The following is a 54667-nucleotide window of genomic DNA, read 5'->3' on the forward strand; positions in this document are numbered from 1 at the left end:
AGAGAATGAACTTAATAACAGGCCAAGAAAAAGACATGATTTTCAAACACCAAATCAAATTTTTAATCAATTAACTAACCATCAAGAAGTTGCATTTGTAACTTGAATCCTGCTTATTTTTTTAAAATAATATCTTACTTTTGCCACACTTATTCCTAAACCCTTCCAAACTATTTACCCTAAAAACCTTCCCATCACTCGGGGAGGTTTTTTTATTTTAATCAAAAAATAACTTTGACTGCTTTTCTTGCGTTCTATTCTACGTAATATTGCACATCATTTAAATTCAACCATTTTTTACAACAATGAAAACTAAATTTCTGCGAAACGTTTTAGTAATGGCTTTGGCGGCAGGGTCGTTCCAAGCCATCGGCCAGTTTACTCAAGCGCCTCTTCCCTACGCTTTTGATGCGCTCGAACCCCATATCGATAAAGCCACCATGGAAATCCATTATGGACGCCACCATAAAGCTTATATCACCAACCTTAACGCGGCTTTGGCAGGTAAACCGGAAGAAAAAATGACGCCAGAAGCTTTGGTAAAAAGTATTACCAAAGAAACAGCTCCTGCGGTACGCAACAACGGTGGAGGTCACTGGAATCACACTTTTTTCTGGAGTATCATGGCTCCGGGCAAAGGCGGAATGCCATCAGGTGCTTTAGCGGCAGCTATCACCAAAGATTTTGGTTCTTTTGACGAATTCAAAACGAAATTCAAAGCCGCAGGTACGAGCCGTTTCGGCTCAGGTTGGGCGTGGTTAATCGTAAAAGACAAAAAATTGATGATTACCTCTACTCCCAATCAGGATAATCCGTTGATGCCGGTTGCAGATGTGCAGGGAGAGCCGATTTTAGCAGTAGACGTATGGGAACACGCTTATTATTTGAAATACCAAAACAAACGTCCTGATTATTTAGATGCTTTTTGGAATGTAGTAAATTGGGACAAAGTAGCTGAACTTTATACAGCAGCAGTAAAATAATCACATTTCATTGTACATAAAAAAGGAGGATGCGGTTAAGCATCCTCCTTTTTTATGTGTTCTTGTTATTTTCATCTTCTTTGGGTGGTACTTCCAACGTAGGTTCAGGCTCAATGATCACCTCATCAGGCTTCGCTTCTTCTTCATCAGCAGCCGTTTCTGCTTCTGTCTTTTCTCCTTCCTCAGTGCTGTTTTCTACAATTGGTTCACTCGTACTATCCGATTCAGAATCAATTTCAGCATCCGACTCCGGTTGAGTTTCAGTATGAGGCTCATCTAAACGGGGAAAAAATGTTCCCTGAAACATCAGGATGATACATACTCCAACAAAGATACAGGCATCTGCAAAGTTAAAAATAGGCGTTGTGTAGTATTGACCACCCCAAACCGGTACCCACTCAGGAACAAACCCTTCCCAGAAATCTATGAAAACCATGTCAATCACTTGCCCATGAAACCAAGGTGTCGGAGAGCCATAAGGTGCATTACCAATTAAAACCCCATAGAAAATACTGTCTATCAAATTGCCGATTGCACCTGCCAATATCATAGACATAGCCCAAAGCAAACCGCTTGAGGCACCTCGAACGGCCAAACGAACCATGTACCACGCAATAAAAACCATAGCTCCCAACCGAAAGGTGGTCAGGAATAATTTACCGTACTCGTGATCTATCTGCATCCCAAATGCCATTCCCGGATTAGTCACGTAGTAAAGTTTCAACCAATCACCAATGATACGAATCTGACCCGCAAAACCGGGAGACATGTAATGATTCACCAGTAATTTAGAAGCTTGATCTACCGCAATAAGCAGAAGGGCAAATAAAAAAAACTTGAAAGGATTCTTGGCGGTGTGACTCGTCATTCAGCTGTCTGTTAATCTTAAAGTAATTACTGTTTATTAAGTTTCTATTGACGACTCCGCGTCGGCTTTGTGATGCGGCTGCAATTAACGGATGACTTTCTGTTGATGACGACGCTCTACTTCGCGTTTGATGAGCAAAAACTCCCGGCTGCTTTGACCAGCAATGGATTTGTTTTCTTCTGCACGACGAAATAAATAAGGCATTACCGACTCCACAGGCCCATAAGGCACGTATTTAGCTACGTTATAGTCTGCATTAGCTAAGTTATAAGAGATATTATCGCTCATACCCAACAGTTGCGCAAACCATACATGAGGGTCATTGTGCGGAATATTCTTTTTGTTCATTAATTCGATACAGTATTGACAGCTGTATTCATTATGGGTTCCTAAACAAAAAGAAATAACATCGCGATTGTCAAGACAAAATTCAATGGCTTTATTGAAATCATGATCAGTGTCTTCTTTAGTAGCATGAATCGGATCCTGATATTCGCTTTCACATGCTCTCTGACGTTCTTTTTCGAAATAAGCTCCTCTCACTAATTTTGCACCCAGGCAATATCCTCCTAATTTAGCTTCACGAGTAGCCTGTTTAAGATTTTCAAGCATATCGTGACGATACATTTGAAATGTGTTATACACAATCGGCCCGCGAGTATTGTATTTCTTCATCGCTTTGTAAGCCAATTGATCTATTACGTTCTGAATCCAGCTTTCTTCGGCATCCACAAAAATCTTGACGCCCAACTCATACGCTTTTTGGCACAGGCTATCTACTCTCATCTGTATGCGCTCATAAGCCGCCTGTTCTTCTTTGGTAAGAATCTCTCCCGCCTGAATTTTTTCCATGAGCGGCGTCGACCCCACTCCCGTTACTTTAAAAACCGAAAAGGGTACCGCAGTGGTCTTATTTGCTTTTTCGATAGTACGCAAAATTTCCTCCGTGGTTTTATTAAAACTCCCTTCGTTGTCTTCCCCTTCCACCGAATAATCTAAAATAGTACCAACTCCCGATTTTACCAAATTTTGTATGGTTTTTTCGCACTCATTAATATCTTCACCACCACAAAATTGGCCAAACAAACTGGCTTTTATAAGTTTTTTGACAGGCAGTCGCAATAAAAGCGAGAGTTTTATAAAAAAAGTTCCTAATTTTACAAGCCAAACCTGGTTCATCATTGAAAATAACCAATAGGTTGTCTTGAGTTGAAAATTGGTCTTGGATGAAAACGCGACCGAAGTGTCTTCAAATGAAACACCCGTTTGGGGTGCGACAACACTTGTAGGCATAGTTGTAGTGTTTTGTTTATAATACAATTCGGACTACCGAAACAACGGGTTGCCGAGACATCGGACTGCCGAAGCGGATGCAAAATTACGAAGTTTTAATCGCTTTCAAATTGTTAATATTAAGATTGTTGTACTAATTAATTTTTTTTAGTTATGAGTGCCACCTTAGAGATTTTACCGATGAGCACGTGGATTGATACGGGAGGTAAGCCGCTCGTTATCGCAGGGCCGTGCAGTGCCGAAACCGAAGAGCAAGTACGGGAGACCGTTAGCCAAATCAAAGCCGAAGGATATGCCAACGTGATTCGTGCCGGTGTATGGAAACCTCGTACCCGCCCTGGTAGTTTTGAAGGGATGGGCGAAGCCGCATTGCCTTGGTTGGTTGAAGCTAAAAAAGAGACTGGCCTTCCTATTGCCGTAGAAGTAGCTACTCCTCAGCATATTGAGCTTGCACTCAAATATGGTATCGATATTTTATGGATTGGCGCCCGTACGACCGTTAATCCTTTCAACGTACAGGATTTAGCCGATGCGCTGCAAGGCGTTGATGTTCCTGTTCTCATTAAAAACCCCGTTAACCCTGATTTAGCCCTTTGGATTGGTGCATTTGAGCGTATCAACCGTGCCGGTATTAAGAAATTGGGCGCCATTCACCGCGGTTTTTCCAATGCGCAGGAAACCAAGTATCGCAACTCACCGATGTGGAACATTGCCATCGAACTCAAAACGATGTTCCCAGAACTGCCGATGATTGGCGATCCAAGCCACATGGCGGGTAAACGCGCCTATTTGTTTGAATTGGCGCAGCGTGCTTTAGATTTAAACTACGACGGTTTGATTATTGAATCTCACCGCGACCCAGACAAAGCATGGTCGGATGCATCTCAGCAGTTGACTCCTCACGCCTTGGGGGAAATGCTTCACGAATTACACGTTCGTAAGCCACAATATGGTACCGACTACCAAAACGATTTGGAAAACCTCCGTAGTAAATTAGATAACCTTGACCGTGAATTACTGGAAATTTTGGGTACACGGATGTCATTGGTTGAACAATTAGGCGAATACAAACGTGATAACAACGTGGCCGTTTTACAAATGGATCGTTGGAGACAACTTCGTAAAAATCGCGCAGACTTAGGAAAACAAATGAATTTGTATCCTGATTTTGTAGAAGAATTGTTTGAATTGATTCACATGGCTTCTATCCGTAAACAGACAGAAGTAATGAATAACATACCGACAGCATAGATTGCACTCTGTTTTCGCCGACAACATAAAGAAGCCTCTTTCGTCCTGAAAGGGGCTTCTTTATTGTTATCGGTATATCTCTGCGCTTTTTTAGTGCCAAAATTGACGGAATTCATCTCAAAATCCTGCCTTTAAGTAGCATTCCTACCTCGAAAAAGCGTTTTTTTTGTATTTTTGGATTAAACCAAATTACCACTTCCCAATGAAAAAATTATCCTTCATCATCACACTGTTAATTACCCATTGTGCCTTACTGACTTTGGCACAAGCCCCCACCCTTCCAAATTATCACGCAAATGACCGTTTTGAGCAATTAGGAACGGGGTTACCTACTCCCAATACCACACGTACAGCCTCCGGTGCTCCAGGTAAAGAGTATTGGCAACAACGAGCGGACTACGACATCAAGGTGGAATTGGATGAACCCAACAACAAAATCATTGGCTCAGAAACCATTACCTATTTCAACCAATCGCCTGATGCTTTGCCTTATGTGTGGATTCAATTAGACCAAAATCTTTTTGCCAAAAACTCTCCCGGACCAATATCTCGTACAGGTGACCTTGGTAATCAGACAAGTATGGCAAGTTTGTCAACCATTACCGATATGAATTATTCGAATTCTGATTATGGTTACAACATTCTTTCGGTGAAAGATACCAAAACAGGGAAACCACTTCGCTACACCATCAACCAAACCATGATGCGGATTGATTTACCACAGCCGATTCAGTCCAAACAGAGTTATTCGTTTTCGATGGAATGGAACTACCGAATTGTAGAGTTTTCAAAAGGGGGGCGCCGCACGGGTTTTGAAGCATTTAAAGACGGTAACAATGTCTACGAAATTGCGCAGTTTTATCCTCGTCTTTGCGTTTATGACGACGTAACTGGCTGGCAACACAAGCAATATTACAGCCAAGGAGAGTTTGCGCTGTCTTTTGGAAATTTCAAAATGGCCATTACGGTACCTGATGATCACGTATTAGGCGCTACCGGCGAACTCCAAAACGCTGCCCAAGTGCTTACTCCCACCCAATTGAAAAATTTTGAAAGAGCAAAAACATCTGATAAAGTAGTGGTCATTGCCTCACAGGAAGAGCGTGAAAAAGCAGAGAAAAGTAAACCAAGCGGAACGCCGCCCGCAGGCCAAAAGACGTGGATTTTCAAAGCAGACAATGTACGTGACGTCGCCTTTGCTACTTCCCGTAAATACATTTGGGACGGAAAGATGCAGGAAGTGGCAGGCAAAAAAGTGCTTTGCATGTCGTTCTATCCTAAAGAAGGAAATCCGCTTTGGGGCAAGTATTCGACCGAAGTAGTTGCGCATACCATCAAAACCTATTCAAAGTTTTCGGTAGATTATCCTTATCCTGTGGCGATTTCCTGTCACGGTCCGGTAGGTGGGATGGAATATCCCATGATTTGTTTCAATGGAGGCCGTCCAGAAGCGGATGGAACCTACTCGGAAGCCACTAAATACGGCATGATTGGGGTAATTACGCATGAAGTAGGCCACAACTTTTTTCCGATGATTGTCAACAACGACGAGCGTCAATGGATGTGGATGGACGAAGGGCTAAATACTTTTTTGCAGTATCTTACTGAAAAAGAATGGGATAGAGATTATCCATCGCGCCGCGGTGAGCCACAGGGTATAGTGGATTATATGAAACAGGACCAAAAAAATTTGGTACCTATCATGACAATGTCCGACAATCTCATCAATGCCGGTGCAAGTGCTTACGCCAAACCTGCTACCGCTTTGAATATTTTGCGCGAGACTGTCATGGGCCGCGAGCTTTTTGATTACGCGTTTAAAGAATATTCGCGTCGTTGGGCGTTTAAATCTCCTACTCCTGCTGACTTTTTCCGCACGATGGAAGATGCCTCGGGCGTGGATTTGGATTGGTTTTGGAAGGGATGGTTCTACGGAACGGAACCTGTTGATCAGGATTTAGTCGAAGTCGAATGGTTTGCATTAGACACTCAAAACCCTGAAATCACCAAAGCCGACGCGAAAAAAGAAGCCGACGCCAAACGAAATACCGTGGCCCGTCAGCGTGACAAAGATTACATCAAAGAATCGGTCGTAGACAAAAATCCCGATATGAAGGATTTCTACAACACGTATGATCCTTACAAAGTGACGGATGCAGACAAGAAAAAATACGAGACGTATTTGGCAAGTTTGAATCCTGATGAACGCAAATTGGTAGAATCAGGCTTGAATTTCTATACCTTGAAAGTGAAAAATAAAGGCGGATTACCGATGCCTGTCATTGTGAAGATGCAGTTTGAAGACGGCACCGATTCGGTAGCCCGATTCCCGGCGGAGATTTGGCGGTTGAATGACCAAAACGTTTCCAAAGTAATCACCAGCAAAAAGAAAGTGGTTCAGTGGACGCTCGACCCATTCCGTGAGATTGCTGATATTGACGAAGAAAGCAACAGTTTCCCTCGTCAACCCGCACAACCGACCAAATTCCAGTTATTCAAAACCCAAGGAGGAGGACGCAGAGGCGGCGGAGGTACCAATCCAATGCAAGAAGCTCAACAAAGTCAGCAACCGAAAGCGGGCCAACAGGGAGGAGCTAAAAATTAGTTTACAGTTGGCAGTTTACAGTTAAAAAAGGTTTAGGCAGTAAATTGCTGCTGCCCTTGCCTGTTACTGTAAACTGCCAACTATTAACCACTTATGGCTTCCAAAATTGCGTACCGCTTTTACCCGTCCTTGCTCAATACATATTCACGATTTTTACAGGGCAAACTCAGTGAGCAGGAATTGTTAGACCGTATCAACCGCGTACCGATTCCCCAAACTGAAGGTCAAAAACGCGGTGTTTCTTTTGAAGATGCCGTTCTTAAAGGTATTGGAGAAGAAGAATTTGATTTTCAATTACTAAAAACCGTTCGCCAACGACTTCCCAAACCTATAGTAAAAACACAAGCTTATTGTCAGTACCAAATCGGAGATGTATTGATTTATGGTTTTGTGGATGTGTTGGGCAAAAAGGAGGCCGTCGATCTCAAAACTACTTCTCATTATTCTCCCGATCGTTTTCTACAAGACCACCAAAATTTTTATCTCCCTGCTTTGTATAGCTACGGTATTCGTCAAATGCGCTACTTAATCACTGATTTTGAGCAAGTTTACGAAGAAATTTACCCTGCCGAAGTTGATTTTACGGGTCAGTTAGAAGAGGTTTATGACTTCAAAACCTTTCTTGATGAACACCGAGATTTCATTACGGATGCAAAAGTCTTCCCTAAAAAGCCGTAATTTGTCTTGCAAAAGGCCGCATTACCTTTTACTAAATTCATTTTAAATGAAAACTTTTTGGACATTCTGCATTGGAATGGCCTGCGCGGCTGCCATTTTTGCACAAAAAAATACTCCCAAAGACACTACTTCCCGAGCCGTTCCTATGAAACTCTGGCAAAAAGAAACGACATCTATTTCCGAAAAAATTGAAAGATTCACCGTCGGGCGCGACCGTGAAATGGATTTATACTTAGCTCCTTACGATGTATTGGGCAACATGGCTCATGCGATGATGCTTCAAAGCGTAGGACTGTTGACAAGTGACGAATTACGACTATTAAATGACGAATTACGAAGCATTTATCAAACTATTCAGGAAGGGAAATTTGAAATTGAAGACGGTGTAGAAGACGTTCATTCCCAAGTGGAACTGATGCTGACTCGCAAACTCGGCGATGTTGGGAAGAAAATTCACAGCGGTCGTTCACGCAACGACCAAGTATTGGTGGATATGAAACTCTTCACCCGCAGCCGTTTGGAAGAAGTGGCTTTGGCCTCCAAAAAACTCTTCGACTTGCTCATTAAGCGCTCCAATCAACACAAAAATGACCTGCTGCCGGGCTATACCCACTTACAAATTGCCATGCCCTCTTCATTTGGGCTGTGGTTTGGGGCTTATGCGGAAGCATTGGTAGATGATATGAGCATGATTCAAACGGCTTATAAGTTATCAAATAAAAACCCGTTAGGTTCGGGCGCCGGATATGGTTCCTCTTTCCCATTGAATCGGACTATGACAACCGAATTATTAGGCTTTGAGACGCTTCATTACAACGTGGTATATGCCCAAATGTCGCGCGGAAAAACGGAACAAACAGCCTTAACTGCCATAGCGGCACTTTCGGCGACTATCTCCCGAATGGCCATGGACGTCTGTTTGTACAATAGCCAAAACTTTGCTTTTGTTACCCTCCCCGATGACCTCACCACAGGAAGCAGCATTATGCCGCACAAGAAAAACCCCGACGTGGCCGAACTTCTTCGCGCCAAAACCAATCGTTTGAAAGCATTACCCACCGAAATTACAATGGTAATGAGCAACTTACCTTCTGGTTATCACCGCGATATGCAATTGTTGAAGGAATTGTTAATGCCTGCGTTTGAAGAAATATTGGATTGTTTAGACATTACGCATTTTATGCTTGAACACCTTCAGGTGAAGCAAAACTTATTAGCCGATGCCAAATATGATTTGCTGTTCAGCGTAGAACGCGTCAATGAATTAGTTGTCAAAGGCGTTCCTTTCCGTGATGCGTATCGCCAGGTAGGAAAAGAAATAAACGAAGGTACTTACCAAGCTTCCCGCGAGCTCAACCATACACACGAAGGCAGCATCGGTAACCTTTGCAATGACCAAATCAACGATTTAATGAATACCGAAATGGAGCGATTTAAGTTTGAGAAGGTTCATGCATCCGTTATGAAGCTGCTGAAGTAGAAAAACACTTTAAATGTGTTAACCACAGAGGCACGGAGTAACAGAGAAAAACTCCGTGCCTCCATTACTCTGTTTTTTACTATTTTTTCAAAAGCCCAATAATTTAAACAACATCTCAATCCCAATCCCGCTCGTCAGCATACGTTCTTTGCGATTGTTGGATAATTTTTGCGACCAATCCACTAATCCTCCATCGGCAATTTCGAATTCTTTTTGCCGAATGGTTATAAAGGTTTTGAATTGAATAATTTGATAATAAGGCTGCTCTACTTGTTCTGTATCAAACGTAACCTCCTTTATCTCAGACACAATAGTATCGCACAAAGGCGCGAAATTGGGGTTATCTTTCCGGGTCGATTTCAAAATAACCCTGACGGCTTCTACGGCGGTAAAGCTTTTTAAATAATCAGTTATAAAGCGGATGTGTTCTACCAAATGTTGCTTCTCAAACAACAAACTCCCTCTGTCTTTCCCGGCCGTGACCATGCAAAATATCTTAAAATGAGGTAGAAATGGCGGTTTCACATAAGGCGTTCGCAAGTGCCGGTGCACAGTGCAAAGACGAAGCACTTCTGCGTCAAAGTGAGTTAGTTTTCGACGAGTTGCAGCCTCCAGTGCCAACAAATTGGTAGCATCGGCCACGACTTCTGTGCTTCTCAATGCGGATAAAACTTTGTTTTGATTGACCGTTGCCACCGCAGCACAGGATCCCAACGGACTTACCGGCGACAATTCGAGCGCCGTGAATCCAAAAAACTGCGCTTTTTGTAAAAGGTCAAGTTCAAAAGTTAAAAATGATACAAAATCAACATCAGAAGGCTTTACAAACCGATTTGAAGCATAATTGCGCAATAAATCACTGGGAGAAATTTGCTGTGTTTTTTGGCTTAACACTTCCATCATCAATGAATTGAGGTCAGAAGAAGGCATGGATGTCAAAAGCGCAACCAAATCGGGTGTATTTGTCTCTTTTTGAATACGTCCTACAATTTTCTTACTCATGGTGTGTACCGTTATTCTTCCAAATCCATTGTTTTCAACAAATCCCAAACAATATCGCTCTCAAAACCCCTGCTGAGGGCAAATCGAACGATTTTTTGTTTGACTACCAATGACTCTCCTCGTAAACTTCGAGCTTTTTTTTCCAGCAAATCGCGCAGTAATTCCTCATAAGCATCGCCGTCTATTTCCATTAGCCCTTTCTGAATCAATTCATTAGACAGCCCCTTCAACTTCATTTCCTGTCTGATTTTAAGCCTTCCCCATTTTTTAACTCGAAATTTTCCTCTCGCAAAAGAACGGGCAAAGCGCTCTTCGTTAAGATAATTTTGGGCAATCAACTCCGCAACAACCGGTTCTGTGTCTTCGTCAGCGACTTCCCATTCACGTAATTTTTGACGTACTTCCTTCAAAGTACGTTCCTGATAAGCGCAGAATGAAGCTAACTTTATGAGTATTTGTTTTTGGCGTTCAGTCATTTATGAATTTGTTTCAGCAAAAATAAGGATAGATATTTTAGAACATACCTGTATATTGCGACAGTTTTCGCCAATCCCTTTTAACCTCCAAAAAGAAATGCCCTCCAACAACTTCCGCTGGCGGATAGTGCTATTGCTTTTTTTGGTCACCACCATCAATTACATTGACCGTAATGTGTTATCATTTGCGATGATTGACGATGCGTTCCGGAAAGAAATGCTCGGCTTTCCAATTGGTTATACACTTACCCAAACAGATTTAAACATCTTCAAAATTCAGTACGGTTGGGTGGATACAACCTTCAAAGTTGCCTATGCGCTGGGATTTATTATGATTGGTTGGCTTATAGACCGTTTGGGTACGAAACGAGGGCTTACGGTAGGCATTGGTGTATGGAGTTTGGCGGGGGTTGCCAATGCTTTTATAGGTTCTTTTCGAGGGTTAGCCGCCACTCGTTTTGCATTGGGCATCGGAGAAGCGGGTAATTTCCCCTCCAGTATTAAATCCATAGCCGAATGGTTTCCCAAAAAAGAGCGTGCTTTTGCCACCGGGCTATTTAATGCCGGCACCAATGTGGGAATCATCTTTACAGCAGCAGTAATCCCTTGGATGACAATTCATTATGGCTGGCGTATGTCGTTTATGACAACCGGGGTTTTGGGATTTGCAGTGCTTGTACTTTGGTGGATGACGTATCAACGCCCCGAAACTCACCCCAAAGTATCTCCTCAGGAATTGGCTTATATTCAACAGGACAACCAACAGGAAGAAATTGCGGGTCGGGTAACGTGGTGGCGACTGCTTCGCTATCGCCAAACATGGGCTTTGATTGTTGGTAAATTCATGGCCGATCCTATTTGGTGGTTTTACCTCACTTGGTTGCCTGATTTCTTCAATTCCAGTGAATCGCTTGAACAAACACTTGATTTACAAACTATTGGCCTTCCTTTTATGGTCATTTATATCATTTCAGACGGTGGAAGTATATTTTTTGGATGGTTGTCGTCGCAGTTTATGAAAATAGGATGGACGCTCAACCGTGCCCGAAAAACTACCATGCTGATTTGCGCACTTTGCGTGGTTCCGATTTTTTTTGCAGCTCAAACCCACAATATTTACATCGCAACGGTTCTGATTGCGATTGCCGCAGCGGCACATTTGGGATGGTCCGCCAACATATATACTTTTGCCTCTGACCTATTTCCTAAAAGTGCTGTTGCAATGGTAACGGGGATTGGCGGGTTTTCCGGAGCAGTGGGAGGAGCCATATTGGCCGCAATGGCCGGACCGATTCGAGTTCAGTTTGGTTATTTACCTCTATTTCTGATTGCAGGTTCTACCTATTTGATTGCACTTTTGATTATAAACCTGCTTGTGCCAAAAATGAAGCCCGTTGAGATGTAAAAAATAATCTTTCGTCTTTTTAACACAATTTCTTAGTCAAAACGTTATAGCTTTGCATTTAATAAGTTCCCTATTTCTCATTACAAAACATCCTACCAAGGCATGAAACGATTCACCAAAATGTTATTTGCAGCAGCCGCTTTCTGTGCTGTTTCCACTGTTGCCAGTGCGCAAGTTAAAATCCCTGCCGATATTGAAGCATTACTTACTAAAAATACCTGTTTGGCCTGCCACAGAGCAGATCAAAAATTAGTAGGGCCTGGATATAAAGAAGTAATGGCGAAAAAAAAATATAAGGCTGAGCAGATTGTAGAATTAATCTATGCCCCCAAGCCAGCTAACTGGCCAGGCTATCCTCCAATGGCAGCACTTGCAAGTGTTCCCAAAGAGGAAGCATTGAAGATTGCTCAGTGGATTGTTACATTAGCTCCAAAAAAGAAATAAACAGGTATTTATTCCCCCTCTTAGCATAGCCGACGTTCAGACGTCGGCTTTTTTTGTAAATTTCGGGGCTTTTTCGCAAATTTAGAAATCCAAAGCAGCATTCCTTATTTTGAAACGATTCAGCTTTATCCTTTTATTTTTGTTGTTCAGTAGTACGATTCGTTCACAGAAAAACGATTCGAAAACTGTTGATACCCTTAGTGTTAAAGCAGAATTTGATAAAACTCCGATTCAACCCCGCTCACCTTCCGCTCAACATCTTGACGATTTTCGTAACGACAGAGCTTATAATTACGAGCGAACTGTCCCCCCTCCTCAAAACCCATTGGCCCGATTTTGGGATTGGTTAATGCGAAAACTTTCGGAGTTTTTTCGAAGTAATTCTTACCAAAACTTCTGGCAATACGTCTTTTTAGCGGCTGTTGGTGCCTTGGTCGTCTGGTTGCTTTATAAAGCCGAATTTTTAGGAGGATTGTTTGGTCGAAAAGCCGAAGAAGACCTTTTAGCGTACAATCGCCTGACGGAAAACATCCACGAGTTAGATTTCAACAGCCTAATTGAGGAAGCCATCGAAGGGCATAATTATCGGTTGGCCGTTCGGCTTTATTATCTCAAAACGCTTAAACAACTCACTGATAAACAGCTCATTCATTGGCAACCCACTAAAACAAACCGCGTTTATGTAGATGAACTGGGAAGTTCTTTATTGAGAACAGAATTTGAACAACTGACCTCTCAATTTGAATATGTTTGGTATGGGGAATTTCGAGTTACAGAAACCGAGTTTGAACTTTTAAAGAATCAATTTCAGTTTTTTTTAGGAAAAGTATAAAGTAAGAACCCTTTCAATAAACGATCCACTTTTGAACTGGCGCAGCAAATATTTTTGGTTTTTGGCACTGACTGTACTTCTGTACAGCCTATTTGAATACTATCGGCCCAAACCCATTGATTGGACACCCAGTTATTCCAACAAAGACAAAATTCCGTTTGGGACAAAAGCTCTGTATGAACTATTGCCCGATGTATTTGGTAATCAAAAAGTTGAGTCGTTACGATTGCCGATTTATAATCACCTTTCCGAAAACAAACTTGCCCCTAAAAGCAACTATATTTTTGTTTGTCACACGTTTGAAATTGATAAAAACGACCGAAATCAACTGCTCACGTACGTAAAGCAGGGAAATAATGTTTTTATTTCCGCCTACGAATTTTCAGATACCTTGCTAAAAACACTCGGCGTACGGGCAACGCTCAAAGCCCCCACCCTTCGCGATACGGCTTTGGTGATGAACTTTGTCAATCCGGTTTTTACAAAAAAGGGTGGCTATGTATTTTCAGAAGATGACGGCCGTAATTATTTTTTGGTCAAAAAGGCCGAAAATGTCACGGTTTTAGCCCAAAATGCGCGTAATGAGCCCATTTTCCTGAAAGTGAAATACGGAAAAGGGTATTTCTTCCTGCACAATTTGCCACTGGCTCTGACAAATTATTACGCTCTAAACTCCAAAACAACCGATTTTGCCTTTAACAGTCTTTCTTACTTACCTGTTTTACCCGTTTATTGGGATGAATACCTCAAGCAGGGACGTTTTGGAGAAAATGAGCAATCTATCTTTAGGTACATTATGACACAACCTCCTTTGCAGTGGGCTTATTATTTAATACTGTTTGGACTTTTGCTTTACGCGATTTTTGCAGGAAAACGAACGCAGCGTATTATTCCAATCATAGAAATCCCAAAAAATACCTCGCTCGAATTTATTCAGACAATTGGTAAAATGTATTTTCAGCAAAGCGACCACGCTAATATTGCAGAGAAAAAGATTCAGCATTTATTACTTTACATTCGCGAACGATTTGGTCTAAGAACAAACGAACTTGACGAAGAATTTAAAGAAGCACTCATCCCAAAAACGGGTTTACCGCCTTTAGATATAAATTTATTGTTCAGTGAAATTGCCCACGCCGGACGAAACGGAAAACTTTCCGAATACGCACTTTTGAGTTTAAATCGGAGAATTGAAGACTTTTATCAACGAGTAAAATAATTTTAAAGTTTTAGTTTTCCCCCAGATAATAGCAGATAAAAAGGCTGCGCAGATAGACACAGATTTTGAAAAATCACCGAAATTTGCGACCGCTGCAACTCCTATTTAAAATCTGCGTATATCTGCGGGGAAAAACAAATTTTATTATACTGTAATAAGCCTTACTACTTATGAATTTTGAATCACGCATTGACTTACAGGAATTGAACGATGCCATTACCGCGATAAAAGCCGAAATTGGTAAAATCATCGTTGGTCAGCAGCAAACCATAGAATTGCTCCTTACTGCGATTTTGGCCGATGGACACGTCCTGATTGAAGGGGTGCCCGGTGTGGCAAAGACCCTTACGGCTAAACTGTTGGCTCGTACTATCAATACCGATTTCAGTCGTATTCAATTCACGCCCGACCTAATGCCTTCCGATGTACTGGGAACGTCGGTTTTCAACCCGAAACTCATTGACTTTGAGTTCAAGAAAGGGCCCATCTTTTCCAATATTATTTTGGTGGATGAAATTAACCGCGCTCCCGCCAAAACTCAATCGGCACTTTTTGAAGTAATGGAAGAACGTCAGGCGACGGTAGACGGGACCACCTACTTTATGAGCAGTCCTTTTATCGTAATGGCTACCCAAAACCCGGTCGAACATGAAGGAACGTATCGCTTACCTGAAGCGCAATTAGACCGTTTTTTATTCAAGATTTTAGTGAATTATCCGACAGCAGAACAGGAAGTCGAAGTATTGCGCGGACATCATCAGCGACTTAATTTGGCGGATGCCATCGCAGAAATACAACCGATATTACAACCTCAGCAATTGGCAGAGTTGCGCAAAAAAACGCATCAAATCCACGTGGAAGATAAATTGTTGGAATACATAGCCCAAATCATTTTGCAAACCCGCAATAACAAATCCTTGTTTTTGGGTGCTTCGCCCCGGGCTTCGGTGGCTTTATTGAATAGCTCAAAGGCATTGGCTGCCATTAGAGGTAGGGATTTTGTAACTCCCGAAGATGTTCAGGAATTGGCTCCGGCCGTATTACGCCACCGTATTTTACTAACTCCTGAGCGCGAAATGGAAGGAGCCTCTCCCGATGATATTGTCGCACAACTACTGCAAAAAATAGAAGTGCCGCGTTAGAGAGTATACTGTTTGCAGTTCACAGCTTACCTTATTCTTACCTGTGAACTGCAAAACCAACTATAAAACCTTTTTCACTCTTTCTTCGGCGCTTGCCAAATCAGACTTTATTTTTTGGATATTCGCTTTGATTTCTTTCTGGATTTCAATCATTTGGTCTCCTGATACATCGGGAGCAGGTTTGTGGTCGTGGTGGTGTTCTTCGCCTTCGTGGTGATGATGTTCGTGCGCAAGGCCCGGTACTTCCACCAAATTTTCTTCCCATTCTTCAAATGATTTGGCAACGGCATCCAGCGCAGCCACTGTTGAATCAATACTTGCAACCGCAGCGGCGTCTGTCACTGTCTTTTTCTTATCGTTCAATACGATTTTCAATGAGTCAATACCTTCTACCTGCTCGTGAAGCGTTTCTTCAATTTCCATTGCTTCTAAGTGAATTTTACCTGCTTCCTCCATTTTAGGGTCTTTTTTGTCGCCGCAGGAAACCAGCAGAAAGCCATAAGCAGTAAGCAGTAAAGAATAAACCACTGCGCGGTAAGCCAATTTTTTCATTATAACTATAGGTTTTGGTTTGGTTAATCAATCATTGACACTTCGTAGCCCTGTTTGCGAAGGGTAGCCAAAATGGTTTTTTCCGACGTCTTTCCTAAATAATAACGGACCGAAACCACTTCGTCATTCAACTTAATTTGGGAAGGGACCACTCCTTCTACCGATTGAAGCGTATTATTCAATTTTTCTACCGATTGCAAAGGCTTTTGAAATTCAAATTGTGCTACCCGCGTACTGCGAATACGTTCAAATTGTGCTTGAGCCAATTGGCTGTCTTCGGCTTGAAAATAGCGGTGAGGAATGAGATTTAAGACAATGGTAAGACCTACAGTAACCCATAGAACTCGCTTTTCAAAAAGTGTGGCATGGTGAGCCGGGCGAAAGTATAAATCATAAAATGACCAAGCCAACACTCCTAATTGCAACACAATGAGTGGAGTACGATATTCGGCTAACCAACTGATAGAAGCTCCGTTAAACAAAACCACAAATAGAGGTAACCAGCAGCACAACAGATGCACAAGCCCTGTTAATCCAACATTTAATGTAACTGAAATAATTTTCGCCATGACTATTTGCAACTATATTGCAAAAGTACTAACAAAATTTCATCATTAAAAAGTTTGCCCGGATTGCTTTTTTAATAAAAATAGTTTCCATCGTCAACAATCAGATTTTATGCAAAAAATTGCTATGCTTGGCTCAGGTTTTATTGGGCGCTTTTATGCCGATTCTATTCACGGTCAACGCAGCCGCGACCGCGTCACTGCTATCTATGCCCGCAGTGAAGCCAATGCCAAAAAATTTGCCAACGATTACGGCTGTGATTTTTGGTCTACCGATATGGAAGAAGTAATTGCTCACCCCGAAGTTACCATGGTGTGTGTAGCCTTGCCTAACAACCTTCACGAAGCTGCGGTCATGCTGTGTGTAAAACACAAAAAAGCCGTTGTCAGCACAAAACCTCTCGGACGCAATGCCGATGAAGCTCTCCGAATGATGCAGGCCGTGGAAGAGTCGGGTGTATTTGGAGGCTACCTGGAAGATCTTTGTTATACCCCCAAATTTTTAAAATCACTAAAAAGTGTCAAAGAAGGAGCCTTGGGCAGAATTTTATGGGCAAAATCTCGTGAAACGCACCCGGGACCGCACAGCAACTGGTTTTGGGATAAAGAACAGGCGGGCGGTGGATGTATCCTTGACTTAGGCTGTCACTGCATCGAAATTTCTCGAAATTTTATTGGGAAAGATATCAGACCTGTTGAGGTAATGTGTTGGGCCGCTACCCAAGTCAAACCAATCGATGCCGAAGACCATGCCATTGCTTTGGTCAAATACGAAAACGGAGCTATCGGCCAGTTTGAAGTAAGCTGGACATTTCGGGGTGGAATGGACCTACGCGACGAGGTGATGGGGACAGAGGGCACCATTTGGATCAATAACTTCCTGCGTACAGGCTTTGAAATGTACACCAGCGGCAAAGGAGGCGACTACGTAGCCGAGAAAGCAGAGAGCAACACAGGATGGCTTTTTCCCGTCGGTGATGAAGTGAATGAGTTGGGTTACAATCACATGTTTACGGATATGTTCAAATCGTATGAAGAAGGTGTAGAGCCTGCCGAAACATTTTACGATGGCTATGTTGTCAACGCTGTGATTGATGCCGCTTACAAATCAGCGCAGACCAAACTTTGGGAACCTGTCAACTTACCCGTTTGGCGAGGTCAGGAAGGAGTCACTCAGGCATCTACCTTGGTGGACTATGACGCCGATTATTATTTAATCAAAAAAGAAGTAACGCACGACGGCCGTCACAAAATCATTTTGAAAGACAAAAAGACCAATGAAATCATTGAGCGCGATATTGTATAAGGGTCGCTTATCATTTATTTTTCGCATGTATACACATAAAAAAACGGGAAACATTTTTTGATGTTTCCCGTACCGTTTTTAGGCAAAGAAAAATTAGATTTTCTTTACTTTAGTTGCGTTCAAGCCTTTCTTTCCATCAACGATTTCGTACTCTACACGGTCTTTTTCGCGAATAACTAAGCCGCCTAAGCCCGTTACGTGTACAAAAATTTCTTTTTGAGACTCATCGTCCACAATGAAACCATATCCTCTTGCTTCATTGAAAAACTTTACTGTTCCTGTTTGCATTGTACTACAAAAATTAAGAAAATGAGAAAATGATTAAAGGGATTCATCGCTAATCACCTCATTTACAACAGCATTTCAAAGTGCTGACAGAAGCTAATCGTTGAGCAAAAGGCTTGAACGCTCAAAATTAGGTACGTGCCGACGCTGACTTTGTTTTGCTTTAACAATGAAGTTTTTCGCAACGTTAAAACAAATTTATAAAATTATTGTTATATGTCAAGGCATAGCGTCTGTTATTCAGGTGCTTGACAATGAAATTTGTATTTACTATCTTCGCTTTCAAACTTTGTAAAAACGCTATGAATCGTTTCCGCTATTTTGTTGAAAACCAAGTTTTTGGCGTTTGTGCGCGTGTAGGGGAGGTACTAAATATTTCGGCAAGCAGTATTCGACTTTACTTTATATACGCCACATTTCTAACCTTCGGTTCGCCAATTATCATTTATCTTGTAATGGCCTTTTGGATGGAGATTGGTAAACACCTGCGCCGTCATAAAAGCCCGACGATTTGGGAGTGGTAACCCCCAAATCTCTTTTATTGTTACAATTTACTCTTCAAAAATGCTTTTACAACCTCCAATCCCCGGTGGAAATGACGGTTGTTGGGAATAATCAGGTCGGCATCTGCTTTAGAAGGCTTAATAAATTGCTCATACGTTGGAAAAACGTGATTTTCCCAACGATACAGCACATCGGTAAGATCGTAACCACGTTCAACTTGGTCGCGAATAATGCGACGTTTTAATTTGATGTGTTCTTTTGCATCAATAAAAATTTTGAGGTCTAACAACTCCGCAATCTCTTTAAAATAGAACACAAATATTCCTTCCACCACAATAATCGGCGTAGGCCGAAAGTTCAGCATTTGAGGAATAATATTAGGGTTATTGAAGGTATATTCCAATTTTTGTACTGTACGCCCTTCCCTTAGCTCAATGATATGCTCAGCGTAGGTTCGATGATTAATAGCGCTTGGTAAATCAAAATTATGAACTCCGTTTTCATCCACAGGAACCTCGGTTCGAGCGCGATAATAATGGTCTTGGGAAATCAGACAAATCTCATCTTCGGAGAAAGCACCCATCAAACTGTTCAAAAAATACGTTTTTCCCGATGCACTCCCGCCCGTGATGCCAACGATAAAAGGTTTTTTCATGCGGTAAAGTTACGTGACCACCGCTAAATACCGAACTTATGGCACTGAAATTGTTCAGGATGCCACAACAAATTGTTAGTTTTGCAATTATTTACTCATTTTAATCATGCTATTGATTCGATTACATACTTCCTGGTTCCGATGTTGCTGATAGCACGTTCTGAAAAATCATTCTCAATCGCATCGGCGCTGGGCACGGTACGCCGCAGCGGCCCCGTGGCGTCCGACGCATCGGCGTACCGAACTTTATTTAGCATAGCAATCATAACATCATGAATCAGCCCCTCAAGGTTTATAACTCACTTACTCGCCAAAAAGAATTATTTGAACCCCTCAGCCCGCCTTACGTGGGTATGTACGTTTGTGGACCAACCGTCTACAACTACGTACACTTAGGGAACGTTCGCACCTTTTTAACATTCGATACCCTGTTTCGGTACCTTTCACACATTGGCTACAAAGTCCGCTACGTGCGCAATATCACCGACGTAGGCCACCTCGTAGGCGATGGCGACGATGGAGAAGATAAAATCGGTAAAATGGCCAAACTGGAGAAGTTGGAACCGATGGAAATCGTTCAGCGGTATACCAATGATTTTCACCAAGTATTGGAGCAACTTAATTTTCGTACGCCAAGTATTGAGCCTACGGCAACGGGGCACTTAATAGAACAAATCGAAGCTGTCAAAGACCTCATTGGAAAAGGACTGGCTTATGAATCCAACGGTTCGGTGTATTTTGACATTAATCAATACAATGCCAACGGAAACAACTACGGAAAACTTTCGGGCCGGGTATTGGATGAACTTCTGACCGAAACCCGCGAACTGGAAGGGACCAGCGAAAAACGCAATCCGCTTGACTTTGCCATTTGGAAAAACGCCGCACCCGAACACCTCATGCAATGGGAATCCCCTTGGGGCAGAGGTTTTCCGGGCTGGCATTTGGAATGTACCTGCATGAGTACCAAATACTTGGGAAAACAATTTGACATTCATGGTGGTGGTATGGATTTAAAATTCCCGCACCACGAGTGCGAGATTGCGCAGGGAACGGGTATCAACGGAACAGACCCGGTGCGGTATTGGATGCACTCCAATATGCTGACCGTCAATGGACAGAAGATGTCAAAATCGCTGGGGAATTCGTTTTTACCGAGAGAATTGTTTGCCGGAAATCACCCGCTGCTTGAGCAGGCATACAGCCCTATGACCGCGCGATTTTTTATGTTACAATCGCAATATCGCAGCACGCTGGATTTTTCCAATGATGCCCTCAAAGGCTCCCAAAAAGCCTACAAACGCTTGATGAATGGATTGAAAATCATCAAATCCATGGCGTATATTCCTGCTGATGTGGCTGATTCTGGCGAGGAAGTAGGATTAAAGGTTTCAACACCCTGTGTTCAAATTGACGAAAAGAAGGTTGCCGATATTAAAAAATCCGTTCAGAATTTTTACGAGGCAATGAACGACGACCTCAATACGGCCGTTGCGATAGCCCAATTGTTTAATCTGTTGAAATACATCAACATGCTTTTCCTGAACCAATTGGTTCCCGCTTCACTGGGAGAAGAAGGGTTTGGCTTGTTGAAAGAAAAATTTGTCACTTTTACGGAAGAATTATTGGGTTTGCTCGAAGAAAGAAGCGAAAATGATGCGGTATTGAGCGGAATGCTCGATTTGTACCGCGAATACAAAGCCACCCAACAATACGACAAGGTGGATCAGATTCGTTCGTATTTCAAAGCCCAAAATTTAGTAATCCGAGACATGAAACATCGGATTGATTGGGCGTATGAGGAGTAACCGATTTACAGTGAGCGGACACATAGATAACGACCTATTTATTACTTTTTGAGTTTTATGCAAAAACGGCGTTCTTATTTTAGCTATATCCTGTTAGCTGTCTTTGTACTGGCGGGGGCCTTGTATTTGGCAAGGCCGCTGCTGGTGGCAGATCGTAACGATTCGGTTGCTGTTTCAACTGCTCCCGAAACTCCAACTGCCCCTACAACGGCTCCGAATACGACAGGCGGGATTGTCAAGGAAGGAGAAGTCGTATTTCTGCACGGAGATAAGCGCATTCGTAAAATTGACGTTGAAATTGCGGAAAATGACACCGAGCGCCAAAAAGGATTGATGTTTAGACCTTTCTTATCTGACTCCGTAGGAATGCTGTTTGTTTTTGATGAGCCTTCTTCTCAATCTTTTTGGATGAGAAACACCATGATTTCGTTAGACATCATTTATGTAGGTCAAGACAAAAAAATTGTTTCTATTCAGAAAAAAGCCAAACCTTACTCAGAAGAGAGTTTGCCTTCTTTCGGCAATGCTCAATACGTAGTGGAAGTAAACGGAGGCTACTGCGATAAATACGGTATTCGCGTAGGTGATACGATTATATTCTGATGAATATGCGTTTGTTCTAAACATCTAATAAATCAACCATATAAAGTCTCCCCTAAGTGGGTGGAGATTTAGTGGGGGGTTACTTGACAACAATTTTGGCGCAGATTTTGCGTACTATATTGTGATAAAAACGCAAAGTTATTTCCATGAAGTGCTTGATTACGTGTGTACTGCTGTTGTTTTTGGGTGCGGGGGCTTGGGCCAGACACATCGTAGGAGGAGATATTGCCATTTCTAAACGCGGCACTGCTGCTGGTGATTTTACGCTGACCCTCACCCTTATCGACGACGAAGTTTTAGGTACTACCGATGACAAAGCGTTTATTTCCATTTTTCGTAAAAGTAACAACACTCGCTTAGAAGATTTCTCTTTAACTCGTACACTTAAACAAGAGTTACCATATACCAACGCCCGTTGCGTAGGCAGTGCAGCCGCCTCTCGAATTACACTGATCCGTTATGCGGCTGATATTACCCTCTCATCCACTACTTACAATGACCCCGAGGGCTATTATCTGGCGTGGGAGGAATGTTGTCGCAACAATACTATCACCAACCTGCAGACCCCAAGTAAAGTCGGATTGGCATTTTATGCCGAAATCCCTCCTATCAATACGCGTAACAGCTCCCCTACTTTCAAGACGCCTGAAATCAAGTACGTCTGCGTCGGTAAAAATTTTGAAGTGGATTTTGGAGCATCTGATGCTGACGGCGATGCCTTGAAATATACCCTTGTAACTCCTCTAATTGGTTCTACTGACGGCGGCGGTACATTTCCCACAAAAGCAAAACAAGGCCCTTATAATCGCGCGGTTTGGAATGCCGGCTTCGATAGCACCAATGCCATTGTAGCCACAAGACCTTTACGAATAGATGCTAAAACAGGCAAGATAACCCTTACTGCTTCGCAATTAGGCGTTTTTGCATTTGCAGTTCGCTGTGAAGAATCGCGCAATGGTGTAAAAATTGGCGAGGTGCGCAGAGAATTTGTATTTAACGTAGTGGATTGTATTTCTGAATCGCCAACTCCCGTTACCATTGCCATAAAACAGGCCGCTTCCGGGGTAACTTTTGAGACACAACCTAATGGCCATATTGGTTCTATACAACTATGTAAAGGCGATTCTGCCATACTGAAAGCCGATGATGAAGACCCAAAGTGGACATATCAATGGCAATTAAACGGGCAACCCATCAACGGGACTACCAAATCAACCTTTGCCGTTAAGCAATCGGGGAATTATACGATTGTAAAGCGATTTGCTCAAAGTTGCAGCACTGAAGATTCTACAGCAAATATGACCGCAGTAAGCGTCAAAACTACTCCTACCGTACAGATTACTTCCAGTCGCCCCCTGCCATTGTGTGATAGTGACAGTACAAATTTGAGTGTTCAGGTAAGTAGCAACAGTACTGTTCGTTGGCAACGCAACGGTCAAAACACTGGCAATGAGGGCAGTACTTTATTTCACGTGAAATCAGGAACTTATAGCGTTTTTGTCACTGATGAAGCCTCTAAATGCGTCGCTAAAGACAGCTTGATTGTGCGAGTTGTCTTGGGCCCTTCTGCAGCTATTTCATTGACGGGAACGCCCATTTTTTGCTCAAGTGATTCGGTAAAATTAATTACGCCCAAAAACAGCGCTTACGAATACGTTTGGTTTTTAGGTGATTTTCCCCTCGTTCAGGCGATTGAAAATGAATATTATCCTCAGAAATCAGGGAAATACAGTGTTGCCGTGGTAGATACTGCCACCAAGTGTGCGACGCGCTCTTCTATGTATGATTTAGTAGTAAAGCCTTCGCCCGTTGTCACTCTTGATTCCATTGCTCCGCTTTGTACTTCGGGTCTACAGGCAATTTCCTTGGTCGGTACGCCCGCAGGAGGAATTTTCAGCGGTCGTGGCGTAGCAGGAAGCCGATTTATTACCCAAAATCTTACGGCTGGAAGTTATCCCATTACGTATACCTTTACCAATATGGAAGGGTGTTCCGGAACAGACACGAAATTAGCTCGAATCTCCCCTCCCCCACGCCTGGAAATCCCTAAAACCTTGGTCGTTTTACGCGGCGACAGCGTAGAAATCAAGACATCAATTCCCCAAAACACGACTGTTACCTGGTTTCCAAGCATTGGTTTAAGTAACCCTCAATCAGCCCGCCCTCATGCCAGCCCGGACAGAACGACCACTTATAAAATCACCGTCACCACTGAACAGGGATGTGCCGTAGAAGGTGAAGTGACCGTAACAGTCATTGACCTTACTATTCCGAACGGTTTTACGCCCAACAACGACGGGGCTAACGATACGTGGGAAATTGCGGGAATTAAAGAGTATCCCAATTGCACGGTTGAAATTTTTAACCGTTGGGGAAATGTGATTTACAGTAACAAAGGCTACGAAACTCCCTGGGATGGCAAATGGAACGGCGAGTCTGTACCCGTCGGAGCCTATTATTACCACATCTATTTACGAGAAGTTGAGTATAAATTGACGGGAAGTTTGAACGTGATTCGGTAAATTGTTGTAAAATCGCACCATCAAACCCCGACCTTTCTATGCGCACGCTTTTTTCCTTCGTTTTTGTTAGCTTTTTGGCCTCCGTTGCCATTGCTCAAACACCATCCAAAGACTTTACCCAATGGGTCAATCCACTCATGGGAACCGATTCCCGACACGAACTTTCGGCAGGAAATACCTACCCGGCCATAGCTACGCCATGGGGAATGAATTTTTGGTGTCCTCAAACGGGTAAAAACGGCGACGGTTGGATGTATATGTACACCGCCAATAAAATCCGCGGTTTCAAACAAACCCACCAACCCAGCCCGTGGATCAATGACTACGGCATGTTTTCGATTATGCCCGTCACGGGAAAATTGAAATTTACGGAAGAAGCGCGTCAAAGTTGGTTTTCGCACAAAGCCGAGGTGGTTAAACCCCACTACTACAGTGTTTATCTAGCCGACCACGATACCCAAGTCGAAATCGCTCCTACCGAACGTGCGGCTCAGTTCCGCCTCACATTCCCCAAAACCGACAGTGCCTTTGTGGTCATTGATGCGTTTGCCAAGGGTTCATACATCAAGATTATTCCTGAACAACAGAAAATCATTGGGTACAGCACCCAAAATAGCGGCGGTGTACCACTCAATTTTAAGAATTACTTTGAACTTCGATTCGATAAACCCTTCACGTACAACGCTACTTGGTCAGATAAAAATTTATCCAAAGGAATACTTGAACTAAAAGACGAGCACGTAGGTGCCGTCATTGGTTTCAAAACCAAAAAAGGGGAAACCGTTCACATCAAAGTAGCTTCTTCCTTTATCAGTGCAGAACAGGCCGCGCTGAATCTTACTCGCGAATTGGGAAATGATAGCTTTACCGCCACCATGCAAAAGGGCCAAACAGCCTGGAACCAAGAATTGGGCCGACTAACCGTTGATGGCGGGACCGATGCCCAAATCCGTACGTTTTATTCATGTTTGTACCGAGCCTTGTTGTTTCCGCGCAAATTCTATGAGTTTGACGCTCAAAACAAAGTCATGCATTATAGCCCTTACAACGGGCAGGTTTTGCCAGGTTATATGTTTACCGACAACGGTTTTTGGGACACGTTCCGCTCGGCGATTCCATTTTTTACGCTCATGTACCCTACGCTCAACAGCCACATCATGGAGGGCTTGGTGAATGCATACAAGGAAAGCGGCTTTTTGCCCGAATGGGCCAGCCCGGGCCACCGCGACTGCATGATCGGCTCCAACTCTGCGTCGCTGATTGCGGACTCATATATCAAAGGCATACGCGGCTACGACATCAATACGCTTTACGAAGGCATTCTGAAAAACACCGAAAACGCGGGCACTGTTAGCTCCGTGGGACGTTTTGGACACGAGTATTACAATGAATTGGGATATGTTCCCTACGACGTTAAAATCAATGAAAACGCGGCCCGTACGCTTGAATACGCTTACGCCGATTTCTGTATTTGGGAATTAGCCAAATCGCTCAAACGTCCCGAAAGCGAAATCGCGCTTTTTGCGAAACGAAATCAAAATTACCGCAATCTTTTTGACCCCGAAACCAAATTGATGCGCGGAAAAAACAAGGCTGGTGATTTTCAAAAACCTTTCAACCCTTACAAATGGGGCGATGCATTCACGGAAGGCAACAGTTGGCACTACACTTGGTCGGTTTTTCACGACATCAACGGGCTTTCTAAACTCATGGGTGGCAATGCGGCTTTTGCCCAAAAACTGGACAGCGTGTTTATCTTACCGCCCGTTTTCGACGAGTCTTACTACGGGTTTGTCATTCACGAGATCCGCGAAATGCAAATCATGAACATGGGACAGTACGCGCACGGAAACCAACCTATTCAACACATGCCGTATTTGTACAATTACGCAGGACAACCATGGAAATCGCAGTACCGGATTCGTCAAATCATGGATAAACTCTACCAACCAACGCCCGACGGCTACTGCGGCGACGAAGACAACGGACAAACTTCAGCTTGGTACGTATTCAGCGCATTGGGTTTCTATCCCGTTTGCCCGGGCACCACGCAATACGTGATTGGCAGCCCCTTGTTCAAACAAATGACGATGACGTTTGAAAATGGCAAAAAACTCACCATCAACGCTCCCAACAATGGCGCTCAACAAGTGTATGTAGACCAAGTAACGCTTAATGGCAAACCGCACAACCTGAACTACTTAGAGCATCATACGCTCCAACAGGGCGGCACCTTAGATTTCAAAATGTCAGCACAACCCAACCAAACGCGCGGCACGCAACCAAGCAGTTTTCCTTATTCGTTTTCGGGGAGGTAGGGTAAGTTTTTAGCTAAAAATAAGCAGTGAAATTGGATTTTTTGAGTTGATTTTCAGAAAATCATATTTCTTGTTAATTTCATTAAGTTCAACAGGTATAAAGATGAAGATACACTTAAACTCATTAAAAGTTTGTCAAATAGAAATGTTAGCCGAAGAAACTATGGCTTCATTAGGTTTCGCAACTGGATTTTTCTGTATTTACAAGTCTCAAATTTTCTTAGTCACAAATTGGCATGTAGCAACTGGCAGAAATTTTCAAACTAAAGAATCTTTACATTTTAGTGGTGCTATTCCTGCTTACTTTAAATTAAGTTTTTGGTATGCCCATAATAGAAGTAACGAAACAGTCAGCCCTCAATTTGCTATAATAGATAAATTTGCTTTATATAACGAATGTGACGAACCAATTTATCGTGAACACCCTATATTTAGCAATAAAATTGATGTGGTTGCAATTCCATTTGGAATTACTATTTCTGGAACAGAAAACAATGAAATAATATGCATTGATATCGAAAAAGAATTAGAAAAAAAAGACAGCCTTGAGGTTATGCAACCTTTATTTATTGTAGGCTATCCTTTAGAAAGTACTTTAACTCCTAACAAATTCCCAATTTATAAATATGGGACTATTGCGACTGAGCCTTATATTTATAAAGATTCTCCCTTATTTTATGTTGACGGAAAGACAAAAAAAGGCATGTCTGGTTCTCAAGTCGTATATAAGCAAGAATTAAAAGTAGATATTCAGCCGAATGAAATAACTAAAACAGAAGGTAGAATTGATTTCATCGGTATTTATTCAGGGCGTGAAAGACAAGAAAATACTTTATTTGAAGCAGAATTAGGAATTGTTTGGCATTATAAAGAATGCTTAGTACCTATTTTAGATGATTATTTGACTAAATTTACTGCTTTAGCTAATAAAACACCTTTTTACTCATAAATAATATTCATACTGTAATTAACAAACTTTACGATTCTCAAAGGCTTTGTTGTATGGCTGAATCATATAGATATAGTACAATTTTAAGTGCAATATGTACAATAAAAAGTCCTGCTACATAACCTGAAATAAGCTGCTTGAGTGAGTAAAAGTCTCATTTTGGTACTATTCCTTATTAAACCTCTATGTTATGAGAGCCGTGCAACAAAGCCATTCTCAAATATTATTGTGAGTTTACTTAATATAATAAAATGATTGGAAAATGTAAGAACAGAACCTCTTTATCCTTTTTAATAGTAACAGCTTATATTTTTGGACCTAAAAACTAAAATTAGTGACCTTATGAAAATTAACAACATCAAAATATTACTTTTCTTAGTAATATTTTGCAATAAAGTTTTCTCTCAAAACTTAAAGAATGATACGTCTGAAAATTTCGGCCGCTTAATTTTTGAAGCTGTAAAGCGCGAAGATAACGCTCAAGTCCTCAAATATTCTATATTTGAAAAAGAAAATATGGACAAATACTTATCTAATTGGCTAACAGATCCTTTTTTTGAAAAAAAGGGAAATACAACTGATTATGTGAAAAAAGTAATGAATGATTTACCTATGCTCCAAAAAGCTTTTATTGCAAAATTTGAACGTTTTGTTCAAGATGGAAGAGTTAAAGGAATTGATTGGAATAAAACAAGTTTTCTATCTGTTGTTGACAATAATGGTGTGCCTGTGAATACATCAAATACGACAAGTAGATATTATAGAGATTTTGATATTCACGTTCAGTTTAAGGATATACGGACAAATAAAATTTTTCAATTTAAAATTGACGATATCAACAATACAAAAAATGGTATGATTATTACGGATGGACTTTATTGGAATAACTAAGAGATTAAAAAGATTTAACGAATGTTTTTAAAAATATGAGTCTCTGAATCATACAATTATTAACAGGCTTTCAACCTTGTTAAACTGGAGAAAAAATTTCCTTTTTTACCTCATCAAACGCTCTCGTTGGCTCATCCTGCCTTTCAATTACCGTTAACGTATCCATTAAGTCCTCAAACAACTCCTGCATTTGCCGGTTTCTTAAATCAAATTGTACGGCCACCTTCCTACCTCTTGCATCAGTCAGAAAGCTAATATGTTTTTGGAGTGTCGCAATATTCATAGCTAACAATCATTTAGGTAATACAAATATAGGTTTATTTTGAAAGATAGCGCGAGCCTTGGGTTGCGCTATCTTTCAATCTCTTCCCTCCCCATCTTCTGTGCAATCATACTTCCCACCATCAACTGAAGGGCATGGTAAATCATGAGTGGCAGGAGTACAACTCCCAATAGGACGGGATTAGGAAAAAGTACCTTTCCCATTACCGCTCCCTGTACCAACGATTTTTTGGAACCGCAAAACAAAACCGTGATACGATCGGGGCGGTTAAAATGAAGCCAACGGCTTACGAGGTTCATGATTCCAAATACGGCCAGGAAAAACAGAAGCATCCAAAAACCCAATTGGATGATTTCGGCAGCAGAGTGGCCGCTGAACATATTGCCCGCAAACGATTCGCAGAACGAAGTATATACAATCAACAAAATCACGCATTGGTCAAACATTCGCAAAGTGCTGTTGTAGCGTTCGACCCATTTGCCCAATCGTTGATGCAGAAAGTAGCCCACTACAACCGGCAACAAAACCTCCAAACTCAAGCGCACAATGACATGACTGACGTCAAAGTTGGCATCCTGTTGTTCCAATAGCCCGCTCATCCAAATGGGGGTGATAAAAATCCCGATGATACTCGATATACTGGCATTAAAAATGGCCGCCGGAAGATTGCCGCCCGCAATTGCCACCATGACAACCGAAGACGAAACCGTAGAAGGCAGCGCCGCCAAATAAAACACCCCTAACCAAAGCAACGAAGACGTATCGACAGGAAACAGAGATCCGATCGCAAGTACGATAAGCGGAAAAAGCACGAACGTTGTCAACTGAATGACGAGGTGTAATCGCCAATTGCTCAACCCGGCTTTCAGTTTCTCAGGATTGAGTTTCAGCCCGTAAAAAAAGAAAATAAGCGATACACCATATTCGGCTACTTGTGGCAGGTGAAGAATGCTTTGCTCCGTTCCCAAAGAAGGGTAAAAATAAGCCAATACAATCATCCCAATCAAACAGAAGAAAAAACCGTTAATGCCTACTTTCGCTAATAACTGTATCATGGGTGAAGTATCAATAATTTTCAAAAAAGGTACAAAATAGGGGAATGCAATAAACTACAAATTTCTAAAAATCAATAACTTTGCGTTTTTAAAACTTAACTAAAGCTTATTTCAACTCAATGAACCTCAAACGCTGCACTTTTGCTTTACTACTTTCTTTATGTATTTCATGCGCCGCCAACGAAAGTAAATCAGCTACATCCGAAACCCAATCATCAACGGACTCTACTTCTCAGCTTGCTGTAAAAGAACCTACGGGAGAATTGTCCGCTACCGACGACGGCATCAAGGAGATGGGAATCCTGAAAGAAGTGGAAGATTCAGGCTACCCGATTGCAACTTTAACTATCGAATTTCCCGAACGAAAGTTTCAGGAATACTTTACTATCAATTTTGAAGAGACCAAAGGAGCCGATTTACAAACCATCCGTAAGTGGGTAGGTCGATACGTATCCTTTACTTATAACAGCGACCTTACCAATGCCCTCCTCGATGTACAGGTTGACGGCAAATCGTTGGTAAGTGAGGAAAAAATCGAACTAAGTGCCGATGCAAAAAAAGTAACGGGAATATTAAAAGGAGCCGACGAAGAAACTCCTGGCGATTTGCCCGGTAAGGTAACGATTACCACAAGCGATGACACGGTTCTTAGTTTTCCTTTCTTTGTTACCAAAGAAATGGTAGAAGCCAACGGAAAATCCGTAACGGGTTTTTATGAAGAAAGAACTCAAAATACGATTACAGCTATCAAATTATTACCCAAGTAATAATCTACAAACAGAAAGAGCGAGGTTGGACCTCGCTCTTTCTGTTTTATTTCTTCCTCGTATTCAATCCATATCCTTTTAGAATCCCCCGCGCCAGCGCTGTTTTATGAACTTCGTCGGCTCCGTCGTAGATGCGGGCAGCACGTTCGTGGGAGTACCAATACGAAAGCAAAATATCATTGGTCATACCCAAGGCACCGTGGGTCTGAATAGAGCGGTCAATGACGCGCAACATCATATTAGCCGTAAAGAACTTAACCATCGAAATCTCGTCACGTACCGCAGAAGCGCCTTGCTCGTCAATGTGTTTGGCAGTACGCAACACCAACAATCGGGCAGCATCAATTTCGGCTCTGCTTTCGGCAATAAATCCTTGAATAAACTGCTTTTCACCCAACATCACCCCTTCTTCCATTTCGCGGTTTGCTGCATAGCGACACATCAAATCGAAGCTCCGTTCGGCAATGCCAATAAAACGCATACAATGGTGAATCCGTCCGGGACCGAGGCGCTCTTGGGCCAACAAAAAACCGGCTCCTTCCGCACCAATTAAATTGGCTTGAGGTACCCGCACATTTTCGTACAACATTTCAGCGTGGCTCGCCCAACTGTCACCTGCGTGACCCATAATCGGAATATTACGGACCAATTTTACACCGGGCGTATCCATCGGCACCAAAATCTGACTTGCTCGTTTGTGCGGGGCCGCATCGGGGTTAGTAACAGCCATCACCACCGCAAAAGCAGATCCATCGGCACTGCTGGTAAACCATTTATGCCCATTGATAACGTAATCATCGCCGTCTTTTACCGCCATTGTTCCCATTCGGGTAGGGTTTGATCCCGCAAATTCAGGCTCAGTCATGCTGAAACAACTCCGGATTTCGCCATTCATCAGCGGATTTAAATAGCGGTCTTTGAGGTGCTTAGGCGCGTATTTGTGCATCAACTCCGTATTGCCAATGTCAGGAGCCTGCGTATTAAACACAAAATGTCCGTAGGGTGAGCTTGCCAACACTTCGCTGATTTGTCCAAATTCGCAAAGAGTAAGGTTTAATCCACCATCTTCTTCGGGCAAGTGCAAACCCCACAAGCCTGCTTTTTTGACCAGTTGCCGTTTTTGCTGTAAAATAGGCTCTACATGAGAAAAATCGTGCGCCAAGTATTCGGGCATTTCGAGCGGATGCAGTTCTGTTTCAATAAAAGCCTGAATTTGAGGCAACAGCGTCTTGATGCGCTCAGTTACAAATAGAGATTCCATGGATTTGGGAAGAGGTTTTGTTCTGCATGCAGAATAGTTCGCGGCAAAAATAGCTATTTCTTAGTCGTTTCAATAGGACGAAATCAACTATTTGCCCTAATTTTAAACCAATTTTTGTCATTTTATGCTTTCTCTTCAAAACGCCTTCATTCGTCGTTACGACACCGTTGTACTTTCTGACTTAAACCTACACATCCAAACGGGCGAACAGTGGGCCATTGTAGGCGAAAACGGCAGTGGAAAATCCACCATATTGGAAGTATTAGCAGGAAAATGGCCCGTTTGGCGCGGTAAACTCACGCATGATTACGGCGACGTTTTACTTTCAAAAGTGGCAGAATTAGTACCTTCTGACTATTCTTTCAATCGCATTATAAAATCAGCAGCACAATATTACCAACAACGTTTCCACAGTTTTGAAGCGGAAATTGCTCCGTCGGTCAGAGAAGTATTGACCAATCAACTCAAACCCGTCGGTACTGTTGACGCACATTCAGTGACACTGCTACCCAGCGGTATCAGCGAAGAAGAGCTATTGACTATCAGCCAACTCCTTTCCATCGACCATCTCCTAAACCGACATTTTGTGACGCTTTCCAACGGTGAAACTCGACGGATGTTGTTGGCGAGGTCATTGCTCAAAAAGCCAAAGCTATTGTTATTAGACAATCCTTTTTCTGGCTTAGATGTACACTCGCGCGAGGTATTGCGTGAAGCACTTATACATCTTAAAGAAGAAGGCATTTCAGTTATTTTCGTAACATCTTCGGTGGAAATACCGGATAGTGTGACACATGTGTTGGAGCTAAAAGGAGGGAATATTGTAGCTACGAGGCAAAATAAGGTTTCGGGTTACCAATCTGAAACATCGCTTAAACCTGATACATTCGCTGAGAATAGACCCTTTCAGGGTGACAAAAGAATGACTACCGTGCCCGCTGTTTCGGATTTGCAATCCGAAACAAAGCTGAAGATGGATTTGCAATCCATCCACTCCAATAACTTTACATTTGCCGTCAATCTCCGAAATATCAACGTAAGTTACGGAGGAAAAAAAGTATTGGATACTATTAACTGGCAAGTCAAAAAGGGCGAAAAATGGGCTTTGGTTGGCCCTAATGGGTCAGGGAAGTCTACTTTATTGAGTATTCTCACCGCCGACAATCCTCAGCGTTTTGCCAACGATTACGACCTTTTTGATATAAAGCGCGGCGGTGCTTCGATGTGGGACGTCAAAAGCAAAATAGGACACGTTTCGCCTGAATTACACCTGTATTTTCCCCAAGAAACCACCGTGTTCAAAACCATTGCTTCGGGCTTTTTTGATGCTACCGGAGTTTATTTCAGAAAATTGACGGAAGAACAAATCCAACAAACCAACGTGGTAGCCGAGTGGCTGAATGTGAGCGCTTTGCTTGAAAAACCGTTTAAAAATCTCTCCAAAGGTCAACAGCGATTGGTGTTATTGGCGCGGGCATTGGTTAAAAATCCACCTTTGCTAATTCTGGATGAACCGTGTCAGGGATTGGATTTTGCCGCTGTAGAGCATTTTAAGCAAGTTGTAGATACGGTATGTGATTCCCGGGAGAGAACACTCATTTATGTTTCTCACTACCACTATGAAATCCCAAGTTGTGTCACTCAAACGTTGCGCCTGGCCGATGGGAAAATTGTCTCCCCATAAAACCAAGAGGTGACAATTCTTTCCTGTTTATCCATTTTTTGGTTTTGCTTTTTTGGCATCAATGACGGTTTGAAACGTACTTACGCCCGCTGCTCCAAAATAACCTAAGGGTTTACGTCCGTTTGCATTCGCATTTTTTACATTCGTAATGATGTTTGAGGGTGCCGTTGCAAAAATTCCGCCATTGGTAGATTCAATTCTCGCTTGGTTTATAAAGTAATAACCTTCCAATGATAGGCTATATAATTCTACCTTGATTGTGTCTTTTTCGGCCAGAAAGTCGTTGAAAGGCACGATTGACTGTCGAATTGGCAAAATAAAGATTAGACCGTCGCTGTTAGCTCCGGCACTGAATGCACCGTCGAAAGCGGTTGATATCTCACTCGCTTTGTCGTAGTACTTTCCATTTTTATAGGATTTTACCCAATAACAATCTCCCACGCCTATGGGATCGCGAGCAAAAAACTCCGGTTTGTAACCATCTTTAGGTGAACCATCGGTGGGTGCTACGGGAAGTTTATCAAAAAAGTACGTAAGTGAATCAATTTTGGGTACACGATTAAGTTTACTTACCGCGCTGTATTCTTCAGTTCCCAACTTGATACGCAAGGTGTAAGTCCCGCCAATACGTCCGATTGTATCACGCGCCGAAGAAGGCTGCCATACATAACTGCCGTTGTTTTTCAGGTCCTTAAACGAAAAAACCTTCCCTTTTTCATCGGTTACTGTAACGGTGGCATTAAGAGCAGGTTTGGCAGGCGTGTTATCAAAATAAGGCGCCGATTGTGTCAGACGGATAGTTTGGTCGGCGATTTGATTGGTAACCCAACCTTCCACCACCAATTGCGACTCGCCCGAATTAATATTCAAATCTACTACGTCTTCGCAGCTTGAGAGTAGTACAATAGCCCCCAGCCCCAATGGGGTGCTTTTTAACAGATATTTAAAAAGATTGGCCAATACAGTATTGATTGTTTTCATGGCATTCGTAGTCAGCTGTTTCATTAGAATTTAAAATTATAAGTAACGGCAGGAATCACCGAGCCAATTACGGCATAGCGTACGGCTTCTGTTTTGAGGTTATTATCTTCATTTTGGCGCACATACATGGAGAAAGGATTGCGACGGTTGTAGGCGTTATACACACTGAATACCCATTCGCCTTGTCCAATACCAAATAGTTTTTTCTTCGATTTCAGTGTGGCGCCGAGGTCTAAGCGATGATAAGCAGGAATCCGAGCTGCATTACGACTGTCGTTGACGTTTTGGGGCAAGGCCAATCCTCCCCATTCAAAGCGGTTAGTCGGGAAGGTGGCAGGCGTGCCCGTGTTGAAGGCAAAATTGGAAGAGAAACTCCAGCGCTCATTGAGTTGATACAAGGCTACTACGGACAGATTGTGGGTTTTGTCAAAACGGGCAGGAAACCAACCACCGTTGTTGATGCCTTCAATTTTACGTTCAGTACGGGCCAAGGTATAACTAAACCAACCTGTCAATTTTCCTTTGTTTTTCTTCACATAAAATTCCGTTCCGTAAGCCCGTCCGTTTCCAAAAAGCAAGTCTCCCTCAAAGTATTTGTTCAATAACAAGTCTGAATTTCTGACGTAATCAATCTGATTTTGAAGCTTTTTATAATAAACCTCTACCGACGCTTCGTAGGTATTGTCCTGAAAATTTTGGAACCAACCTAAGGCTACTTGGTCAGCCAATTGGGGTTTGATAATCTTTGAACTCAATGTCCACACATCCAATGGAGAACTTGCCGCCGTATTTGACAATAAATGCAAATATTGGGCCGTACGGTTATAACTTGCTTTGATAGAAGTGGAAGGCGATACTTCAATTTTGGCTGAGAAACGCGGCTCCCAATTTCCATATTGGTTAATTACTTCGTTTTTCCCGTAACGTTTTTCAGAAATCGGGTATTTGCGTTCGCCTACGGCAATCTCCTGAAATTCAAAAACCTCACCCGAACCTAAATTCCGAAAATAAGAATATCGAATCCCGTATTGGAGAGACAGCCATTTATTTATTTTCTGATCATTGCCAATGTATAAGGCTGATTCGTCGGCATAACGTGCCTCAATACTGATATTTCGCTCTTCACCGCTGGAAATCGCTAAAGCTGTTCCGGGTTTTGAGTCATAATGCAGGTACTGCCCTCCAAAAGTAATGGTATTGTTAGGAGTCAGATAGTAGGTAAAGTCAGGCTTAAAACTCTTGGTTTTGATACTCGAATTCCATTTGAACTTGTCTCCCGTTTTGCTTTCATTGTTACGATCTGATTCCAACCCATAATCATAGTTAGAATAAAATGCCGTCGCATTCATGAACAACTTATTGTTAAAAATGTGGTTCCAACGAGCCGTAGCCGTTTGATTTCCCCAATCGAAGCCAAAATCTGCCCCAAACACATCGCGCCCAAAATAGCCCGAAGCATAGACTGTGTTTTTATCGTTGATGCGGTAATTGGCTTTAGCTGTAAAATCGTAAAAATTAAAACGGGAGTTTTTTAAATCACTGTTTAGAAAGGGTTTGGCCAACACATCAATGTACGACCGCCTCCCAGCCACAATGAAGGAGCCTTTTCCTTTGGCAAAGGGTTGCTCGTAGCTTAATCGTGAAAAGATACTGCCGATTCCACCGTTGATTTCGCGGGTTTTGGAATTCCCTTCTTTGAGTCGTACATCCAAAATAGAAGAAATGCGTCCGCCATATTGGGCAGGAATACCGCCTTTTATCAGCTTTACATCTTTAACCGCATCGGGATTAAAAACCGAGAAAAAGCCGAATAAGTGGGAAGAATTATAAACGGGAGCTTCATCAAGAAGCACTAAATTTTGGTCAATATTACCGCCGCGCACGTTAAATCCGCTGGCCCCCTCCCCTACACTTGTTACGCCCGGCAACAATTGAATACTCCGTACCAAATCAACTTCTCCCAACAATGCCGGCATTTGTCGGATGGTTTTCATCTCGACCTTGTTGACCGACATCTCAATGTTTTTTACATTTTCGTCTTCTTTGGCTGTCCTGATGATTACTTCCTGCAATTTCAAACTTTCGTCTTTCAATTCGATATTGAGTTTTAAATCGGCAGTAAGCTCTATCCTTTTCTCAATTTTTTCATAACCAAGGTAGTTGAATACAAGCGTATAGGTGTTGCCGGTAGTAAGATTAAGGGCATAATATCCATAGTCGTTGGAAACAGTACCGTTACTGATTTCACGGACATATACGGAGACTCCGATGAGGGTTTCCCCGTTGGAAGCATCCTTAATGTAACCACTAATGGTCTTTTTTTCTTGGCCATACCCTCGCGTAAATACCAAAAGCAATAAAAGGAGTGATAAGCATTGTCTCATAGCTGAAAATGGTTACTGATTGTTCACTGAATGACATTCTAAATCTGCGTTTCCCCTACGGAGCCACAAAACTTAGCATAGCGTTTGTACTTTTTTTATATAAAACGCTGTAAACCTACTTGTTTGTTTCAAAAAATAAGATAAAATTGGGATGAAGTGCCAAAAAAATGGCGTAAAAGGGAATTATAAAGGTATAACTGTAATCAAAAAGCAAATCATAAATATAAAAGGGTTGCCTCAATAAGCGAGGCAACCCTTTTATGTATTTACCATTTTTATTAATCTACCACCACTTCATCCATTGCGATTGTTATAGTTTGACCAGACGGGCTTTTTCCTGCGTTTTTGGCACGTACACGTATGTATCGGGCGCGAGCCGTCTTAAAGTCGGCTACCACGGGTAAAATCTGCCAAGGTCCCTCCAATTGGTAATTTACGGGCTGCGCAATCGCATCTTTAAAGTTTTCTCCATCCCGCGATAGGCCAATTTCTACCGAAGTTGGCGGAAATACATTGCTCATGATGATTTTTAAAAAGTTGGCTGACACTTTCGTTACAGGTTTCACTTCTCCCAAATCTATCGTAATTTCAAAATCTTTACCCGACATCCAAACCCATTCAGCACTGTTTCGGGGACTTTGCGCCACCTGACCATCGGTAAGTTTCTTTCTGTCAGCATCTACGCCTTCTGCGGGCGCGTTGGCGTAGGTATAAGATTTGCCTTTAGCACGGTGTATAAAGAATTTCTCCTCAAACCTTGCTCCCGCCGTTGTAATGGCTTTAATCGTTGTGATTTTATCCAATGTAATCGGCATCACATACTCCGTTGAACTCGTGGATGGCTCTTTTCCATCAAGCGTATAATAAATTTTACTGTCTGAGTCCAGTTTTTCCAGTCGTACCTGCAATTGTCCCTGATTGTTGAACTGCGTTACGGCTTTTACATCTAAAATCCGCTTGGAATAATTGACTTTCAGATAATCCATTCGCTTTACATGCTCTTTCAGGCGCGTCGCAAAATCTTCAAAATTCTTTCCTCCCGAAGGTACCCAAGCCACTTCAGCTATAGCCGTTGCCCTTGGAAAAGTCATATATTCTACCTGTTGGGGAGTAGGCATATATTCAGTCCAAACATTCCCCTGAACACCCAAAATATACTTTTGTTCTTCAGGCGAAAACTCAGCGGAAGGGTCATATTCATAGACTTTTTCAATAGGCAAATAGCCGCCAATGGCTAAAGGTTCTTTTGCAGGATTGGCCTGATAATAATCCAAATAGTAATAGGTATTTGGCGTCATAATGACGTTGTGTTTTTGCTTGGCCGCCTCAATCCCCCCTTTTATTCCTCGCCAACTCATCACTGTGGCATTGGGAGCCACTCCACCTTCCAAAATCTCATCCCAACCGATAATGGCACGTCCTTTTGAGTTTACAAACTTTTCAATACGCTTAATGAAGTAACTTTGTAGTTCGTGCTCATCCTTAAGATTCAGTTTTTTAATCAATTCCTGACAAAAAGCACTCTTTTGCCACGCATCTTTTGGACACTCATCACCCCCGATATGAATGTATTTACCGGGAAATAAAGGGATTACTTCCGTAAGAACATCTTGCAAAAACGTAAAGGTTTGTTCGGTGGGACAGAAAACATCAGTCATTACCCCCCATTTGGTCGCTACCTCGTATTTCTTAGTCGGTTCGCAACCTAACTCAGGATATGCAGCCAACGCTGCCGAGGCATGACCGGGCATTTCAATTTCGGGAATAATGGTCACGTATTTTGCCTGTGCATACTTCACAATATCTTTAATCTCGGCTTGGGTATAAAAACCGCCAATTTCTTTTCCGTCAAATTTCTGCGGATAATTCTCTGAATATTGTCCTACCAACGTTTCCTTACGTTTTGAGCCTATTTGCGTCAACTTAGGGTATTTCTTGATTTCAATGCGCCATCCTTGGTCATCTGTCAGGTGCCAATGCAAAACATTCATTTTGTGAACTGCCAGCAAGTCAATGTACTTTTTGATAAACGAAACGGGCATAAAATACCGGCCAACATCCAGCATCAACCCCCGATGAACGAAACGCGGCTTGTCCTGAATTTGGCAAACGGGCATTGCCCACGTTATATTTTCAACGGGAGTAGGGCTGAATACGGCCGTTGGCAATAGCTGAAAAATGGTTTGCATCCCATAAAAAGCCCCTTGAGGAGTGGCTGTTTCCAAAATCACTCGGTCTGCACTAACGAGAAGTTTATATCCTTCCGAACCTAAGCCCAATGCTTTATTTTGACGAATATAAATGACATTTTTGGCCGTAGGCGTAGCGGTAGACGCGATGGGCAAAGTAAGCTTAGAAGCCGTTTTAAGAGCATTAATCAGGCTTTGAGCAATGGGTTTTAGTCCAGCATCTTTAGCAGTTACAATGATTTTGGTCTGAGGGTTTACTACAAACTGCCCCTCACCGCCATTAAACTGGGCAGGAAAAGGAATAAGGTTGTAAACATTGTCTTGGGCTTGGAGAAGTGTAAGGTGCAGCGTACAAAGTGTAAAGAAGAAAGCTAATTTTTTCATGCGTATGTTAAATCGTTTGAGAAACAAAGGAACTAAAAAACGGCAGGAATTGAAAAAATAGTGTGTAATCGGCTAAAAACAAAAACGCCCCAACAGGAGTCGGGGCGTTTTTTATGTATAATCAGGGAAACCTATTAATTTGCTAATTCGCGTTTGCCACGGCGAGAACCGCTGCGCTCACGTGCTTCAGTTACCGTTTCAAGTTCTTCTTTTGAACCGATAATAAGTTTCTGGAAACGACGTGCTCCCGTACCTGCCGGAATCAAGTGACCTACAATCACGTTTTCCTTCAAGCCTTCGAGTGTATCGCGTTTTCCGCGTACGGCTGCTTCGCTCAATACCTTGGTCGTTTCCTGGAACGAGGCTGCTGAGATAAAGCTTTCGGTACCCAGAGAAGCCTGAGTGATACCCATTAACGTTGGTTGAGCAACGGCGGGTTTCGCATCACGAGCTGTTACCAAACGTTGGTCACGGCGTTTCAGGGTCGAATTTTCGTCACGCAAACGACGTGCAGAAATCAACATACCCGGTTTAAACGTTTCTGAATCACCGGAATCTTCTACCACTTTCATGTCGAGTACACGGTCATTTTCTTCGCGGAACGTCCATTTATCTACCGGTTGCATTTCCAAGAAGATAGTGTCACCCGGATCCATGATTTCAACTTTCTGCATCATTTGGCGTACAATACACTCAATGTGCTTATCATTGATTTTCACCCCTTGCAGACGATATACCTCTTGAATCTCATTTACCAAATATTCCTGTACGGCGGTTGGTCCTTTGATTGACAGGATGTCGCTTGGTGTAATCGCTCCGTCTGACAGTGGCTCACCTGCTTTCACATAGTCACCATCCTGCACCAAAATATGTTTTGACAAAGGCACAAGATATTTTTTACGAGTACCGTCTTTCGATTCGATGTTGATTTCACGGTTACCGCGTTTAATCACCCCGTAAATAACAACTCCGTCAATTTCAGAAACTACCGCAGGGTTAGATGGGTTACGCGCCTCAAACAATTCCGTTACCCGAGGCAAACCTCCCGTAATATCACGGGTTTTACCCAAAGTTCGCGGAAGTTTTGCCAGAGCTTGCCCCGTTCTTACCGAAGCGCCATCTTTAATAACCAAGCGAGCCCCAACAGGAAGGTTATATATCTTCTCTTCGATATCCGTCAAAAGTGGGCTCTTACCTTTTATCAACATGCCCGGGTTTTTAGCACGGTCACGGCTTTCGATAATTACCATCTCTTGGAAACCGGATTGCTCGTCGATTTCCTCGCGGAACGTAATCCCTTCTTCGATGGCTTCATATTCTACAAAACCATTGAATTCTGATAAGATAACGGCGTTGTAAGGATCCCAGTTACAAAGTTCTTGTCCTTTGGTTACTCTATCTCCTTCTTTAACCAATAAAGTAGCCCCGTAAGGTACGTTGTTGACAATCAGTACTTGTCCGTTAGTTTCACTTACGATACGAATTTCACCCGAACGACCCATTACGATGGTTGCAGGATTTCCTTCATTGTCGGTTGAATCTACCGTACGCATATCTTCAAATTCAACTTTACCGTCAAATTTAGTTTTGATAGACGCTTCCTGCGCAATGTTCTGCGCTACCCCACCCACGTGGAAAGTACGAAGTGTCAACTGTGTACCTGGCTCACCGATTGACTGTGAGGCAATTACCCCGACAGCTTCTCCGTTTTCAGCCATCCGTCCCGAAGCTAAGTTACGTCCGTAGCATTTTGAACAAACACCACTGCGGGTTTCACAAGTCAATACCGAACGAATTTCAACAGTTTCGATGCTGGTTTCGTCAATTCTGGAAGCAATTTCTTCCGTAATTTCTGAACCAGAAGCTACGATTAATTCGCCGGTAAGCGGATCAAGAACGTCATGAACAGAAACACGTCCTAAGATACGTTCTGATAATGGTTCTACGATATCTTCATTGTCTTTCAACGCTGAGATTTCGATACCGCGCAATGTACCGCAGTCTTCTTCATTTACTACTACATCTTGGGCAACATCATGCAAACGACGAGTCAGGTAACCCGCATCCGCCGTTTTTAATGCTGTATCGGCCAAACCTTTACGAGCACCGTGGGTAGAGATAAAGTACTCCAATACGTCAAGACCTTCTTTAAAGTTTGACAAAATTGGGTTTTCAATGATTTCCCCTACTCCACCTGCCAAGTTTTTCTGTGGTTTCGCCATCAATCCACGCATACCACCCAACTGACGTACCTGCTCACGTGAACCGCGTGCACCAGAGTGCATCATCATATACACAGAGTTGAAGCCCTGTTGGTCATTTTCCAATTGCGTCAGGAGCGTATTGGCCAACTTGGTGTTGGTACGCGTCCAAACGTCAATGATTTGGTTATAGCGTTCGTTTTCAGTGATTAGACCCATCATAAAGTTCTCCATCACCCCTACCACTTCTTCTTTAGCGGTATCAATCAGTTGCCATTTTACATCCGGGATTTTAATATCTCCCAAACCAATGGACAACCCACCTTTAAAGGCTGTTTGGAAACCTAAATGCTTGATTTCATCCAAGAATTGTGCACAACGCGCATTGCCTGCAATCTTGAATACCTGCCCAATGATTTGCTGAAGTTTTTTCTTCGTCAACAATTCATTGATATATCCTACGATTTCGGGCACACATTGATTGAAAAGAATCCGACCAGCTACAGTATCAATCAATTTCTTTTCCAACGAACCGTCTTCGTTACGAACCGTAACGCGGCACTTGATTTGAGCATGTTTAGAAAGTTTGCCTTCGTTGATAGCGATGATTACTTCATCCGCTCCGTAGAAAGTCATTCCTTCACCAATAATTGGAATCTCAGGTGTTGATTTACGGCCTTTAGTTACGTAGTAAAGACCCAATACCATGTCTTGTGAAGGTACCGTAATTGGCGCACCGTTGGCCGGGTTAAGAATGTTGTGTGAAGAAAGCATCAACATAGACGCTTCCAAAACAGCTTCCTGTCCAAGAGGTACGTGTACCGCCATCTGGTCACCGTCAAAGTCAGCGTTGAAGGCCGTACAAACGAGCGGGTGCAATTGGATAGCTTTACCTTCAATCAATTTAGGCTGGAAAGCCTGAATACCCAAACGGTGCAAAGTTGGAGCGCGGTTGAGCAACACAGGGTGTCCTTTCAACACGTTTTCCAAAATATCCCAAACAACAGGGTCTTTACGGTCAACGATTTTCTTTGCTGATTTTACCGTTTTTACAATACCGCGCTCAATCAATTTACGAATGATAAACGGTTTGAATAACTCAGCGGCCATGTCTTTAGGAAGACCGCACTCGTGCAATTTGAGTTCAGGACCTACCACAATTACTGAACGACCTGAATAGTCAACGCGTTTTCCAAGCAAGTTTTGACGGAAACGTCCTTGTTTCCCTTTCAACATGTCTGAAAGTGATTTCAAGGCACGGTTACCTTCCGAACGAACAGCGTTTACTTTACGGCTATTATCAAACAACGAGTCAACAGCTTCCTGTAACATCCGTTTTTCGTTCCGTAAGATAACTTCCGGCGCTTTGATTTCAATCAAACGCTTCAAACGGTTGTTACGAATGATAACGCGACGATATAAATCATTTAAGTCAGAAGTTGCAAAACGACCGCCATCCAACGGCACCAATGGGCGCAATTCCGGTGGAATTACAGGCACCATCCGAATCACCATCCATTCAGGACGGTTTTCGATACGTGTATTTGCATCGCGAAGCGCTTCAACTACTTTCAAACGCTTCAATGCTTCCGCTTTCCGCTGTTGCGAAGTATCGTTGGCTGCATTGTGACGCAATTCATAAGACAGTTCGTCCAATTGAGTGCGTGACAACAACATTTCCAATCCATCCGCACCCATTTTTGCAATGAATTTGTTTGGATCGGTATCAGGCAACATTTGGTTTTCGCGGGGAAGTTTATCCACGATATCCAAATATTCGTCTTCGGTCAGGAAATCCATTTTACTGATTCCGTCTTCCGCTTTGACACCTGCCTGAACGACTACGTATCGTTCGTAGTAAATAATTTGATCTAATTTTTTGGTAGAAAGTCCCAACAGGTAGCCAATCTTGTTTGGCAAACTGCGGAAATACCAAATATGTGCTACGGGTACAACTAATTCAATGTGCCCCATGCGTTCACGGCGCACTTTTTTCTCAGTTACTTCAACACCGCAACGGTCGCAAATAATACCTTTATAACGAATGCGCTTGTATTTACCACAGTGACATTCCCAGTCTTTTACAGGCCCAAAGATGCGCTCGCAAAAGAGCCCGCCCATTTCAGGTTTGTAAGTCCGATAGTTGATTGTTTCGGGCTGGGTTACTTCGCCATAAGAGCTTTCCAATATGGACTCAGGCGATGCCAAGCTAATGGTAATCCGCGAAAAGTCACTATTGATTTTCTTGTTTTTCTTGAATGACATTTTCGATATGGTTTGTGTGATAATTACTTTTTAGTTACAGTTTTTAGTTTAAGGTTTACAGCCTGTGTTTTTAACTACAAACTGTAAACCATAGACTTTAAACTTATTAGTCCATCGTAATTTCCAATGCCAAACCTCTCAATTCGTGAATCAATACGTTGAATGATTCAGGAATATTTGGCTTCGGCAGGTTTTCACCTTTGACAATGGCTTCGTACGCTTTTGCACGTCCGATAACATCATCTGATTTCACTGTCAATATCTCTTGAAGAATGTGCGATGCACCGAATGCTTCCAATGCCCATACTTCCATTTCTCCAAAGCGCTGTCCACCAAATTGAGCTTTACCACCCAATGGTTGCTGTGTAATAAGAGAGTATGGCCCAATTGAACGTGCGTGCATTTTATCATCGACTAAGTGACCCAGCTTAAGCATGTACATGATACCTACTGTAACACTTTGATCAAATTTATCCCCCGACTGACCATCATAAAGGGGAGTACGTCCAAATTCCGGAATCCCTGCTTCGTTCAATTCAGAAACTACTTGATCTTCTGTAGCTCCGTCGAAAATAGGTGTCGCATACTTACGTCCCAATTTTTTACCAGCCCACGCTAAGATGGTTTCATAAATCTGGCCAATGTTCATCCGTGAAGGTACCCCCAATGGATTCAACACGATGTCCATCGGTGTACCATCCGCTAAGAATGGCATGTCTTCGTCACGAACGATTTTAGCAACTACCCCTTTGTTACCGTGACGACCCGCCATTTTATCACCTACTTTCAGCTTACGCTTCTTGGCAATATACACTTTGGCTAATTTCACGATACCGGCCGGTAATTCGTCACCCACTTCTAAGGTAAATCGGTCACGTTTAAAACGTCCAGAAATTTCGTTGCGGCGTTTTTGAAAGTTTTTAACCATCTCAAACAGCAACTTGTTCGTGGTTGGATCATCTGTCCATCCTTCAATAATTAAATCGCCGAGCAAGTTTACTTCTTCCGGAACTACATAACCACCTTCATCACGATAGGCGTTTTTGTCTGGGAAAATATTATTGATGATATTAACCCGGCTAAACTTCACACCTTTACTCATGATGTCTTCGCCAAATTTATGTTTTATGCCCGCCGTAGTTTTGCCTTCAAGAAGTTCAACCATTTTATCAATGACCACTTCTCGGTGTTTGGCTAACTCACGACCATAACTTTTCATCAATACTTTCAGCTCTTCCTTTTGTTTTACGCGTTCATCGCGTCCCGGACGAGAGAATAATTTGGTATCAACAATCACCCCTTTCATAGATGGAGGTGCTTTTCTGGAGGCATCTTTCACGTCACCCGCTTTGTCACCAAAGATGGCACGCAACAATTTTTCTTCCGGCGTTGGATCCGACTCACCTTTAGGAGTAATCTTACCAATCAGAATATCGCCTTCTTTTACATCAGTTCCTATTCTTACAATACCATTTTCGTCCAAATTCTTAACGGCTTCCTCGCTGACGTTTGGAATTTCAGCCGTTAATTCTTCTTCTCCGCGCTTAGTGTCACGTACTTCCAAATCATATTCTTCGATGTGAATAGACGTGAAAATATCATCACGTACTACCTTCTCAGAAATTACAATCGCATCCTCAAAGTTGTATCCCTGCCAAGGCATGAATGCCACAAGCAAGTTACGTCCCAATGCTAATTCACCGCCTTCTGTAGCATATCCTTCACTCAAAATCTCCCCTTTTTCTACCTTTTGGCCTTTGAGAACCATTGGCTTAAGGTTGATACAGGTATCTTGGTTGGTACGACGAAATTTAATCAAATCGTACGTCACAACATCACTGTCAAAACTTACCAATCGTTGTTCGTACGTCCGTTCGTAGCGAACCACAATCTTAGTTGCATCTACAAATTCAACCACTCCGTTTCCGACAGCAACAATTAAAGCACGTGAATCACGAGCAACACGCCCTTCTAATCCTGTACCCACAATTGGAGCTTGCGGACGAAGAAGCGGCACAGCCTGACGTTGCATGTTAGAACCCATCAAGGCACGGTTGGCGTCATCATGCTCCAAGAATGGAATCATAGAGGCTGCCACAGATACAATCTGATTGGCTGCAATATCCATCAATGAAACCTGTGAAGGGTCAACCATTGGGAAGTCACCTTCAAAACGGGTTTTAATTTTTTCAACCAAGAAGTTTCCGTCACCATCCACTGAAGCATTGGCTTGAGCAATGTATTTTGAATCCTCTTCCTCAGCAGTCAAATAAACGAGTTCATTGGTCAATTTACCGTTATCAATCACGCGGTAAGGCGTTTCAATAAAGCCCATGCTATTGGTTTTCGCATAGACACAAAGCGATGAAATCAAACCAATGTTTGGACCTTCTGGCGTTTCAATCGTACAAAGACGGCCGTAGTGCGTATAGTGAACGTCACGAACCTCAAAACCAGCACGTTCGCGGCTCAAACCACCAGGCCCCAGTGCCGACATACGGCGTTTGTGCGTAATCTCGGCCAAAGGATTAGTTTGGTCCATGAATTGCGACAACTGGTTCGTACCAAAGAATGAGTTAATTACCGACGATAAGGTACGGGCATTAATCAAATCAATGGGTTTAAAGTCTTCATTATCGCGAACGTTCATACGTTCTTTGATAGTACGAGACATACGTGCCAAACCGACTCCAAATTGAGCCCACAATTGCTCTCCTACTGTACGTACACGACGATTTGACAAGTGGTCAATATCATCGACGACAGCTTTGGCATTGATAAGACCAATTAAGTATTTTACAATGGAAACAATGTCTTGGGTTGTTAATACCTTTGTTGACATTGAAATATCCAACTGCAATTTCTTATTGACACGGTAGCGTCCTACATCCCCTAAGTCATAACGCTTATCCGAGAAAAACAGGCTTTGAATTACTTCGCGAGCCGTTTGTTCATCAGGTGCTTCTGCATTACGTAATTGGCGATAAATTTGCTCAACAGCCTCTTTTTCAGAGTTAGAGCTGTCTTTTTGCAACGTATTATATATGATATTATAATCGGCCATATTCATATCCTCACGGTGCAGAATAATAGATTTCTGTCCTGAGTCAAGAATTACATCCAAGTCATTGGCCGATACTACAGAGTCACGTTCAAGTAAGACTTCATTACGACTGATAGACACCACTTCACCAGTATCTTCGTCAACGAAATCTTCGGTCCAAGTACGGAGAACCCTCGCTGCTAAGCGACGGCCTACGGCTTTATTCAAGCTCGCTTTTGTAGCCGGAATTTCTTCTGAAAGTTCAAATAAATCTAAAATTTCCTTATCTGAACCAAAGCCGATTGCCCGTAACAGGGTAGTTACCGGAAATTTTTTCTTCCGATCAATGTAGGCATACATGACGTTATTTACGTCAGTAGAGAATTCAATCCAAGAACCTTTAAAAGGAATAATTCTTGCCGAATAGAGTTTTGTACCATTGGTGTGCTTGCTCATAGAGAAGAACACACCCGGCGAGCGGTGAAGTTGAGATACAATAACGCGTTCTGCTCCGTTGATAACGAAGGAACCTTTTTCCGTCATGTAAGGAATGGCACCCAGAAATACTTCTTGCTCAATCGTTTGAAAATCCTCATTATCTGCATCGTTACATTTCAGGCGCAATTTAGCCTTCAAAGGTACCGAATAGGTCAATCCCCGAGCAATACACTCATTGACAGTGTATTTTGGCGGATCAAGAGCATAGTCCACAAATTCGAGGACAAAATTTTCACGAGAGTCAGAAATAGGAAAGTTTTCTTGGAATACTTTATACAAGCCCTCTTTGTGGCGTTCTTCAGATGCAGTATCTAAATTAACGAAATCCCGATAAGAGCGAACTTGTACATCTAAGAAGTCCGGATAATCAATAACAGGCTTAATCCGGGCGAAATTTTTACGTGGAGTTTGTTTGGTTACCAAGGCTTTATAAGTTTTTGGTGGAATACGAACCAAGCGTCAATCTAATCAGATATAACGCAGGAACTCAAAAATTAGTTTACAAAAAACTTAGCTTGCCTCGTAGATTTATTGAATTTTAATCCCTTTGCATCGCTCCTACGAGTGGCGAAGTGTTTCAGATTAAACTCTTTGAGAAGGAGTCAGTAGGTACCCAGAAAATTAGAACGCCAGCACGACCAACAATGAACGGAGCTTTTAGCTCACTTAAAGCAGGAAAAGACCTGACGCTGGGTCAGGCCTGTTTCCGTAAGATTGGGATAAAGAAGCGCAGAAATTATTTAACTTCTACTTCAGCACCGGCTTCTTCCAATTGTTTTTTCAAAGCTTCTGCTTCATCTTTTGAAATTCCTTCTTTCAAAGGTTTTGGAGCTCCATCAACAAGTTCTTTTGCTTCTTTCAAGCCAAGACCTGTCAAATCTTTTACAAGTTTCACAACTTGAAGTTTAGCGGCTCCAGCTGCTTTCAAAATTACGTCGAAGGAAGTTTTTTCTTCAACTACAGGAGCTGCGTCGCCGCTTGCTGGGCCAGCTACTACTACTGCTGCTGCTGCTGCGGGTTCGATACCATACTCATCTTTCAAGATTGCAGCAAGTTCGTTTACTTCTTTTACAGTAAGGTTAACAAGTTGCTCTGCGAATGCTTTCAAATCTGCCATTTTTATTGAAAGTTAAAATTTGTTACGTGTTATGTTATGTATTTTATGAAAGTTTTGTCATCTGTTTAACCACTATTAATAGGATCATTATCAACAGATAACTTTGTCGGGAAGGATTATCCTTCGCGTTCCGACAAGGTTTTGAGAATACCAGCCAATTTGCCACCGCTGCTTTGCAATGCCGATACGACATTTTTGGCAGGAGATTGCAACAAACCAATGATTTCTCCGATTAATTCTTGCTTTGACTTCAAGGTCAAAAGCGTGTCAAGTTGATCGGCACCGATGAAAAGGCTATATTCTACCGAAGCACCTTTCAGCTTCAGTTTATCATTACCCGATTCTTTACGGAACTCTTTAATCAATTTGGCCGCAACTTTGCCTGACTCCGGATGAAACATAACTCCCGAAAATCCTTTCAAAACAGTATCGTTGAAAGAAGCATAATCGGTGTCTAATGTTTCAAGTGCTTTTGCGATCAGCGTGTTCTTTACAACGCGATACTCTATTCCTTGGTTAAAACATTTACGGCGGAGATTGTTGGTCTCGCCCACTGTCATGCCTGTAGCATCAACAATGTAGAAATAGGGTACTGCTTTGAACTTCTCGCTGAGTTCGTCTATGATAACGGCTTTTTCTTCGCGTGTCATAATTATATTCCTGCAATCGTGCTTTTATCAATGATTACACCTGGACTCATTGTACTCGACAGGTGTACGCTTTTTACGTAAGTACCTTTAGCCGAAGAAGGTTTGAGCTTCATCAAAGTAGCAATCAATTCTTGGGCGTTTTGGGCAATTTTATCAGAACCAAATGATACGCGGCCAATGCTGGTATGGATAATACCAAACTTATCAACCTTGAAATCAATTTTACCTGCTTTTACCTCTCTAACAGCCTTACCGACTTCCAATGTTACAGTACCAGATTTAGGGTTAGGCATCAGTCCGCGTGGCCCTAAAATTTTACCTAATTTACCGATTTTGGCCATTACAGTAGGCATAGTGATGATTACATCTACATCTGTCCAGCCCTGCTCGATTTTTTTGATAAACTCATCTAAACCTGCATAGTCTGCGCCGGCCTCTTTAGCCTCGGCTTCTTTATCAGGTGAACAAAGTACTAATACTCGTACTTCACGACCTGTACCGTGCGGTAAAGCCACCACTCCACGAACCATCTGATCCGCTTTGCGGGGGTCAACACCCAAACGAACATCTATATCTACCGAAGCATCAAACTTAGTATAAGAGATGTCTTTTAGAATTTCTGCTGCTTTCTCGAAGGAATACTCTATTTTAGTATCAAATTTCGATAAAGCCTCTTTTCTTTTTTTAGTCAACTTTGCCATTGTTCAAAATGTCTTTACGTCCGCTTCGTGATTAGTTGTCCCAAGGAGCTTTACCTGTAATTGTAATACCCATACTGCGTGCTGTACCGGCAATCATCTTCATTCCGGCTTCTACCGTAAAGCAGTTTAAATCAGGCATTTTGGTTTCTGCGATTACTTTCACCTGATCCCAATTTACTGATCCTACTTTTTTACGATTAGGCTCTGCCGAACCGAGTTTTACTTTAGCAGCCTCCAAAAGCATAATAGGTGCTGGTGGAGTTTTGATGACAAATTCAAACGATTTGTCTTTGTAGTATGTAATTACTACGGGCAATATCATCCCCATTTTGTCCTGCGTACGACCGTTAAATTGTTTGCAGAACTCCATGATATTCAAACCCTTCGAACCCAGTGCTGGTCCGATTGGGGGTGAAGGATTGGCTTGGCCACCTTTCACTTGCAGTTTGACGTAACCTACTACTTCTTTCGCCATCGTTTTAAAACGTTTAAGTTGGCGTTACCGGTTCTAACGTACGGCTGACAGACAAAGAGGAAGCGCTTCGTCTCGTACTCCCGGCAACATTTTGAAAAATCAGCTTTCTTTTTCTACTTGTGCGTAACCCAGCTCCACGGGCGTACTCCGCCCGAATATTTTCACAACGACATTCAATTTTTTCTTGTCGTCAAAAATTTCTTCTACAGTACCAATAAAACCACTGAAAGGACCGTCGATGATTTTAACACTTTCTCCTTTCATGAAGCTCATTTTTGGAGCCTCGACTTCCTCAACCGCATCTTCTACTTTACCCAAAATCCGATTAATTTCAGATTGCCGTAGGGGCACCGGTATTTTTGAGTTACCACTGGTATTACCCAAAAAACCCAATACTCCCGGCATTGTAGTAATTAAGTGATGTGTTTCTCCTTTTGTCAAATCCGCAGAAATGATGATATAACCTGGAAAAAAATTCTTTTCACGAATGCGCTTTTTACCATTGCGCATTTCGACGATTTTTTCGGTTGGAATCAATATCTCCGGAATGGACTCCTGTAGGCCTTGTCTGGTGATTTCATTCTCAAGATAAGTCTTAATTTTCTTCTCTTGACCAGACACAGCCCGGATAACGTACCAATTCAAATTGCTCATACCTGCTCAACTTTTTGGATAACCAGGACGAATGCCCTTAGAATGACTGATAGACAAAATTGAGAGCGTTCTCAAAGAGGAAGTCAATAAGACCTACCACCGCTGCAAAAATCAGCGAACCAAGCAGTACGAGTGTCGTACTGGATTGCAGGTCATTTAATTGGGGCCAAGTGACATTATGTCTTACCTCGTCCCAGGAGGCTTTTACAAATTCTACAAATGAGTTCATTTTGCGCAAAAGTTGCACGGGCACCAGGACTCGAACCCAGACCGAAGGTTTTGGAGACCTTAGTTCTACCTTTAAACTATGCCCGTGTATGTTACTTCCTAAAATCGGACTGCAAAAGTAGAGAAAAAAATATTTAATCGCAACTTTTTACGATTATTTTCATTTAAGAGATAATAATTGCCTTACCAGGACTAAACTAAGAATAGTTAAAATTCCTGCAAGCATAAAGGGTGCACCGGGAAATAAAAAAGGAGCCGAGGCATTTGTAAAATAAGAAAACAGCGACGTCATCATTACCGGACCTATAACAGCCGTTAAACTCATTAAGCTGGTAAGAGCGCCTCTTAGCTCTCCCTGCTCATTTGCAGGAACCTGATTAGCCATAATGGCTTGTAACGCCGGTGTGGCAATCCCTCCCAATGATGCTGCAATGGTAATCGCAAACATCATCCAACCTTGATTAGCAAAAGCATAAAGTAAAAAACTAATGGCGTAGAGTGATAGCCCCCAATAGATTGACTTTGTATTTCCTAATTTGGGGATGAGTGTTCGCGTTAATCCTCCTTGTACAATAGCCGCCATTAAACCTACAAAGGCGAGTGAATACCCTACCCATTTCTCATTCCACCCAAATTTTTCCATTGTAAAGTACGTCCAAGTGCTCTGAGTTGAGTAACCAGCAATGTAAATCAATGCTAAAGGTATAACTAAGCCAAAAATAACAGGATACTTTCTCAGATGCCGCAACGCACCTACAGGGTTAGCCCGCTTCCAGTCAAATTGGCGACGATTTTCGGGTTTAAGTGATTCCGGCAGTACAAAATACCCATAAATACAATTAAGTAAGCTCAATCCTGCAGACACAAAAAACGGTACATGAGCACCATACTGCCCTAACAATCCTCCAATCATGGGGCCAAGTATAAAACCCAATCCAAAAGCAGCCCCAATTAAACCAAAATTTTGAGCACGCTTTTCAGGTGGACTTACATCAGCAATATAAGCACCTGCCGTTGTAAAACTTGCGCCGAATATACCTGCAATTGTACGTGCCAAAAATAACCACCCTATGCTCGAAGCGAACGCAGTAAAAATATAGTCCAAACCAAAACCAACCAAAGACCCTAATAATATAGGGCGACGACCGTATTGGTCACTCAAACCACCCAAGATTGGTGAAAATACAAATTGCATTATTGAGTAAATAAACATCAACCATCCGCCATAAAGTGCCGCTTTTGAGAGGCCTTCTCCGGTTATATCTTGTATTAATCTCGGTATAACGGGAACAATTATGCCGATACCTGTTATGTCAATTAATAGCGTAATGAAGATAAAAATAAGTGCAGAGTTGCGTTTTTCAGCCATAAAAGGGATAATAATAGCACAAAAGTACGCAAATAATCAAGATAAAGGTACTTGTGCTGAAGCGTATGTGCCTTTATCAGTGGATTCAATTTGCCATTTACCCTTTAAAGAAGATATGCGATCTTGAATGTTTTTAAGGCCTTTACCTTCCTGCGCGTACTCCTGTATACCTTTCCCATTATCAAAAATTTCAAGATAGATGTTTGTGCCTTTACTGTAAAGTTTTAGGTGCGCTTCTGTAGCACTTGCATGTTTTATGATATTGTTAATAAGTTCAAGACAAATACTGTAGAGTTCAAATTCGGTCTGTCTTTCTAAACGTTCATTGAGGGTAATTTGAGCGTTAAAAGCGGTTTTGTTTGATCTATTAAGTTTCTCAATCAGTTTTTCCAAGCTTACTGACAGTCCATCTTTTTCAAGGTCTTCTGGCAGTAAGTTATGGCTAAGAAACCGTACACGTTGGTGAGCTTCATTCGTCATTTCCACTAAACTCTCATACACTTGCTGTTCCTTTTCGGTTAGTCCTTCAGGATTAAAAGACGACAAAGTCCAACGTATCGCAGACAGTGTTCCCCCTAACGAATCGTGTAAATCTGCCGCTACACGTTTACGTTCCAATTTCTGGCCACTAACAAGAGCCTCTGAGATTTCTTTATTTTGAGACTGTAATGCGTAGATGAGCTCCTTCTGCGTTTCTTCACGTTCTTCACGGGAACGGCGGTAATCATGGGCTAACGCCCAGGTAAAAAATACCATTTCAAGCATACTGCCAATGTGCATTGCATTAATTACAAAAATGCTGGGTTGCAAGTATCCCAATGTCCACAAAAGCACAATCATAATCCCCAAAAAATAGGCAACAGTACCAAAGAGATAATAAATAGCCGATGGATTACCTTTCTGGTAACTAACTATACAGGAACCGGAAATCAAACAAAAAAATATAACTATAAGTGTGCAGGAATAGACATTAGGACTGAGAGTATCAGGCCATACATAAATCCACGAACTAAGTAAGACGGATAAAATACCATCTATGATCAGTAACTTATATAAAAAAGGGGCGAGTTTTTTTAAACGAAGCGCATGAGCATAAAATAAAACACCTAAAACGTTACTCAAAGCTACTGCTATCACAATACTGTAACGGCTTATCCATTCACTGCTTGGCCAAACTAAATTATCAACAATTCCATAACCTCCTACAATAGCTACCAGTAAATAGCCTGTTAGAAACAATACATAGAGCAAAAAATTTCGTTCTTTGGTAACTAATAAAAATACCAACTGAACGATAATCATACAAATAACAAACCCTAAATGTGCGCTCCAAAACCACAGTTCATCCAAATATGTCTTATAAAAGTGGTGGGTTTCGGAAATTTTTAATTGAATTTTTTTTGCGTCCGTTGTAACCAAACGTACGTAAACTGTATAGGATGTATAGGCTGTAATTTCCAGTGGAATAGCACATTGATGTACTTGTATGTTCCGTTGATAGCTTGGTATAGCATCCTTAATTGATTTAGTTAAAATTTTACCCGATTCTTCATTGATTAAGAAAACAGTAAGTTCATCTACCATCGGATAGTCATTTTGCAAGACCCAATTAATTGGCTGATTTGTTTGTTTTTGAACTCGAAATCGAACCCAATAATCGGCATCGGCAAAACCAAAGTTTGGAGCGTGCTGTACAGTACTCTTAAAAGTCAGGGTAGTATCTTTATACTGAACTAAATTAGGTTTGCAATAAAGTGGGAGTATGATTTCGTTAGTATGGTATGGAATTAATCTTAGAAAAAGAACAATTAATGTTGTTAAAGGAGCTACAACAGAACACC

Annotated in this window: 45 protein-coding genes and 1 tRNA gene; 20 read left to right on the forward strand and 26 right to left on the reverse strand. The window is 42.2% G+C overall.

What is annotated here, in order from left to right; all coding sequences use genetic code 11:
- The first annotated feature begins 305 nt into the window (after positions 1 to 305).
- On the forward strand, positions 306 to 983 hold the full coding sequence (locus Q0081_RS14745; RefSeq protein WP_298354756.1) for a superoxide dismutase: 678 nt from the start codon (positions 306 to 308) through the stop codon (positions 981 to 983).
- A 52-nt stretch (positions 984 to 1035) separates the two neighbouring features.
- Here Q0081_RS14745 and Q0081_RS14750 read toward each other — a convergent pair whose 3' ends face one another.
- Entirely contained in the window at positions 1036 to 1851 is an 816-nt protein-coding gene (locus tag Q0081_RS14750) for a lipoprotein signal peptidase (protein WP_298354758.1), read from the reverse strand.
- 84 nt (positions 1852 to 1935) lie between these two features.
- A complete protein-coding gene (locus tag Q0081_RS14755; RefSeq protein ID WP_298354760.1) occupies positions 1936 to 3144 on the reverse strand; it encodes a proline dehydrogenase family protein in 1209 nt (402 codons plus the stop codon).
- 153 nt (positions 3145 to 3297) lie between these two features.
- On the opposite strand from Q0081_RS14755, the gene Q0081_RS14760 reads away from it, so the two are divergent.
- The 4 genes from Q0081_RS14760 (at position 3298) to argH (ending at position 9158) form a co-directional block, all read left to right on the forward strand.
- Positions 3298 to 4395 (forward strand): chorismate mutase, encoded by a 1098-nt coding sequence (locus Q0081_RS14760; protein ID WP_298354762.1) that lies wholly within the window; start codon positions 3298 to 3300, stop codon positions 4393 to 4395.
- Positions 4396 to 4597: 202 nt separating this feature from the next.
- Positions 4598 to 7000 (forward strand): M1 family metallopeptidase, encoded by a 2403-nt coding sequence (locus Q0081_RS14765; RefSeq protein WP_298354764.1) that lies wholly within the window; start codon positions 4598 to 4600, stop codon positions 6998 to 7000.
- 93 nt (positions 7001 to 7093) lie between these two features.
- The gene (locus Q0081_RS14770) at positions 7094 to 7678 is read left to right on the forward strand and encodes a hypothetical protein (protein WP_298354765.1); all 585 of its coding nucleotides are present in this window, start codon (positions 7094 to 7096) and stop codon (positions 7676 to 7678) included.
- 145 nt (positions 7679 to 7823) lie between these two features.
- The gene (argH, locus tag Q0081_RS14775; RefSeq protein WP_298354847.1) at positions 7824 to 9158 is read left to right on the forward strand and encodes an argininosuccinate lyase; all 1335 of its coding nucleotides are present in this window, start codon (positions 7824 to 7826) and stop codon (positions 9156 to 9158) included.
- A gap of 87 nt (positions 9159 to 9245) precedes the next feature.
- On the opposite strand, the gene Q0081_RS14780 is transcribed toward argH, so the two are convergent.
- Together Q0081_RS14780 and Q0081_RS14785 are read right to left on the reverse strand one after the other, a co-directional pair.
- A complete protein-coding gene (locus tag Q0081_RS14780) occupies positions 9246 to 10160 on the reverse strand; it encodes a hypothetical protein (RefSeq protein ID WP_298354767.1) in 915 nt (304 codons plus the stop codon).
- Between the two features lie 11 nt (positions 10161 to 10171).
- Positions 10172 to 10636 (reverse strand): regulatory protein RecX, encoded by a 465-nt coding sequence (locus tag Q0081_RS14785; protein ID WP_298354769.1) that lies wholly within the window; start codon positions 10634 to 10636, stop codon positions 10172 to 10174.
- Between the two features lie 97 nt (positions 10637 to 10733).
- Between Q0081_RS14785 and Q0081_RS14790 the strand changes: the two genes are divergently transcribed.
- From Q0081_RS14790 to Q0081_RS14810, 5 genes are all read left to right on the forward strand, one after another.
- Positions 10734 to 12041, forward strand: coding sequence for an MFS transporter (locus Q0081_RS14790; protein ID WP_298354771.1), 1308 nt, complete (start codon positions 10734 to 10736; stop codon positions 12039 to 12041).
- Between the two features lie 102 nt (positions 12042 to 12143).
- Entirely contained in the window at positions 12144 to 12485 is a 342-nt protein-coding gene (locus Q0081_RS14795) for a c-type cytochrome (protein ID WP_298354774.1), read from the forward strand.
- A 109-nt stretch (positions 12486 to 12594) separates the two neighbouring features.
- Positions 12595 to 13317: a DUF4129 domain-containing protein gene (locus Q0081_RS14800; protein ID WP_298354778.1), complete on the forward strand. Its 723-nt coding sequence runs from the start codon at positions 12595 to 12597 to the stop codon at positions 13315 to 13317.
- Positions 13318 to 13378: 61 nt separating this feature from the next.
- Entirely contained in the window at positions 13379 to 14536 is a 1158-nt protein-coding gene (locus Q0081_RS14805) for a DUF4350 domain-containing protein (protein WP_298354780.1), read from the forward strand.
- A 170-nt stretch (positions 14537 to 14706) separates the two neighbouring features.
- Complete coding sequence (locus Q0081_RS14810) at positions 14707 to 15678, forward strand: MoxR family ATPase (RefSeq protein ID WP_298354782.1); 972 nt, start codon at positions 14707 to 14709, stop codon at positions 15676 to 15678.
- 60 nt (positions 15679 to 15738) lie between these two features.
- On the opposite strand, the gene Q0081_RS14815 is transcribed toward Q0081_RS14810, so the two are convergent.
- A complete protein-coding gene (locus tag Q0081_RS14815) occupies positions 15739 to 16230 on the reverse strand; it encodes a hypothetical protein (RefSeq protein ID WP_298354784.1) in 492 nt (163 codons plus the stop codon).
- Between the two features lie 23 nt (positions 16231 to 16253).
- Positions 16254 to 16799 carry a heavy-metal-associated domain-containing protein gene (locus tag Q0081_RS14820; protein ID WP_298354786.1) on the reverse strand — a complete coding sequence of 182 codons (546 nt, stop codon included), beginning with the start codon at positions 16797 to 16799 and terminating at the stop codon, positions 16254 to 16256.
- Between the two features lie 109 nt (positions 16800 to 16908).
- Here Q0081_RS14820 and Q0081_RS14825 point away from each other — a divergent pair, with 109 nt between their 5' ends.
- Positions 16909 to 18102: a Gfo/Idh/MocA family protein gene (locus Q0081_RS14825; RefSeq protein WP_298354787.1), complete on the forward strand. Its 1194-nt coding sequence runs from the start codon at positions 16909 to 16911 to the stop codon at positions 18100 to 18102.
- A gap of 93 nt (positions 18103 to 18195) precedes the next feature.
- Here Q0081_RS14825 and Q0081_RS14830 read toward each other — a convergent pair whose 3' ends face one another.
- Complete coding sequence (locus tag Q0081_RS14830) at positions 18196 to 18390, reverse strand: cold-shock protein (RefSeq protein ID WP_298354789.1); 195 nt, start codon at positions 18388 to 18390, stop codon at positions 18196 to 18198.
- 299 nt (positions 18391 to 18689) lie between these two features.
- On the opposite strand from Q0081_RS14830, the gene Q0081_RS14835 reads away from it, so the two are divergent.
- A complete protein-coding gene (locus tag Q0081_RS14835; RefSeq protein WP_298354791.1) occupies positions 18690 to 18911 on the forward strand; it encodes a PspC domain-containing protein in 222 nt (73 codons plus the stop codon).
- 20 nt (positions 18912 to 18931) lie between these two features.
- On the opposite strand, the gene udk is transcribed toward Q0081_RS14835, so the two are convergent.
- Positions 18932 to 19546, reverse strand: coding sequence for a uridine kinase (gene udk, locus Q0081_RS14840; RefSeq protein WP_298354793.1), 615 nt, complete (start codon positions 19544 to 19546; stop codon positions 18932 to 18934).
- 104 nt (positions 19547 to 19650) lie between these two features.
- Positions 19651 to 19812, reverse strand: coding sequence for a hypothetical protein (locus Q0081_RS14845; RefSeq protein WP_298354795.1), 162 nt, complete (start codon positions 19810 to 19812; stop codon positions 19651 to 19653).
- 6 nt (positions 19813 to 19818) lie between these two features.
- Between Q0081_RS14845 and cysS the strand changes: the two genes are divergently transcribed.
- The 6 genes from cysS (at position 19819) to Q0081_RS14875 (ending at position 28637) form a co-directional block, all read left to right on the forward strand.
- Entirely contained in the window at positions 19819 to 21354 is a 1536-nt protein-coding gene (cysS, locus tag Q0081_RS14850; protein WP_298354799.1) for a cysteine--tRNA ligase, read from the forward strand.
- Between the two features lie 57 nt (positions 21355 to 21411).
- A complete protein-coding gene (locus Q0081_RS14855; protein WP_298354800.1) occupies positions 21412 to 21957 on the forward strand; it encodes a DUF192 domain-containing protein in 546 nt (181 codons plus the stop codon).
- 146 nt (positions 21958 to 22103) lie between these two features.
- Positions 22104 to 24479 carry a gliding motility-associated C-terminal domain-containing protein gene (locus Q0081_RS14860; protein WP_298354802.1) on the forward strand — a complete coding sequence of 792 codons (2376 nt, stop codon included), beginning with the start codon at positions 22104 to 22106 and terminating at the stop codon, positions 24477 to 24479.
- 38 nt (positions 24480 to 24517) lie between these two features.
- Positions 24518 to 26797: a GH92 family glycosyl hydrolase gene (locus Q0081_RS14865; RefSeq protein ID WP_298354804.1), complete on the forward strand. Its 2280-nt coding sequence runs from the start codon at positions 24518 to 24520 to the stop codon at positions 26795 to 26797.
- 103 nt (positions 26798 to 26900) lie between these two features.
- Positions 26901 to 27746, forward strand: coding sequence for a hypothetical protein (locus Q0081_RS14870; RefSeq protein ID WP_298354806.1), 846 nt, complete (start codon positions 26901 to 26903; stop codon positions 27744 to 27746).
- 342 nt (positions 27747 to 28088) lie between these two features.
- On the forward strand, positions 28089 to 28637 hold the full coding sequence (locus Q0081_RS14875) for a hypothetical protein (protein WP_298354808.1): 549 nt from the start codon (positions 28089 to 28091) through the stop codon (positions 28635 to 28637).
- A 79-nt stretch (positions 28638 to 28716) separates the two neighbouring features.
- Here Q0081_RS14875 and Q0081_RS14880 read toward each other — a convergent pair whose 3' ends face one another.
- Together Q0081_RS14880 and Q0081_RS14885 are read right to left on the reverse strand one after the other, a co-directional pair.
- On the reverse strand, positions 28717 to 28920 hold the full coding sequence (locus Q0081_RS14880; RefSeq protein ID WP_298354810.1) for a hypothetical protein: 204 nt from the start codon (positions 28918 to 28920) through the stop codon (positions 28717 to 28719).
- A gap of 68 nt (positions 28921 to 28988) precedes the next feature.
- A complete protein-coding gene (locus Q0081_RS14885) occupies positions 28989 to 29975 on the reverse strand; it encodes a bile acid:sodium symporter family protein (RefSeq protein ID WP_298354812.1) in 987 nt (328 codons plus the stop codon).
- Positions 29976 to 30094: 119 nt separating this feature from the next.
- Between Q0081_RS14885 and Q0081_RS14890 the strand changes: the two genes are divergently transcribed.
- Positions 30095 to 30742: a hypothetical protein gene (locus tag Q0081_RS14890; RefSeq protein ID WP_298354814.1), complete on the forward strand. Its 648-nt coding sequence runs from the start codon at positions 30095 to 30097 to the stop codon at positions 30740 to 30742.
- Positions 30743 to 30788: 46 nt separating this feature from the next.
- Here Q0081_RS14890 and Q0081_RS14895 read toward each other — a convergent pair whose 3' ends face one another.
- Positions 30789 to 32003, reverse strand: coding sequence for an acyl-CoA dehydrogenase family protein (locus tag Q0081_RS14895; RefSeq protein ID WP_298354815.1), 1215 nt, complete (start codon positions 32001 to 32003; stop codon positions 30789 to 30791).
- 124 nt (positions 32004 to 32127) lie between these two features.
- Between Q0081_RS14895 and Q0081_RS14900 the strand changes: the two genes are divergently transcribed.
- Positions 32128 to 33687 carry an ATP-binding cassette domain-containing protein gene (locus tag Q0081_RS14900; protein ID WP_298354817.1) on the forward strand — a complete coding sequence of 520 codons (1560 nt, stop codon included), beginning with the start codon at positions 32128 to 32130 and terminating at the stop codon, positions 33685 to 33687.
- A gap of 27 nt (positions 33688 to 33714) precedes the next feature.
- On the opposite strand, the gene Q0081_RS14905 is transcribed toward Q0081_RS14900, so the two are convergent.
- The 14 genes from Q0081_RS14905 to Q0081_RS14970 all read right to left on the reverse strand — a co-directional run.
- Entirely contained in the window at positions 33715 to 34692 is a 978-nt protein-coding gene (locus Q0081_RS14905) for a DUF4249 domain-containing protein (RefSeq protein ID WP_298354819.1), read from the reverse strand.
- Entirely contained in the window at positions 34692 to 37052 is a 2361-nt protein-coding gene (locus tag Q0081_RS14910; RefSeq protein ID WP_298354821.1) for a TonB-dependent receptor, read from the reverse strand. The genes Q0081_RS14905 and Q0081_RS14910 overlap by 1 nt, the downstream gene beginning before the upstream one ends.
- A 278-nt stretch (positions 37053 to 37330) precedes the next feature.
- The gene (locus Q0081_RS14915) at positions 37331 to 39625 is read right to left on the reverse strand and encodes a glycoside hydrolase family 20 protein (protein WP_298354823.1); all 2295 of its coding nucleotides are present in this window, start codon (positions 39623 to 39625) and stop codon (positions 37331 to 37333) included.
- A gap of 134 nt (positions 39626 to 39759) precedes the next feature.
- Positions 39760 to 44091: a DNA-directed RNA polymerase subunit beta' gene (rpoC, locus tag Q0081_RS14920; RefSeq protein ID WP_298354825.1), complete on the reverse strand. Its 4332-nt coding sequence runs from the start codon at positions 44089 to 44091 to the stop codon at positions 39760 to 39762.
- A gap of 106 nt (positions 44092 to 44197) precedes the next feature.
- Complete coding sequence (gene rpoB, locus Q0081_RS14925) at positions 44198 to 48055, reverse strand: DNA-directed RNA polymerase subunit beta (RefSeq protein WP_298354827.1); 3858 nt, start codon at positions 48053 to 48055, stop codon at positions 44198 to 44200.
- Between the two features lie 313 nt (positions 48056 to 48368).
- Positions 48369 to 48749 carry a 50S ribosomal protein L7/L12 gene (rplL, locus tag Q0081_RS14930; RefSeq protein WP_298354830.1) on the reverse strand — a complete coding sequence of 127 codons (381 nt, stop codon included), beginning with the start codon at positions 48747 to 48749 and terminating at the stop codon, positions 48369 to 48371.
- Between the two features lie 116 nt (positions 48750 to 48865).
- Positions 48866 to 49399, reverse strand: coding sequence for a 50S ribosomal protein L10 (rplJ, locus tag Q0081_RS14935; protein WP_298354833.1), 534 nt, complete (start codon positions 49397 to 49399; stop codon positions 48866 to 48868).
- A 2-nt stretch (positions 49400 to 49401) separates the two neighbouring features.
- A complete protein-coding gene (rplA, locus tag Q0081_RS14940) occupies positions 49402 to 50100 on the reverse strand; it encodes a 50S ribosomal protein L1 (protein ID WP_298354835.1) in 699 nt (232 codons plus the stop codon).
- A 31-nt stretch (positions 50101 to 50131) separates the two neighbouring features.
- Entirely contained in the window at positions 50132 to 50575 is a 444-nt protein-coding gene (gene rplK / locus Q0081_RS14945; protein WP_298354837.1) for a 50S ribosomal protein L11, read from the reverse strand.
- A 99-nt stretch (positions 50576 to 50674) separates the two neighbouring features.
- Complete coding sequence (gene nusG / locus Q0081_RS14950) at positions 50675 to 51229, reverse strand: transcription termination/antitermination protein NusG (RefSeq protein WP_298354839.1); 555 nt, start codon at positions 51227 to 51229, stop codon at positions 50675 to 50677.
- 37 nt (positions 51230 to 51266) lie between these two features.
- Positions 51267 to 51458 (reverse strand): preprotein translocase subunit SecE, encoded by a 192-nt coding sequence (gene secE / locus Q0081_RS14955; RefSeq protein ID WP_298354841.1) that lies wholly within the window; start codon positions 51456 to 51458, stop codon positions 51267 to 51269.
- A 15-nt stretch (positions 51459 to 51473) separates the two neighbouring features.
- Positions 51474 to 51544, reverse strand: a tRNA-Trp gene (locus Q0081_RS14960).
- Positions 51545 to 51617: 73 nt separating this feature from the next.
- Entirely contained in the window at positions 51618 to 52826 is a 1209-nt protein-coding gene (locus tag Q0081_RS14965) for a TCR/Tet family MFS transporter (RefSeq protein WP_298354843.1), read from the reverse strand.
- 36 nt (positions 52827 to 52862) lie between these two features.
- The coding region (locus Q0081_RS14970; protein ID WP_298354845.1) for a 7TM diverse intracellular signaling domain-containing protein at positions 52863 to 54667 on the reverse strand (1805 nt) is incomplete at its 5' end.

It is taken from the genome of Runella sp., assembly GCF_027484545.1.
Lineage (GTDB): Bacteria > Bacteroidota > Bacteroidia > Cytophagales > Spirosomataceae > Runella.

Excerpts from the sequence above, each read along its gene's own strand:
- Q0081_RS14745 (WP_298354756.1), top strand. The coding sequence starts at position 306 with ATGAAAACTAAATTTCTGCGAAACGTTTTAGTAATGGCTTTGGCGGCA.
- Q0081_RS14750 (WP_298354758.1), bottom strand. The coding sequence starts at position 1,851 with ATGACGAGTCACACCGCCAAGAATCCTTTCAAGTTTTTTTTATTTGCC.
- Q0081_RS14755 (WP_298354760.1), bottom strand. The coding sequence starts at position 3,144 with ATGCCTACAAGTGTTGTCGCACCCCAAACGGGTGTTTCATTTGAAGAC.
- Q0081_RS14760 (WP_298354762.1), top strand. The coding sequence starts at position 3,298 with ATGAGTGCCACCTTAGAGATTTTACCGATGAGCACGTGGATTGATACG.
- Q0081_RS14765 (WP_298354764.1), top strand. The coding sequence starts at position 4,598 with ATGAAAAAATTATCCTTCATCATCACACTGTTAATTACCCATTGTGCC.
- Q0081_RS14770 (WP_298354765.1), top strand. The coding sequence starts at position 7,094 with ATGGCTTCCAAAATTGCGTACCGCTTTTACCCGTCCTTGCTCAATACA.
- argH (WP_298354847.1), top strand. The coding sequence starts at position 7,824 with ATGAAACTCTGGCAAAAAGAAACGACATCTATTTCCGAAAAAATTGAA.
- Q0081_RS14780 (WP_298354767.1), bottom strand. The coding sequence starts at position 10,160 with ATGAGTAAGAAAATTGTAGGACGTATTCAAAAAGAGACAAATACACCC.
- Q0081_RS14785 (WP_298354769.1), bottom strand. The coding sequence starts at position 10,636 with ATGACTGAACGCCAAAAACAAATACTCATAAAGTTAGCTTCATTCTGC.
- Q0081_RS14790 (WP_298354771.1), top strand. The coding sequence starts at position 10,734 with ATGCCCTCCAACAACTTCCGCTGGCGGATAGTGCTATTGCTTTTTTTG.
- Q0081_RS14795 (WP_298354774.1), top strand. The coding sequence starts at position 12,144 with ATGAAACGATTCACCAAAATGTTATTTGCAGCAGCCGCTTTCTGTGCT.
- Q0081_RS14810 (WP_298354782.1), top strand. The coding sequence starts at position 14,707 with ATGAATTTTGAATCACGCATTGACTTACAGGAATTGAACGATGCCATT.
- Q0081_RS14815 (WP_298354784.1), bottom strand. The coding sequence starts at position 16,230 with ATGAAAAAATTGGCTTACCGCGCAGTGGTTTATTCTTTACTGCTTACT.
- Q0081_RS14820 (WP_298354786.1), bottom strand. The coding sequence starts at position 16,799 with ATGGCGAAAATTATTTCAGTTACATTAAATGTTGGATTAACAGGGCTT.
- Q0081_RS14825 (WP_298354787.1), top strand. The coding sequence starts at position 16,909 with ATGCAAAAAATTGCTATGCTTGGCTCAGGTTTTATTGGGCGCTTTTAT.
- Q0081_RS14830 (WP_298354789.1), bottom strand. The coding sequence starts at position 18,390 with ATGCAAACAGGAACAGTAAAGTTTTTCAATGAAGCAAGAGGATATGGT.
- Q0081_RS14835 (WP_298354791.1), top strand. The coding sequence starts at position 18,690 with ATGAATCGTTTCCGCTATTTTGTTGAAAACCAAGTTTTTGGCGTTTGT.
- udk (WP_298354793.1), bottom strand. The coding sequence starts at position 19,546 with ATGAAAAAACCTTTTATCGTTGGCATCACGGGCGGGAGTGCATCGGGA.
- Q0081_RS14845 (WP_298354795.1), bottom strand. The coding sequence starts at position 19,812 with ATGATTGCTATGCTAAATAAAGTTCGGTACGCCGATGCGTCGGACGCC.
- cysS (WP_298354799.1), top strand. The coding sequence starts at position 19,819 with ATGAATCAGCCCCTCAAGGTTTATAACTCACTTACTCGCCAAAAAGAA.
- Q0081_RS14855 (WP_298354800.1), top strand. The coding sequence starts at position 21,412 with ATGCAAAAACGGCGTTCTTATTTTAGCTATATCCTGTTAGCTGTCTTT.
- Q0081_RS14860 (WP_298354802.1), top strand. The coding sequence starts at position 22,104 with ATGAAGTGCTTGATTACGTGTGTACTGCTGTTGTTTTTGGGTGCGGGG.
- Q0081_RS14865 (WP_298354804.1), top strand. The coding sequence starts at position 24,518 with ATGCGCACGCTTTTTTCCTTCGTTTTTGTTAGCTTTTTGGCCTCCGTT.
- Q0081_RS14870 (WP_298354806.1), top strand. The coding sequence starts at position 26,901 with ATGAAGATACACTTAAACTCATTAAAAGTTTGTCAAATAGAAATGTTA.
- Q0081_RS14875 (WP_298354808.1), top strand. The coding sequence starts at position 28,089 with ATGAAAATTAACAACATCAAAATATTACTTTTCTTAGTAATATTTTGC.
- Q0081_RS14880 (WP_298354810.1), bottom strand. The coding sequence starts at position 28,920 with ATGAATATTGCGACACTCCAAAAACATATTAGCTTTCTGACTGATGCA.
- Q0081_RS14885 (WP_298354812.1), bottom strand. The coding sequence starts at position 29,975 with ATGATACAGTTATTAGCGAAAGTAGGCATTAACGGTTTTTTCTTCTGT.
- Q0081_RS14890 (WP_298354814.1), top strand. The coding sequence starts at position 30,095 with ATGAACCTCAAACGCTGCACTTTTGCTTTACTACTTTCTTTATGTATT.
- Q0081_RS14895 (WP_298354815.1), bottom strand. The coding sequence starts at position 32,003 with ATGGAATCTCTATTTGTAACTGAGCGCATCAAGACGCTGTTGCCTCAA.
- Q0081_RS14900 (WP_298354817.1), top strand. The coding sequence starts at position 32,128 with ATGCTTTCTCTTCAAAACGCCTTCATTCGTCGTTACGACACCGTTGTA.
- Q0081_RS14905 (WP_298354819.1), bottom strand. The coding sequence starts at position 34,692 with ATGAAACAGCTGACTACGAATGCCATGAAAACAATCAATACTGTATTG.
- Q0081_RS14910 (WP_298354821.1), bottom strand. The coding sequence starts at position 37,052 with ATGAGACAATGCTTATCACTCCTTTTATTGCTTTTGGTATTTACGCGA.
- Q0081_RS14915 (WP_298354823.1), bottom strand. The coding sequence starts at position 39,625 with ATGAAAAAATTAGCTTTCTTCTTTACACTTTGTACGCTGCACCTTACA.
- rpoC (WP_298354825.1), bottom strand. The coding sequence starts at position 44,091 with ATGTCATTCAAGAAAAACAAGAAAATCAATAGTGACTTTTCGCGGATT.
- rplL (WP_298354830.1), bottom strand. The coding sequence starts at position 48,749 with ATGGCAGATTTGAAAGCATTCGCAGAGCAACTTGTTAACCTTACTGTA.
- rplJ (WP_298354833.1), bottom strand. The coding sequence starts at position 49,399 with ATGACACGCGAAGAAAAAGCCGTTATCATAGACGAACTCAGCGAGAAG.
- rplA (WP_298354835.1), bottom strand. The coding sequence starts at position 50,100 with ATGGCAAAGTTGACTAAAAAAAGAAAAGAGGCTTTATCGAAATTTGAT.
- rplK (WP_298354837.1), bottom strand. The coding sequence starts at position 50,575 with ATGGCGAAAGAAGTAGTAGGTTACGTCAAACTGCAAGTGAAAGGTGGC.
- nusG (WP_298354839.1), bottom strand. The coding sequence starts at position 51,229 with ATGAGCAATTTGAATTGGTACGTTATCCGGGCTGTGTCTGGTCAAGAG.
- secE (WP_298354841.1), bottom strand. The coding sequence starts at position 51,458 with ATGAACTCATTTGTAGAATTTGTAAAAGCCTCCTGGGACGAGGTAAGA.
- Q0081_RS14965 (WP_298354843.1), bottom strand. The coding sequence starts at position 52,826 with ATGGCTGAAAAACGCAACTCTGCACTTATTTTTATCTTCATTACGCTA.